Raw genomic sequence first — 57671 nt, 5'->3', positions numbered from 1 at the left:
TTACGGCGACTCATCTTGGTACGAATGAAACGCTCGTAATGGCCTAAATCTAGGTCAGTTTCTGCGCCATCTTCGGTGACGAACACTTCGCCATGCTGAAACGGACTCATGGTCCCTGGATCAACATTGATGTAGGGATCTAGCTTCATCATGGTGACCTTAAGGCCACGTGCTTCCAGGATGGCAGCCAATGATGCAGCAGCGATACCCTTACCGAGGGAGGACACAACCCCGCCTGTCACAAATATATAGTTCGTCGTCATTCTGAACCTGAGAAATTGAAAGTTGAAGGGACACTCAAGACGGGGCAATAGTATAACAAAGCCACGGCTCCCACTCAACGAAACGCGATTCTAACGGTGAAATAAATTGTCAGCATTGCGCCACATCAATGTGATCGCTGTCACGGGTTGAGTTCGGTTTTGGCTTCGCACCATGCGTTTTCAAGCTGTTCTAGTGAGTAATCACTTAGCTCTTTACCCTCGACACCTAAGATTTTCTCTACATAACGGAAACGATTTTCAAATTTATTATTAGCCTGACGCAGCAGCTGTTCCGGATCTTTTTTCAGATGACGTGCTAAATTTACCGCGGTAAATAGCAGATCCCCTAACTCGTCAGCGATATGCTCCATATCATCACTGGCCAGCGCTTCAACCAGTTCCAACTGTTCCTCCGCCAGCTTATCGACTACACCGCTGATATCAGGCCAATCGAACCCTTGATGTGCCGCCCGCTTCTGCAACTTAGCTGCTCGACTTAAAGCCGGTAACGCAGCAGGAACATCATCCAACGCACTTGGCGCAACATCTTGGCTTTTCTCAGCCCTTTCTGCGGCTTTAAAATTCTCCCAATTTTTCTTTATTTCAGCTTCATCTGCGACATCGAGTTGCGCAAAGACATGGGGATGGCGGCGAACTAATTTCTCACTGACGCCATCAACAATGGCATCAAAATCAAACAGCCCCTGCTCTTTGCCTAATTGGGCATAAAACACCACCTGAAACAGCAAGTCCCCGAGTTCATTCTGCACCTCAGGCCAATCCTCGGCTTCAATGGCATGGGCCACTTCATACGCTTCTTCCAGCGTATAAGGCACGATTGAGGTGAAGCTTTGCTTAAGATCCCAAGGACAACCACCCAGGGGATCTCTTAACTGTGCCATGATGTCGACGAGCTTATCGATAGACGGCTTATTACTCACCAGCAGATCCTTTCATCGGTTCATTTAGACAAAAAATCGCTCAAAGGCGCTTCGCTTCCATCACATCGGGAAGCTGACCCAAACGCGTTAATACCCTCGACAAAGAATCCTTGTTATAGATCTCCAGTTCCATATCGATGATCGCCGTCTGCTGGTTCACGTCTGAGCGACTTTTCACCCCCAACACATTGATCTTGTCATTAGCCAAAATGGTGGTGATATCTCGCAATAAGCCGCTTCGGTCGGTAGCTAACAAGCGAATAGTCAACGAATATCCGGCGGCGTAATTTTCACCCCACGCAGTTTCCATACCGCGTTCAGGTTGCGCTTCCAATAGATCGGCCAGCTGATCGCAGTCTTGACGGTGGATAGAGATCCCCCGCCCTTGCGTGATATACCCCATGATAGGATCACCAGGCACCGGCTGGCAGCAACGCGCCATGTGGGTCATCAGATTGCCGACCCCTTCAACAAGCAACACATCTTTCGGTGGCTTACGTGTCACATTAGCGGTTTTCTTTAATACCAGTTCATCCGCTTCTTCGTCTGACGGTTTCTGCAACTTACTTTGCAGGTGATTGACTACTTGGTTGAGTTTGACGTCTCCCCCACCAACGGCCGCCAGTAGATCATCAACATTGGTGACATTAAAACGATCCACCGCTTCTGACAGATCCGCTAACTTGAGACCGACACGGCTCAATTCGGTATCAAGCATCTCTCTGCCAGCAGCAATATTCTTGTCTCTGTCTTGTTGCTTAAACCAGTGTTGTACTTTGGCGCGAGCGCGGGATGATTTCAGGTAGCCCAGATTGGGATTGAGCCAGTCACGACTGGGGTTGGGCTCTTTGGCAGTAATAACTTCCACCTGATCCCCCGTTTGCAGCATGTAGGTGAATGGCACTATCTTGCCGCCAATCTTAGCGCCGATGCAGCGATGTCCCACCAAACTATGGATATAGTAAGCAAAGTCGAGCGGTGTTGAGCCCGTCGGCAGATCGACAACGTCACCCTTGGGGGTAAATACATACACCCGATCTTCGAATACCTGGTTACGCAGCTCTTCAACCAAGTTACCGCTCTCGGCAACATCATCTTGCCAGGCAAGGATCTTACGCAGCCAGGCGATGCGCTCCTCGTAACCGCTCTTTGCAGAGCCACCGCCCTCTTTATATTTCCAATGGGCGGCAACGCCCAACTCGGAATCCTGATGCATCTGTTCCGTGCGGATCTGTATCTCGACCGTCTTACCTTGCGGCCCAAGTACCACAGTATGGATCGATTGATAGCCGTTAGATTTTGGATTCGCGACATAGTCATCAAATTCACTGGGCAAATGATGGAACAGTGTGTGCACGACACCTAAAGCGGCATAACAGTCTTGCAGACGATCCACAACGACCCGCACTGCGCGTACATCGAACAGCTCGTCAAACGCCAACTCTTTGCGCTGCATCTTCTTCCAAATACTGTAAATATGCTTTGGGCGCCCTTGCACCTCAGCGTTGATCCCTTCCTGCTTGAGGGCTTTCTCCAGGCTTTGCAGAAACTTGGCGATATACTCTTCACGATCCAGACGCCGCTCATCGAGCATTTTAGCGATCTGTTTATAGGTCTGTGGGTGCTGATAACGAAAGGCGAAATCTTCCAGCTCCCATTTCAATTGTCCTATGCCTAAACGATTCGCTAACGGGGCATAGATATCGGAAGTTTCACGGGCGGCCATCACCCGCGTCTCTTCATCGGCATTTTTTACCGAATGCAGATAGCAGATCCGCTCGGCTAACTTAATTACCACCGCACGTACATCCTCGACCATGGCGAGTAGCATGTGACGGAGATTGTCCACCTGCTGCAAAGTCGGCTGACTCGAAGAGACTATCTGCAGAGAGCGTATCGCTTCCATACGCTCTACATTATCCAAAAGTTGACTGACCTTTTTGCCATAAAACTCATCGGCCTGCTCACGACTTACAATACCTTCCTGCACCAGCGGATATAACATCGCCACGCGGTAAGCGGTCAGATCCATTCCCATGGTCGCTAGGATCGCAATCATCTCCCGGCTACTGAGCAGTAACGATTCGCCCTGTTCGTGCTCAGCAACCAATCGCTGGCATAAGGCGTAAGCCTGCTTCACGCCCTCACGGGTATCTTTGGTTAGACCCAAGCCAATCAACCAATCATCAATACTCTGATTGAGTTTGCCTGTTTGCGTGTCGCGAACTGAAACCATAATGACTATTTCCTTACCTTAGCCTTTCCATCTTTGCGAAACAGGAGCATAGATTCAAGATGTGTTGTGTGTGGAAACATATCTATGATGCCCGCTTTCTCAATTCGATACCCCTGAGAGCAGAGTATTTCAGTATCTCTTGCCAGGGTAGCGGGATCACAAGAAACATAAACTAGCCGATGGGGAGCGAGCAAATGTATCTGCTCAGCAACCGCTTGTGCGCCTGCGCGAGCAGGATCTAACAGTACACCATCAAAAGGGCCATGGTTCTGTGCAAACTCGGTTAAGTCGCCATTCAAGTCAATCGTTTCAAATTGACAGCGGTCGGCCAACTCCAAGCGCTCGGCATTAGCCGCCGCCCGTTGATTCATCGCTTCAATCCCCTCCACGCCAATCACCTTGGCACCAACAGAGGCGATGGCGAAACTAAAATTACCCACACCGGAGAACAGATCGGCAATGGTTTCACCCGCTCTTGGCGCCAACCAGTCAACCGCCTGTGTCACCATGGCACGGTTGACCTGCTCATTGACCTGAATAAAGTGATTAGGCGCAAAACCGACATCCAGAGCTTGCTCCGCAACCGTTAGCTGATAATGGTAGATAGGCGCGGCCTCTCCCGTTAGCGTCTGCAGTGCACCACTATTACTCTCAGTTAACAGCTGCAGTGAATGTTGCTCAGCAAACTGCTGTACCAGGGTCAAGTCATCATTCCGCAGTTGATCAAGTTGGCGCAGGATCCATACCGTCCCCTCTTGCGACTGACAAACCTCCAGATGCGAGAATACTTTCGGACGCTTTAAACGCACTAACAGTTGGCGCAATAACTTAAAGCTAGATTGCAAAGATTCAGCCAATACCGGGCAGCTGTCGATCTCCACCAATGCCTTACTACTTCGCTGACGAAAACCCACTTTGAATTCGTTCTTGCCTTTACCAAACCAAATACTAATTCGGGCGCGACGACGGTAGCCCTGCGTCTCGCCAGAGATAGGTGCGTGCCAGTCTTCAGGTTCAGCGACATGGTGATCAGCCAACACTCTGGCGAGCCGTTTTTGCTTCACAACGCGCTGTCCTTCGGCAGACAGGTGCTGCAATGCACAGCCACCGCAATCACCAAAGTGGCTGCAAAATGGAGTGACCCGTTGCGCCGAGGCCTCGACTACTTTAATCAGCTTGGCGGTTTGAAAGCGCTTACGGCTGTCCGTCACCCGAGCCTCAACACGCTCGTTTGCCAGGGCACCATCGACGAACACGACGCGACCGTTATCTCTGGCAACGCCTTCCCCCTGATGATTAAGATCATCCACTTGCAACAGTAGTGACTGTTTACTGCTAGCGGCTTTCAACCGCTTGCTCGGCTTAAATATCTGCACCATGAAACGTTTACCTCGTCACGCCTTCGTTGTTCAGGCGGTACTCATTTTCTATCGAATATGACATTATTACCCGCATTGTAACGGCAGGGGTGAAGGAAACACCATGGCGACACTGGGCTTACGCTCTTGGGTGCTCATATTAACGCTGGCACCGACGGTATTGATCGGAGTCTTACTCGGCAGTTATTTCACCTTTCATAGCTTTCAACAGCTTGACGAAGAGTTAATTGAGCGAGGCAGTAATATTGTCGAACCACTGGCTATCGCCAGTGAGTATGGCATGCTGCACAACAGCCGCGAGATGCTTAAACGCTTGGTCGGTGTGTCTCACCGACGTCACTCTGAAACCGTGCGCGCCATCGCCATCTTCGATACTCGCCATAAGGTCTTTGTTACCAGCAACTACATACGCAACTTCAATACATTACGTTTGCCGCCAGGCTCCACCGTTCCACCGAATACCATGCTGGAGTACACCAGCAACGGCGATCTGATCCTGCGCACACCGATCCATCAAGAGTCTAACTTGTATGGCCTGAAGCCAGATGAACCCACGCCGATCATCGGCTATGTCGTTGCACAGTTGAATTCCGATGGCGCCGTGCTGGCGCAACATAGATCCGCACTGGCCGCAGGTATCATTGTAATGGTCGGCGTGATCCTCAACTTACTGTTCACCTTCCGTTTAGTAAAACAGGTCACCGAACCTATTTCGGAGATGGTAGATGCGGTAGATATGATCCGCCGTGGTCGACTCGACACCCGTGTCGCCGGTCCATTGATCGGCGAACTCGATGAACTGCGTCAGGGCATCAATGCCATGGCCAAATCTCTCGATGAATCCCACCTCGAGATGCAGCAGAACATCGATCAAGCCACCTCTGATCTGCGGGAAACGCTAGAACAGATCGAGATCCAGAATATTGAACTGGACATGGCGAAAAAACGGGCACAGGAAGCAAACCGGGTGAAATCCGAATTCCTTGCCAATATGAGTCACGAGTTGCGTACGCCGCTCAACGGGGTGATCGGCTTTACCCGTCAGCTGCTGAAAACGCCAATGACACCACAGCAAAAAGATTATCTGGTGACCATTGAAAAGTCCGCCAACAACCTGCTAACCATTATCAACGATATTCTCGACTTCTCTAAGCTCGAAGCGGGCAAGCTGCAGCTTGAGCAGATGCCGTTTATGTTGCGCGATACGATTTATGAAGTGGCCACGTTATTGGCTCCCAACAGCCATGAAAAAGGCTTAGAGATGGTTGTGCGGGTGATGGATAAAGTACCGGACAACCTGATTGGTGATGCCTTCCGTATTAAGCAGGTACTCACCAACTTAGTAGGTAATGCGGTGAAGTTCACTGATCAAGGCTCGGTTGAGATCAGTAGTAAGCTGCTGAAAGAGCATGAGGATAAAGTCACCCTCAAGATCATGGTGACAGACACAGGGATAGGGGTAAGTGAAGAGCAACAGAAATCTCTGTTCCAGGCCTTTGGCCAGGGGGATACCAGCATCACTCGTCGCTTCGGCGGCACCGGTTTAGGCTTAGTGATCTCACAACGCTTGGTTCACCAAATGGGCGGAGAGATGGGCTTTGACAGCACGCCCGGAGAATCCACTACCTTCTGGTTTACCTTATGTTGTACCCGCAGTCCGCTGCCACTAGGAGAGCCGCTACCACTAGATGCCGTATTCGAACAGTCCGTGTTAATTTACGAGCCCCAAGCTGCCAGCCGTCGTGCCCTGTCTGAACCACTGCTGAATTGGAATATCAATGTCGTTAGTGTCAGCGAGCCGTTCGAATGGCAGTATCAGCTCAATTCCGGTCAGCGTTTCCTGGCCACATTGATCAGCTGCGCCTCATGCGAAAAAGATATGTCACAGATGGGGCAACTTATCCGACAGGCTAAAGTATGCAGCAACCAAGTCATCGTGATCACCAATCACAGCGATCCGAATATCCACGACCGATTACGTGAACAGGGAGCCGATTATAGCTTGGCCAAACCGGTATCCCCTTCTAAAGTTTGCCGCTTAGTAGGCAACTTTAAGCCAGCAGAAAAAGTACAGCCAGTGAAGGTCGAGAGTAAAATCACCCGCCATGATGCGCGAGTGATGGCCGTCGATGACAACCCGGCGAATCTGAAACTGATTGCCGCTCTGCTGGATGATATCGTCAACGAAGTTGAGATCTGTGAAGATGGTGAATTCGCTGTCGAGAAAGCGCAAAAGCAGAGTTATGACCTGATCTTGATGGATATTCAGATGCCACGTATGGATGGCGTGACAGCGACCCAGGAGATCCGCAAAACAGAGTTAAATCGTTCAACCCCGATCATCGCAGTTACCGCCCATGCCATGAGTGGCGAACAGGAACGACTGCTATCTAAAGGAATGGATGACTATCTCACCAAACCAATCGACGAAGAGGCACTGCAACGCCTGCTATTACGGTGGATCCCGAAGCTCAACAGTCAAGGTACCAGCTTGGCGACAATAGATGGGATCGACTGGAGCCTCGCCCTCAAACGTGCTGGCGGCAGAGAAGCTCTCGCCCAAGAGATGCTACAGATGCTGCTGGATAGCCTGCCTGATGTCAAAACATCCTTAGATAACGCCTATCAGGAACAAGACCGAGAGCAGCTACTGCACCATGTTCATAAGCTCAATGGCGCTTGCTGTTACACTGGCGTACCGCAGCTCAACAAACTAGCAAATCAACTGGAAACACTACTTAAGCAGGGAATTGAACTACCGGACCTAGAGCCTGAGCTGCTGGAGATGCATGATGAAATTTCACTACTATTGGAAGCGGCAAAAGCCACACAGGCTTAATGGCGACTAGGATATAGAAGGAAAGGCCTGAGCCACTCAGGCCTCAATCAACACGGTTGCAACCGCAAAGTGGCGCTCATCACTGATACTCAACAGCCAATGAGTCCCCCCCAGGCGCTCAGCTTGTGCCAAAGCCGCGCCCGTCAGAGTCAGTTCAGGTTTACCCGCTGCATTATTGCCGATATGTATATTCTGAAAACTGACACCAGCAGCAATACCTGTACCTAACGCCTTTGCCGCCGCTTCTTTTGCAGCAAACCGTTTCGCTAAAAAGCGCGCCTGCTGCGATGTTTGCAGAAAGCGCTCCATTTCAACGGCGGTCAAAATACGTTCGGCAAAACGCTGGCCGCTACGAGCAAGCGCACTCTCAATACGCTCGACTTCAACGATATCCGTTCCCAGCCCAACAACTGGCATCTCTAAATTCCTAGTCTTGCTTCTTTCATCAACCGGCGCATATCAGCAACGGCTGTTGCCAGTCCATCAAAAGCAGCACGGGCGATGATCGAGTGGCCAATGTTAAGCTCTTCCAGCTCAGGGATCGCCGCGATTGGTTTGACATTGTGGTAATGCAAGCCATGGCCTGCATTAACTGTCAGGCCGAGACCATCGGCATAGGTCGCCGCTTCAGCAATACGCACAAGCTCTGCTTGCTGGACTTGCTCATCGGTTGCATCAGCATAATGGCCAGTATGCAATTCAATATAGGGCGCACCAGAGGCCTTAGCTGCATCAATTTGGGCTTTGTCTGCATCGATAAACAGCGACACCTTAATACCCGCCGCGGCTAGTTCACTCACCACCTGTGTCATCCGTGGCAACTGCCCTGCCACATCCAAGCCGCCTTCAGTGGTCAGCTCTTCGCGCTTCTCAGGCACTAAGCAGACAAACGTTGGCTGAGTTTCAATGGCGATCTTCACCATCTCATCGGTCGCAGCCATTTCCAGATTCATGCGGGTTTTCAGCGTATGCTTCAACAACGCCACATCACGATCCTGAATGTGTCGGCGATCTTCCCGCAGATGTACAGTAATGCCATCGGCACCGGCATTTTCAGACACTGCAGCCGCGTGAACAGGATCGGGGTAATTTGTGCCTCGGGCCTGACGGAGCGTGGCAATATGGTCAATGTTGACGCCCAGCAAAATCTCTTTCAAGGTCGTTTTCCTTTTAAAAAATGTGCAAATAGTTCACGGCTTTTTAATGGGCGCGAGCCTAGCTGTGATGATAGTGCCTGACGACAAATTAGCTTGGCGCTGCGCTGAACAGCTTCATTATCAAACGCTCCTCGCGCAATTGCCAGCAGATGTGCTCCAGGGTAGACACCCGTTACGGCAACGTCACTATGGCTTACTTGTGCTAGCCATCCCTGCTCAGGGATCCAGCGGTAACTCAACTGCTCAGACAGACAATGCCCTTCAGTATCACTCTGAAAGTCAATACCAAAGCCCAGGGTGTCTAATAGTAGGAGTTCAAATGGTCGTAGGATCTGATCTGGCACCATCTCTGCTGCCATTTGCGCTAACGCCGCCAACGCATCGCTATAAGAGGAGAATAGTTCAGAAACCGGCTCACTCTGTGGTAACAAGCGCACCAATAATTCATTCAGATAAAGAGCGGTATAAAGCGCACTGCCGGTAAATTGATAGGCGGCGGGTCCATCGGCTTCAGCATGCCTCAAGGAGAGCAGTTCACCGCGTCCAGAAAGCTCGACGAGTAGCGGTGTAAAGGGCTGCATTAACGCAGCGGTTCCTTTCGACTTCGAACGCGCGCCGCGGCATACCGCTCTGACATAGCCCAGATCCAGATGGAACAGGTCAACCAGCAAGCTGGTCTCCCGATATGGACGACGGTGCAGTAAAAAAGCGGATGCCGACTCGGCCGTCACTTAGTCCTCGCCATACCCCAAGCTACGTAATGCCCGCTCATCATCTGCCCAGCCACTCTTCACCTTTACCCATAGGTTCAAATTGACGCGACAATCAAATAGCGGCTCCATATCCAGACGTGCTTCACGGCCAATGGTTTTAAGCTTCTCTCCGCCCTTACCTATCACCATGCGCTTCTGGCCATCCCGCTCAACCAAGATCAAGCCGTTGATCTGAGCAACCCCGTTGGGCTGCATCTTAAACTGTTCGATCTCTACCGTGACTGAATAAGGCAGCTCCTGCCCAGTAAAACGCATCAGTTTTTCCCGAATGATCTCCGCCGCCATAAAACGCTGCGAGCGGTCGGTAATATAGTCTTCCGGATAGAAATGCTCACATTCAGGGAGAGAATCAATAACGAACTGACGCAACTCATCAACATGTTCGCCTTTACTGGCAGAGATCGGCATCACTCGTTCAAACGAAAAATCGGCAGCCAGTTTTTGAATGTGGGGCAATAACTCAGCTTTGTCCTTCACCTGATCCACTTTATTGATGGCCAAAACCACCGGCACTTTTTGCGCTTGGCGGATCTTAGTTAGCACCATCTCGTCATCTTCTGTCCAATGGGTGCCCTCAACCACGAAGATAACCATTTCAACATCAGCCAACGCACTAGACGCCGCACGGTTCATAAAGCGGTTGATCGCCCGCTGCTCTTCAATATGCAGCCCTGGGGTGTCAACAAACACAGCCTGCACCGGGCCTTCAGTCAAAATACCAAGAATACGATGACGTGTGGTTTGCGGTTTCTTTGAAGTAATTGAAACCTTCTGCTCCAGCAGCGCATTAAGCAATGTTGATTTACCAACATTAGGGCGGCCAACAATGGCAACGAGGCCAGCGCGAGTATTATCGCTCATGGGAAAGCTTCTCCAGGACCTGGGCAGCGGCATCTTGCTCTGCTTTACGTCGGCTCGGACCAGAAGCGGTGACCGCCTCATTCAACGGGCTGACCTGACAGGACACAGTAAATGTTTGATTATGTGCTTCACCTTCAATGTTGAGCACAGCATAGTCCGGTAGAGGTAATTTGCGACTCTGCAGGAGTTCCTGCAGTTGCGTTTTGGCATCTTTCTGGTGTTCACCAGGCTTGATCGCCTGCAACCGACTATCGTACCAGCTCAGTACTAAGGGCTCACACACCTGCATACCGCCATCAAGGTAAACGGCACCAATAATAGCTTCAACCGCGTCCGCTAAAATGGAAGCGCGACGAAAACCACCGCTTTTCAGCTCACCAGAGCCCAAACGTAAATAGTCTCCGAGCTTAAAATCTAACGCCAGTTCAGCCAGCGTGGTGCCTTTAACCAGCGTTGCCCTTAATCGGCTCAGATCACCTTCGCTCGCTTTCGGAAACTGCGCATAGAGTTTCTCTGAGATCACAAGACTAAGAATAGAGTCGCCAAGGAACTCTAACCGTTCATTATGACGACTACCGGCACTGCGGTGAGATAGTGCCTGTTCAAGCAACGCAATGTCCTTGAATTCATATCCCAATGCACGGCTTAAACGAGCAAGATTATCCATAGTTAACCACGCTACTATACAGTTGCACTACTCAATACCGCCAATACGACTAAAGCGAACACCAGTAGGTACCCAGCTGAAAAAGCTGTTGGGATCACGGTCAAATTCAAAGCTCATCCAGATAGCGACAGCCTGACCAACCAAATGAGTTTCAGGAACAAACCCCCAGAAGCGGCTATCAAGGCTATTGTCGCGGTTATCACCCATGACAAAGTAATGCTCTTTAGGTACTAACCACTCACCGGGACGTGAGCCTCGTTGACGGAAATAATTGACCCAAGGTTCACCACGGTCACGGTAGATAAGGATCTGATGGCTGACCTCACCTAACTTTTCTTCAAGACGATCGACAACACCACCGGCTGGATCTTTAAACTCATTGCGACCAACCACATCGGAAGCAACCAGCTTCAGCTCTGGGCAAGGCACCTGATCAACACAAGCGGGCTGGATATAAAGCTTCTTGTCTTTGTAGATGACGCGATCGCCCGGTAAACCAACGACACGCTTGATGTAATCGATCTGCGGCTGAGGCGGGTGCTTAAACACCACAATATCGCCCCTTTTAGGCTCACCTGTTTCCAGAAACTTAGTCCGGTTCAGCGGTTCACGCAGACCATAACTAAACTTCTCGACCAAGATAAAGTCGCCCACCAACAGGGTAGGCATCATTGAGCCTGACGGGATCTGGAACGGTTCATAGATAAATGAGCGCAGTACCAGCACGATCGCTATGACAGGAAAAAGTGATTCTGCGAACTCAAACACTCCTGGCCGAGGTGCCACGCGTTCTCTTGCTTCTTCATCAAGCTCTGTGCCTGCCGCAGTTTCGGCGGCGGCAACAGCCAACTTACGTTTTGGCGCGAACATCAACGCGTCGATCAACCACAAAACACCGGTGATCAGCGTGGCAAATACCAAAATAGATGAAAATATTCCCGCCATCTTACTTCCTTAAGACTTCTTTCCTACCTGAAGAACGGCGAGGAAGGCTTCTTGTGGTACTTCCACATTACCCACCTGCTTCATCCGTTTCTTACCCTCTTTCTGCTTCTGCAGCAGCTTCTTCTTACGACTAACATCACCGCCGTAACATTTGGCGATTACGTTCTTCCGCAACTGCTTCACCGTACTACGAGCAATAACATGATTACCGATAGCTGCTTGAATAGCGATATCGAACATCTGCCGCGGGATCAGCTCTTTCATCTTATCGACCAGATCGCGACCACGACCCAGCGAATTATCTTTATGGGTGATCATAGCAAGCGCATCAACGCGATCACCGTTAATCAACACATCAACCCGTACCATATCCGCCGGTTCAAAGCGGACAAAATTGTAATCCAACGATGCGTAACCGCGACTGGTAGACTTCAAGCGGTCAAAGAAATCCATCACCACTTCGGCCATTGGGATCTCATAGGTCAGCGCCACCTGCTTACCGTGATAATTCATCTCTTTTTGCACGCCACGCTTTTCGATACAAAGCGTGATGACATTACCCAAGTACTCTTGTGGCACTAAGATATGTGCTTCAACGATCGGCTCACGGATCTCGTGAATATTATTCACTGGCGGCAGATCAGACGGATTGTCGACGCTAAGTAGCTCGCCATCGGTAGTTTCTACCTGATAGCCCACCGTCGGTGCGGTGGTGATCAATTCAAGGTCGTACTCACGCTCTAAGCGTTCCTGAATGATCTCCATGTGCAACATGCCCAAGAATCCAATCCGGAAACCAAAGCCAAGAGCGTTAGAGTTTTCAGGTTCATAGAACAGTGATGCGTCATTCAGGCTCAATTTAGCCAAGGCATCACGAAACGCTTCATAGTCATCCGAGCTTATTGGGAACAAGCCAGCATAAACCTGAGGCTTTACCTTTTTGAATCCTGGCAACGGTAACTCTGCACCGTTGCGTGCCAAGGTCAGGGTATCGCCCACTGGCGCGCCGTGGATCTCTTTGATGCCACAAACCACCCAACCCACTTCACCGCAATTCAAACCGTCAGTATCTTCTCGCTTCGGCGTAAAAATACCGATGCGATCGATGCCCCAGATCTGGCCGGTACTCATCACCTTGATCTTGTCGTGTTTCTTCAACGAGCCATGCTTAATCCGCACCAAAGATACGACGCCAAGGTAAGAGTCAAACCAAGAATCAATAATCAAAGCCTGAGTTGGCGCTTCTGGATCACCTTCAGGGGCTGGAATGTCGCGAACAATGGTTTCAAGCACTTTGTCTACGCCCAAGCCGGTTTTCGCTGAACAGGTCACAGCATCAGTGGCTTCAATACCAACAATGTCTTCAATCTCTTCCGCCACCCGCTCAGGATCTGCCTGTGGCAAGTCGATTTTGTTCAGGACAGGAACAACTTCCAGATCCATCTCAATGGCGGTGTAACAGTTCGCAACGGTTTGCGCTTCTACCCCCTGACCTGCATCCACCACCAACAAGGCACCTTCACAGGCTGCCAGGGAACGCGAAACCTCATAGGAGAAGTCGACGTGTCCCGGTGTATCAATGAAATTCAGCTGGTAGGTTTCACCATCCTGCGCTTTGTAGTTAAGCGTAACGCTTTGCGCTTTAATTGTGATACCACGTTCCCGTTCCAGATCCATAGAATCCAGAACCTGAGCTTCCATTTCGCGGTCACTTAGGCCACCACAGGTATGAATAAGGCGATCAGATAAGGTCGACTTACCATGGTCAATGTGGGCGATAATTGAAAAATTACGGATATGCTTCATGTAGGCAGAAACCAGTTAAACCGAAGGAGTGCGTTAACAAGCGGGCAATTCTACCCTGTTTAATCAAACGTCGCTATCTTGCTGTGTCGAAGAAAGCGTCAATGGCAGTTCATCACCCTGTAAAATCTTAATCTGACAGGCAGGATCCCGTTCATATTGGCGTGCCCGGTGACGAGCAAATAGCCAGCCAGCAACACCGCCTAACACAGCAGCAACAATCTGCATTGGTTCGTTATGGCTACCGCTAAGCTGCTGAAGCATAGAGATAATGATGGCACCAAACAATGCGCCAGCAATCGGCGATAGATAGACTAAAACAGCGCCGGTAATTAAGGTTTTTTCAGGTAGTGCAACGCGAACAGTTTGTCCCTGTTGCAAGTGGCCGGGATCTGGCAGCAGCATTCGGTGCAAACGGTGGCCAAACGCTTTTGCTACCACGCCATTGCCACAACCTTTATCACTACAGGCATCACAGGCGCTTTTTTGCAGGCTTTCCAGCTCAACCCAGCCGTCATGACATCGCACTACCCGTGCTTCTTCAACAAACATTAAGGCCGTTCCTTAGGCTTAGGTTTGTTCACCACAGGATAAATGGTTTCAGCGATACGTTGGGCTGTTTCCGGCGGCAACCTGCCAACAACGGTGATCTCAATACCGGAATTAATCAAACTAAATAGAGAAAGAGCGCCTCGAGTGACCAAACTGCCACGTTCTTCTGTGTCATCAACCTTGTTGATATAGACAGAGAACTTTATTAGCCCATCGCTGAACATCATATAATCGACGACGTCATTTATCAGCGCCAGACGATGTTGGTCTTTACCAACAAGTTCAAACCCTGATGGTGTCCAGCCCACCCGCCACTCAACCAACTCTCGTTCTGTTGACTTGGCTGGCGTAGCAACCGTTTGTGGGAACTCTGAGGTCGCAATAGCTTTGAGATGAGCCGACGGTTCATCTAACAGTTGCAGGGATACCACTTGCAGTTGCTCGACCAGATCCCCTTCACTGCTAATCACATCTGCACGCAGCATGAAACCAGTTTCAATATCTGCCCACACTAAAAGACCAAACCGATCCGCTTCATTAGGTGTAATGCGGATCAACTGGGCAATACGACCAGCAGTGCGACTACGTCCGCCCAAAACAAACTGATAGTTCTCAGCAATAGACTTAAAACCACGTAAGAAAGCCCGAGGTATGGGACCATCCATCTGCCCAGCTTTCAATGAATAAGCAGTGCGTTCGGACTCCAAGTAAGAAACCGTTTCCCCTTTACGCACAATATCCCGCATTGGCCCGTTGAGATAGCTCAAATGACTAATCTCGACGCCATCAACAAAGCCATGTTCGAATCTCAACGGCTCAATTCGGCCACCGAAATTCTGTACCATAGAGATTACATAGGTTTGCTGGCGGAAAGCATCCACCATACGACTTAAAAGAAGTTCGGGCGCTTCAGCGCCCGATGCAGAAAAAACAGTGCAGGAGAGTAACAGGCCGGTGAACAACGACCTGATTAGAGGTAACTTCATCTAGCGTTCTTCAGATCCTTTATCAGTATCTGTGGCTAACTCATCAGCAGGATCAAGCTGTTCCATCGGCTGTAAACGGCGCTGCTGTTCATGATCTTGCAAGTAAGCGTTGATACGGCGGCGCTGCTCAATAATTCGCATCTGTTGTGCTTTCGCTTCGTCACTCGGCTCCGCTTCTACTGGTGCAGCAGATAAACTGACCGGTGCAGCTAAACCAGTTAATGGCGTGGTATTAAGTACAGGTGTTGGAATTTCACTATTACCAGGCTGGTTATACTGTTGCACACCAAGCACGGCTACCGCAGCGACAGTCGCGGCAATCGCATATTGCCCCAGCTGCTTGAATAGCGGCACCACCTTGCCCGGTTGCACAGCCGCCGACGGCTCACTTTTAGGCGCAAGGATAGTCGGTTCATCTTCCAAGGCTGCCGCAACTCGGCTAGTCAAATCAATATCGATTGCTGGCGGCATCTCACCGCGGATAGCATCGCCAATCAATTGATAGCGCGAATAGGTATCCTGCAACTCTTGATCTTCGAGCAACGCATCGATCATGTCATCACTGATAGCGTCATCAACCTGATTATCTATCCAAGATGAAAGACGTTGCTGTTTATCTGCAGCCATTTTTATCTACCTCTGACGTTAACGTTCTATTAACGGCTTAACTTGTTTGTCTATCGCTTCGCGAGCCCGGAATATACGTGATCTCACCGTACCAACCGGACACTCCATCACTTCAGCGATCTCTTCGTAACTCAATCCTTCCAGCTCACGCAGGGTGATCGCAGTTTTCAAATCCTCGGGCAAAGTATCAACAGTATCGAAGACCATTTGTCTGATCTCATCTGTTAACACCAAGCTCTCTGGCGTTGATACATCGCGTAGTGCGCTAGCCCCTTCATAATACTCAGCCTCTTCAGGCTCAATATCATTCGCGGGTGGTCGTCGCCCCTGTGATACCAAGTAGTTCTTGGCGCTATTCACAGCAATACGATACAACCACGTATAAAACGCACTTTCGCCTCTAAAACCAGGTAATGCCCGATATGCTTTTATAAAAGCTTCCTGCGCTACATCAGGCACATCGCCTTGATTTTTAACGTAACGAGAAATCAGGTTAATTACCTTGTGCTGGTATTTTTGTACCAACACATTAAAGGCTCTCTTGTCCCCTTGCTGGACACGTTCGACCAGCTTCTGGTCGATTTGCTGCTCGCTCATTCGAGCTTCCACTCCACTTGAATTACCGCTTCCGAACTGGAGGCTCTAAGCATGCACACATTCATAGACTGCCGTTAAATTAATTAGTTCGAAAGAATGTTAAATAATTTTACTTGATGACAGAAAGTGTATCTCAGGTCACAGTTCAGCTAACATAGGCATCTGAATTAATTGACCATGATAACGTATGACGGAGCAAATTGAACACAGCTATGATGTGTTGATTATCGGTAGTGGTGCCGCGGGGCTCTCCCTAGCGCTACAATTGGGTCAACACGCAACCGTTGCAGTCCTTAGTAAAGGGCCTGTGCGTGAAGGTGCAACCTTCTACGCTCAGGGCGGCATAGCCGCAGTCTTCGATGCCAGCGATAGCGTTGATTTTCATGTTCAAGACACACTGACGGCGGGTGCCGACCTTTGCGATGAAGCGGCGGTGCGATATACCGCCAGCAGCGCCAGAGAAAGCATCCAGTGGCTAATCGATCTAGGCGTGCCCTTTGACCAGGTCGATTCACCCGGCGATGAACCCACTTACCATCTCACTCGTGAAGGCGGCCACAGCCATCGCCGCATTCTTCATGCCGCCGATGCCACCGGCAAAGCAGTACAAACCACTTTGGTTGATCGGGTAAAAGCTTGCGATAACGTGACCCTGCTCGAGCGCTACAATGCTGTGGACCTGATCACCGGCCAGAAACTGGGCACCGACAACGATCTCTGCCACGGCGCCTATGTTTGGAACCGGAACAAAGAGGTCGTCGAAGTGATCCGCGCTCGTTTCGTCGTCCTTGCGACGGGTGGTGCCAGTAAGGTGTACCAATACACAAGTAATCCGGATGTCTCCAGTGGCGATGGTATCGCCATGGCTTGGCGTGCTGGCTGTCGGGTGGCAAACATGGAGTTCAATCAATTTCATCCAACCTGTCTGTTTCATCCCGAAGCCCGTAACTTCCTACTCACCGAAGCCTTACGAGGCGAAGGCGCGAAGCTGAAACGTCCTGACGGCACCCGTTTCATGCCTGACTACGATCCGCGGGAGGAGTTAGCACCCCGGGATATTGTGGCCAGAGCGATAGATCATGAGATGAAGAGATTAGGCGCTGATTGCGTCTATCTCGATATCTCCCACAAGCCCGATGAATTTGTCAAAGACCACTTCCCAACCATTTATGCTAAATGCCTAGAGCTAGGCATCGATATTACCAGTGAGCCAATCCCGGTAGTGCCGGCCGCACATTACACCTGTGGTGGTGTAATGGTCGATCTGCATGGGCGTAGCGATCTCAACAACCTCTACGCGATCGGTGAGGTCACCTACACCGGCCTCCATGGCGCCAATCGTATGGCCAGCAACTCGTTGTTAGAGTGTGTTGTTTTTGCCCATGCCGCCGCCAAAGATATTTTGCAAAGATTAGATTCGCAGCCAAGTGCCCCCACATTGCCCGCCTGGGATGAAAGTCAGGTCACCTGTTCAGACGAGGAGGTAGTGTTACAGCACAACTGGCACGAACTTCGGCTATTTATGTGGGACTATGTTGGTATCGTGCGAACAACTAAGCGTTTAGAGCGTGCGCTACGCCGCATACAATTGCTCAAGCAGGAGATCTTTGAGTACTACAGCTACTTCAGGGTAAGTAACAACCTATTGGAACTAAGAAACTTAGTCGAGGTAGCGGAACTGATCGTCCGCTCGGCTATGGAGCGTAAAGAGAGTCGTGGCCTGCACTACACCTTGGATTATCCAAAGACATTGCCTGCCAGTAAACCGACGATTTTGGATCCTAGGAAAGCACCTTAGGTCTGAGACGACTTTCCGTGAGTGGTGTTGGTATGCCGCTGATACAATAATACACGGCACAGTCGGCGGTAGTCTGTATCTGACAGGCTATCGCGCCAGATCCAAGGTTGTCGCCAATTTTTTGGTAAATCACGTTTATCTTCAGCACTGCAAAGCGCCACACGGCAGCACCAATCATTCACCAAGCAGCGATCTGTTAAGCTGGCGGACAACGGCACATCCCCCGGCAGAAGCAATGTAACGCGGTTATCGTAGCCGACAACGATACGTCCACTAGCGCTTAGGATCTGGCGGTGGAAACCTATCCCCCACACAACTAACAGTGCGCTAATAACAGCGACGATTAGAGCGCTCAGCAAATTCGATGCAGATGCGCAAAGAACTACAACGACAAAACAGAGCAAAAACCAAAACAACCTCAATGCTATGGTGCTAGGTTGAATAACGAGTTCAAATCGCTCCACTGTGGTCACGAACCCGTTTAATCATGGCCGCCAACGCCTCATCGTCACAATGTTCATGCCCCATAAACCAAGCAAAAAGCTCAGGGTCATCTCTAGTCAACAAGCGTTCGAAAGTCTGCTGGTCCTGTGCAGAAAGGTTAGGATATTCAGGAACGAAGGGCTCTAGAATAACATCCAGCTCTAACATGCCTCTACGGCAAGCCCATTTAAGTCGCGCCAGCTTTTCTCTAAGTTCCATATGGAGTCATCACATCGTTATTTGATCAACTGGGCTCATGCTAACATAGGCCCAATCGCAGACGTATCCCTTGAAAGCGAAACTGTGAGCCCCCAATTAGTAGCTTCAAATCGTTAAGGATCAAAGTCATGAGTCTAGCCGCCACCTCTTTAGAACAGTCTAACAACAAGCTGTTAGCTGATATTGTTGTCGCTCCACTCAATTCGTTGGCGATCACTGAGATTTCCGGTGAGGATAGGCGCAGCTACCTGCAGGGACAAGTGACTTGTGATGTCAACCAGCTGCTATCTGGGCACTATCAATGGGGCGCGCAGTGCGATTTTAAGGGCAAAGTGTGGACAACATTCTTGCTTTCGGAAAATGCCGAGACACTGCTCATGCTGCATGGGCAAGCAAGCCAATCCCCCGCATTAGCTGAATTGAAGAAGTTTGCTGCGTTTGCCAAAGCAGAAATCAACGACCAGACAGAGCAGTGGCAGCGTTTCGGCATTATGGGGGACAAAGCCACCACACTGCTTAAAACCTGTTATAGCAAGCTACCAGACAGTAACGAAACCGTCGTAGCCTGCTCTGACGGCCTAATTTTCTATATTCCATCCCCCAAACCTAGATATTTACTGTTATTACCAACGGGGGCGGTTCTTCCTGCGCCACTCAATGCTGCACCACAAGAGAGTGAACAATTGTGGCAATTGCTGGACATTGAAGCGGGCTACCCCAACTTAGAGCCCCCCTTAATACAAAAATACGTCCCGCAAATGCTAAACCTGCAGGCGCTCGGCGGTATTAGCTTCAAAAAAGGCTGCTATATCGGCCAGGAAACCGTCGCCAGAATGAAATACCTGGGAAAAAACAAGCGAACGATGTTTATTCTTCAAGGCAACTTTGGCGCGGAAGTACAGGCCGGAAGTGAGTTAGAACAGGCAACAAACGATAGCTGGCGACCAGCCGGGCTTGTGCTATCGGCGGTCAGTATCAATGGCTCAGGTAAACTGCTGGCAGTGATGCCATCTGATAGCTCAGCAGACAGTGAGTATCGGATAAAAACGGAAGCAGACAGTCGTGTAACCATAGCCCCTCTGCCCTACCCATTAGCAGAGCAAGAGAGCTAGTTAAGCAAGCGTAAGCAAGTTGGTCAATGGCGAACGGGATCCCGCTTGCCATCACTATGCCGTCGCTTCACTTCGGAACTCGATATTAGCGGTATATTTTGCCGCTTCATCAAATATTCCAACCCCAGCATACAGGAAGAGAACAGCAGCGCAGACGCGCTTAGAAACGCGAAGCTGGTTTCCTGACTTGCTTGATACACCCAGAATCCAACCACGGGTGATAACAGCAAACAACAGATAGAAAGTAGTAAAGGTGAGCGCATGTTCAATCCTCCATGACACAGCGCAAGCCACACAATTGAGCGTAGACCTAAAACTAAACTTGCTCCAGAAATTGCTTAAAAACAAAATAATATGGCTAGCACGATCGCAGTACTGCTGCGTAGCTGAGTAGTCAATTTTCGCAAACAAATATGGCCATTTAACACGCTCCTTCCACGCCCTTTCAGCGCTCTCCGCCACAGGAAAATATACACAGGGCGTTAACTCACGTACCGCAGCCAACAAGCTGGCTCACAAGCATAAAAAAACCACCCGCAGGTGGTTTTTATTAACGTCGATGAGCGATAGGTATTAGGGTCTTAATGCTCGCTCACCACGAGAGATGCCTGAAACACCACTGCGGACGACTTCAACTATCTCTGTCGTTTCTTTCACGGCATCAATGAAAGCGTCCAACTTATCTGACGGCCCGGCAAGTTGCACGGTGTAGAGAGTCGGTGTTACATCAACGATCTGACCGCGGAAGATATCACTGGTACGCTTGATCTCTTCGCGAGTATCACCGCTAGCACGCATCTTCACCAACATCAGTTCACGCTCAATATGAGCCGCTTCAGACAGGTCGGTGATCTTTAACACGTCGATTAACTTATTCACCTGCTTGGTGATCTGTTCAATCACATGGTCATCACCAAAGGTAGTCACAGTGATCCGTGACAAGCTACGATCATCGGTCGGTGCTACCGTCAATGACTCAATATTGTAACCACGCTGGGAGAACAAGCCGATAATGCGGCTTAACGCGCCAGGTTCATTCTCCAACAATATAGAAAGAATACGCCGCATTAGGTTCGCTCCGTCTTCGATAAAAACATTTCATCCATCGCCCCGAACTTGATCTGCATCGGGTAGACATGCTCCGCTTGATCCACATGAATATCTAGGAACACCAGCTTGTCTTTCATTGCGAACGCTTTTTCCATCGCCGGCTGCAGCTCTTCAGGCTTAGTCACCTTGATACCAACATGGCCGTAAGCTTCTACCAACTTCACCCAATCTGGCATCGACTCCATGTAGGAATGGCTGTGGCGATTGCTATAGAACATATCCTGCCACTGCTTCACCATGCCAAGCTGCGCATTGTTCAATGACACAATCTTCACTGGGATGTCGTACTGCAAGCAGGTGGATAGCTCCTGAATATTCATCTGAATACTGCCATCGCCCGTAACACAAGCGACCTGAGCATCAGGAAACGCACGTTTTACACCCATAGCGGCTGGGAAGCCGAAGCCCATGGTGCCTAGCCCACCAGAGTTGATCCAGCGGCGTGGTTTATCAAACGGGTAGTAAAGCGCTGCAAACATCTGATGCTGTCCGACATCAGAGGTGACATACGCATCACCATCAGTTGCCTTGTACAGGGCTTCAATCACCTGCTGCGGCTTTATTTTCTCATCGCTTTTGACGTAATCCAAACAGCGGGCTTTGCGCCAACCGTCGATAGTTTGCCACCAGCTTTCCAGACTCGCTTCATCCAACGAAGCACCAGAACCGTCTAACTGCGTTAGCATCTGCTTCAGCACGGTATCGGCAGCACCCACAATAGGCACATGAGCCATGATAGTTTTGGAAATCGATGCAGGATCGATATCAATATGCAATACCGTCGCATCAGGACAGAATTTGGCAACGTTGTTCGTCACTCGGTCATCAAAGCGTGCGCCGACTGCTAGAATGCAGTCGCTGTGATGCATCGCCTTATTCGCCTGCAAGGTACCATGCATCCCTAACATACCAAGAAACTGATCATGAGTACCTGGAAACGCCCCCAATCCCATCAAGGTATTAGTGACCGGTAAATTGAGCCGTTCAGCCAGCGCAGTTAATGCTTCTGAAGCTTCGCCGATAACCGCTCCACCACCTGCGTATAGCACAGGTCGCTTAGCCTGCAGCAGAATATCCAACGCTTTCTTAATCTGCCTTCCATGCCCTTTGGTAGTCGGGTTGTAGGAGCGCATCTTAATATCGGTTGGCAGATTGTATTCAAATTTATGCAGCGGATTCTGGCAATCCTTAGGCAGATCCACCACCACTGGGCCAGGGCGCCCAGTCGACGCGATATAAAAGGCTTTTGCAATCGCGTCTGGGATCTCTTCTGCTTTCTTCACCAAAAAACTGTGCTTAACGATAGGACGAGAACAACCGAACATGTCGGTTTCCTGAAAAGCGTCCATTCCGATCAGAGACGTAGGCACCTGTCCCGACAAAACAACCAGCGGAATGGAATCCATATACGCGGTCGCAATACCCGTCAGCGTATTTGTCGCGCCAGGGCCAGAGGTTACGAGCGCCACACCCACCTTACCGGTGGCTCGAGAAAAACCGTCCGCGGCATGCACTGCAGCCTGTTCATGACGCACCAGAATATGTTCCATATCTGGCTGCTGAAACAACGCATCATAAATATCCAGAACTGAGCCACCAGGGTAGCCAAATATAGACTTTACGCCGAGGTCCTTCAGGCTTTGGACCACCATTTCGGCGCCAGAGAGCATCTTCACCGTCTCTTCCTCTTATTCTTTGAAATTATCAATACAGCCATTGTCAATATTATTTATCAAATTTACCAATTTAAGCTCAGTAAACCTGGCTGTACGCAGAGTGACAGACTCGGCTATATGAGGTTGAAAGTCAACCGGATCTCGCCGTAAAACACCCTATCAAAAACCAGTTTAAACAGGCATAGGCATTGATAAATCGATGGAAAACAAATGGGAGGCCTAAGGCCTCCCATTTAACGTCAATCATTTAGCACTTATAGCGCGCAGTTTGAAACAAACTCGCGCTGAAAAAGTGGCGTCAAATTAGTTCTGTGGACGCAATGCTGGGAACAACACCACATCACGAATAGTATGACTGTCAGTAAACAACATCACCAAACGATCGATACCAATGCCCTGCCCAGCGGTTGGCGGTAAGCCGTGCTCTAACGCCGTAATATAGTCTTCATCGAAGAACATCGCTTCATCATCACCGGCGTCTTTCTGCTCCACTTGATGACGGAACCGATCCGCCTGATCTTGTGCATCGTTGAGCTCCGAGAAACCATTAGCGATCTCACGACCACCAACAAAGAACTCAAAACGGTCAGTGATAAACGAGTCGTTGTCATTACGACGAGCCAGCGGCGACACTTCAGCCGGATACTCGGTAATAAAGGTAGGTTGAATTAAGCGATGCTCAACCGTCTCCTCGAAGATCTCACAGATAACCTTGCCTAAGCCCCACGACTTCTGCACTTCGATCTTCAGATCTTTAGCCACTTCCGTTGCCGTTTCCAAAGAGCCTAATTGATCCATGGTCACTTCAGGGTTGTATTGCAAAATCGATTCTTTCATCGGCAAACGAATAAACGGCGCACCAAAATCAAACTCTTCTTCACCGTACTTAACCACACTGTCACCCAAGACTTGCTGAGTCACGCTACGCAGCATCTCTTCAGTCAGATCCATCAGATCATTGTAATCCGCATACGCCATATAGAATTCCATCATGGTGAATTCAGGATTATGACGTGGCGATAGGCCTTCGTTGCGGAAGTTACGGTTGATTTCGAACACCCGCTCAAACCCACCAACGACCAAACGCTTCAGATAAAGCTCAGGCGCAATACGCAGGTACATGTCGATATCGAGCGCATTGTGGTGAGTGATGAATGGACGGGCAGATGCACCACCAGGGATCACCTGCATCATCGGCGTTTCTACTTCCATAAAATCGCGCTGATTCATGAACTGGCGGATCGCTTCAATGATTTTTGAACGCACCATAAAGGTTTGGCGAGACTGCTCGTTCATAATCAAATCAACATAACGCTGGCGATAGCGCTGTTCCTGATCGGTCAAACCATGAAATTTTTCTGGTAGCGGGCGCAGTGCCTTAGTGAGCAACTTGTACTCTTCCATATTGACGTAAAGATCACCCTTGCCGGATTTATGCAGTGCGCCTTTTACGCCAATAATGTCGCCGATATCCAGACCGCCGATCTCTTTCAACTCTTTCTGTACGTCTTTAGCGGCATAAGCTTGAATACGGCCACTCATATCCTGTACGGCAAGAAAAGGACCACGCTTTGCCATCACCCGACCGGCAATCGCTACCTGCAAACCTAAAGCTTCCAACTCTTCTTTGCTCTTATCGCCGTGCTCAGCTTGCAGGTTGTTGGCCAAACAATCTCGACGCCAATCATTAGGGTGACCATTGGCTTTACAATCCTGACGGATCTGATCGAGTTTGCCACGCCGTTCGGCGATCAGTTTGTTTTCGTCCTGTACCTGCTCAGTCATTTCTCAACCTTTAGGATAAATTTTGATGCCAGCCATTACAGGCCAGATTTTAAACTTGCTTCAATAAATCGGTCTAAATTGCCATCCAGTACCGCTTGGGTATTTCGGTTCTCCACCCCGGTACGTAGATCTTTAATCCGGGAGTCATCCAACACATAAGAACGGATTTGACTACCCCAGCCGATATCGCTTTTCGTCTCTTCTTGCGCCTGCTTTTCGGCATTCTGCTTCTGCATCTCTAACTCAAACAGTTTTGCTTTCAACTGCTTCATCGCCTGCGCTTTATTTTTGTGCTGCGAGCGATCGTTCTGACATTGCACAACAGTATTAGTTGGTAAGTGCGTTAGGCGTACCGCGGAATCGGTCCGGTTAACGTGCTGACCACCCGCTCCAGAAGCACGATAGGTATCTACTCGAAGGTCGGACGGATTAATCTCAATCTCAATCGAGTCATCAATCTCAGGATAGATAAACGCCGAGGCAAACGAGGTATGTCGACGGCCGCCGGAATCAAAAGGGCTTTTGCGCACTAACCGGTGTACGCCAGTTTCCGTGCGGAGCCAACCATAAGCATACTCACCTTGAACTCGCACGGTGGCACTTTTCAGCCCAGCGACTTCACCTTCTGACAGTTCAATTATCTCAGTTTTAAAACCTTTATCTTCCGCCCAGCGCAGATACATTCGCAACAGCATGTTGCACCAATCTTGCGCCTCTGTGCCGCCAGAGCCCGCCTGCAGATCGATATACGCGTCCATACCGTCCTGCTCTCCGGAGAACATACGGCGAAACTCCAGCTTGTTCAGCTTGGCTTCCAGATCATCGAGCTCAGCCACCGCCTCATTGAAGGTATCTTCATCTTCCGCTTCAACGGCAAGCTCTAATAAGCCTTCAACATCTTCCAATCCTTGCCGCATCTGGACAATGGTATCAACAACGGCTTCAAGATCTGCACGTTCCTTACCCAATGCCTGCGCCCGATCCGGCTCATTCCAGACATCCGGTTGTTCAAGCTCTCTGGACACTTCTTCCAGACGCTCTTTCTTCACGTCGTAATCCAGATAACCCACCAGCGACTCATTGCGCTCGCGGAAATCATTGATTTTGTTCTGTACCGGATTAATCTCGAACATATAACTGGTATACCATGGAAATTTAACCGCCGGATTCTACCGGAACCGCAACCGAAGATACAGATATTTACCAGCGACATGCGGTTATTTGACAAGCAAAAACCACCGCTACAGCACTTCACAACTTGTTACATATGCTGACAACAAAGATAAATAGAGATCATGGTATCCATAGCCACAAGCTTTTAGGCTAACTCAGTGTTCAGATAACAGACCGATGAAGTCCATATGCGCAACTCAAACCGTCTCTGGGAAAAGCAAGCGATCGCCCTGATTGAAGCGGATTTCAATCGCAGCGCCGATACCCATTTAATAAAACTCAATATTCCTAGCTGCCCAGAGATAGACCTCTACTTGAAGGATGAATCGACCCATCCAACTGGTAGTCTGAAACATCGGCTAGCCAGGTCACTGTTCCTCTATGGCATTTGCAACGGCTGGATCAAAGCCGAACGCCCGGTAATTGAAGCGTCCAGTGGCAGCACCGCCGTCTCAGAAGCCTATTTTGCCCGCATGCTTAATTTACCTTTCATCGCTGTCATGCCAGCATGCACCTCACAAGAAAAGATCGACAAAATCAGCTTCTATGGGGGTCGCTGTCACTTAGTAGAGAACGCCGGGGATATATCAGCGGAAGCGAGACGTTTGGCGCAGGAAACCGATGGCCATTTCATCGACCAATTTACCTATGCCGAACGTGCAACCGACTGGCGGGGGAATAACAATATCGCCGAAAGCATCTTTGCCCAGATGGCCGACGAACCTCATCCAATACCGCGCTGGTTAGTGATGAGTGCCGGAACCGGCGGTACCTCAGCCACATTGGGACGTCATGCGCGATACCATAAAACCGACACGCAACTTTGTGTTGTTGATCCAGACTTTTCAGCCTTCTATCCCTATTTTAACAGTGGTGATTGCGGCATTAATACAGGTAAAGGCTCACGTATAGAGGGGATTGGTCGCCCAACCGTAGAGCCCTCTTTTATGCCTGATGTCATCGACCGTATGATCCAGGTACCAGATGCCGCCAGCATCGCTGCGATAAGACTGTTAGAGCAGGAGCTGGGCCGAAAATGCGGCGGTTCTACCGGAACCAATCTATACGGCAGCTTACGACTCGCATCAGAGATGAAAGCACGGAATGAAACCGGCTCTATTGTGACGTTGATTTGTGACAGTGGTGAACGCTACCTCAATACCTATTACGACGATATTTGGTGTCAGCAACAGCAACTAGATATCTCCGGCTACAAAAATGAATTAACGCAGCTATGGTTTGGTAAGTAATGGGTTGTTGCGACGTTACACAGAACAAGGGCAGAGGTTTAATAGTGGGTGAGATAGCTCATATCTCCTAAACATCCCAGCTTCTATACGTTAGTACACCCCGCGCAGCATTTTGGGTGGACGATCGCCATGGATGGAGGAAATATCTAAAACGCAGGACGCTGTTTTAGACCGTACATCCTGTACATAAAAGGCACCGAAAGGCACCTTTTATGCTTGAAATAATCAGCTTATTTAAAAGTGATATTTCACGATAGCCGAGACAGCATCTTCCTGGTCGACATCAAATGGTACATCATCGCTGATGCCGTATTTGTTGCTCCAGTAATCGTATTCAATACCGACATAAAGCTGACCTTTGCTTTCCGCACCCCAAAGACTCATGCCTAGGTCATACTTGATCTGCGGGTTGATATGCAGGTTTTCTTCGTAGTTGCTGTTATCTGATTTGAATACCCAATCGATATAGCCATCAACAACTAACTCTGATTGACCTACTTCGAATGTCGCCTTCCATACTGGCGTTAACTGCCAGCCTTCGCTGTCATTGTTGTTAGGGTCACGCTTGTAGAGGTTCAGTTGGAAAAAATCGAAACCTGGCAGCGCCAGATCAACCGCAGGACCATAAAGCACACTTTCTACATTGCCCTTACCAAATTCGTAAGTAAATGTAGCGAGCACATCTTGAACAATGCCAAACGAAAGATCTTTATCAAAAATCTTGCCGGCACTGAAACGTGGGGAGATTTCACCATACTGGCCGTCATTTAGCGGGCTGTCGTGATAGGTGATGTAGTCAAAGAACATGAAAAAATCACCATACTTGTGGCCATTCACATGCTCAAATGTCACGGTTGTCTGATCTTCAGAATCAACTTCGAAGTTCGTTCCGTGAAGCAGTGTCAAACTGGTATCAGACCAGAAGAAAAAATCTTCAGCGCTGGCTGGTGCGGCAAACACCAAAGCTGCACCACACAAAGCGGCTTTGTAGTTCATAGGGGGCCCTTAAAAAAAGATATTGGTTTATAGCTAAGCTATGCGGGCGCGGATTCTACAGAGCCGCGCCATTGCTAGCCAGCCAAAAACGTCAATAGAATGATCTAAATTAAACAGAAAGGATAATTTTTAACCACCATTAATAACAACTACGTCACGATTTATTACATATCCAATATGAAAAGTAGCCGTTATGCTTACAATGCGCGCGAGTAAATTCATAAGGTTAGCCATTGAATATCTTTCGCTTGAGCTACTGCGGCCTGCTGCTGGTACCATTTATCGCTCTCATCCCTGATCGCAATGGCACCAGCCTGACGCTCCTTTTGATTTTGATGAGCGGTGCAGCTTGGCTGCAACAAGGCGCGCCATTGCCCCCTCTTCGACAGCAAAAAGTAGTTGCAGGAATTTTGGTGGCTTATGCCACCGCTCTCGGCTTAAACATTTTTCTTGTGAGTGAGCCGACCCTTATTGATCCACTTCATCAGTCTCTGCGAGCAGGGACTTACTTGGCACCTATCGCGGGTTTGTTAACTCTGCTCGCGTTGGCCAATATCACACTGCCCTGGCGCAGGGCATATTTAGCATTTCCATTCGCAGCAATCGCATCCGGCCTCATTGCTCTATTCCAACGTTTAGTTCTTTCGGTCCACCGAGCCGAGGGCTTTACGAATGCCATTTTATTTTCAGATATCTGTGTCGTCTTAGTCGCTGTCGCGTTAGCGACACGTTCTCTCTGGGCAATATCCGAACGCGCTGCCCGTATTCTATTTTGGTCATCAACTCTGTTAGGCATTTGCGCTATCATCATGTCTGGTTCTCGAGGCAGTTGGCTGGCAATCCCAGTGCTTGGCGGGCTCTTGATTCATGGGCAACTATCAGCCCGCCCCAAACTCTACTGGCGCAGCATGGCAGGCCTAATCGTTTGTATACCGCTGACGTATTTATTCCCGATGGTCAAACTCCGTGTTGACCTAGCCATTGTTGAGGTATCTCGTTATTTTCATGAAGCGCATATTCATTCGTCTGTCGGCGCTCGACTTGAAATATGGCGGATCTCGGTCTTCGAATTATTTCCTCAGAATCCCTGGTTTGGTGTCGGCATCCACCAGTTTAAAACCGCGTTGAACACCTTGGCAGAAAACAGGGCTATCGATCCGTCCTTCACTTGGATCAGTCATCCCCATAATGAATGGCTGTATGTCTTAGTAGAACAAGGATTAGTCGGCGTCTTTGCCTTACTCACTCTTTATGGCGGCAGTTACTTCATCATGAGCCATAGCCTAAAAAATCATGACCAGAGGCAGCCTCTGCTATTGGCTGCCCGCTGCTTGTATGCAGGCATGCTTATCTTCGGAATGACAGATGTCATGATGGGAAACCTGATCACTGCCACTTTCTTCTGCGGGATGATGTGCTGGCTATCTCTATGCTCTAACAACCTGAAATGCCCTACTTTAGCCTCAACTAAGTAAGCGTTTAACGGCTTCTCCCCGCTGTATATTCCATCGTATGATGGTTTGAGATATGAATATCGCCTTCAGAAATAGGAATTCGCATGGTAATAAGACGCCCTCAACTCGCCTTTGTTAGCCTTTTTCTTCTTCCTTTCGCCATTGTCATTCCCAACCGAGATGGCACTTTTCTGTTTTTCTTAGCAACACTATTGGCCGTCATGAGTTGCGCTTCCATCTTGGACAAAAAACACGAATCACCTATGGACCTCCGCTGGCTTCTTATCCTATTGCCGTGGCCAGTATGGGTGATTGTTAACGCGCTGTTTAGCGGCACCTTCCAACACGTTTTAGACATTGGAAAAAACCTCCGAAGCTTGAGTTATCTGGCACCGCTATTAGCCTTGCTATTACTTTTTAGTGTCCCCAAACACGCTTCCAGAGCCACCATTGCTCTACCTATCGCAACCTGCCTAGCAGGTATTATTGCTCTCGTACAAAAAGTCTATTTCGGACAGGAAAGAGCCTTTGGTGGCACACATCCAATCCTTTTCGCAGACATCACGTTAATATTGATTTGCTTGAGTTGGGTAACACGAAGCTACTGGAACGTGACGGCTCAGACACGCCACAGTCTGATAACATTGACCACATTATTTGGAGGGATTGCAATAATCACATCAGGCAGCAGAGGCTGCTGGCTCGCTCTCCCAGTCATAGGGTTTCTGTTATTACACTATCGACTGCGCGATAACCGCAAACAGATGGCTGTCGCAATGGGCACCATGCTGATCTTAATCCCTATGTTGTACTTCATACCGCAAGTCCAGCAGCGAGTGAATACAGGCATAGAACAAGCCAGCAACTACTTCAATGGCAGTGATTACAATAGTTCTGTTGCGGCGCGCTTTACCGTATGGGAGTTATCAATTTACGAAATGATCCCTAGTTCACCAATCACGGGAACAGGCTATCAAGGATTTAAATCTAAGCTTCACACTCTTGCCGTATCGGGCAAGGCACATAGAAAATTCACTTGGATCAGTCACGCGCATAATGAAATACTTCACGTATTAACGGAACAAGGCATTATCGGCCTATCAGCCTTCCTCATTATGTATATCGGCAGTTATCGAATGCTGATCGGCAACGCTCAGAAAAGCAAAGATACGCAAAGACTTAAATTGGCGGTACGATTACTCTTTGCTGGCTTCATTGTCTATGGTCTAACCGATACCATGACAGGCAACCTGATCACCCACACATTCTTTTGTAGCATGATCGCATGGTTAAGCTTAATTATTGATCAAACAAAAAGATTCCAAAGGTTGAACCCATGACTTCTGCTTTACGCGTATTAGCTGGAAAAACAGCACGCGAGCATATTCAACAGAAAGGCCTTTCTCCGGACGATATAAAAGTCTTAGTGGGCGCCAGCGGTGGGCCAAAATGGTTTGTTCTCGCCCCATTAGATCGCTATCTGGGGGGCGACTACTTCAAGTCAAGAAAAACACCACTGCAGCTGTTGGGTTCAAGTGCTGGGGCATTTAGATTCAGTTGCTTAGCGCAGGACAATGCGCCTGCTGTCACCCAGCGCTTTCTCGACGGCTATACACAACTGCGCTATCCCGAAGGAGCTTCTGCTCAGCAAATTACGGAAATCAGCCAACAGCTATTAGACCACGTATTCAGTAAAGACAGCGTAAGCCAAATCTTGTCTCACCCCACCATGCGTCTTAATGTCATCGCTGCTCGAGCCAAACATATTAATAGCAGCGAACGAAAGGCATTGCAGATGCTAGGTCTGGGCCTGACAGCCAGTGCGAATGCAGTTCACCGTCGCTTACTAGGTGGCTTTTTTGAACGCACCATATTTCATCACCCCAAGGATAAGGCAGACTTTCTCTCTGTCAGGGATCTGCCGACACAAACCGTCGCACTCAATCAAAGCAACTTGATTGATGCTGTGATGGCCAGCGGCTCAATACCCATGATAATGGAAGGAATAAAAAACATTGCCGGTGCACGGCCTGGCAACTATCGCGACGGTGGTATCACCGATTACCACTTTGACCTGCCGTTTTGTCACGACGGTATCGTCCTGTATCCACACTTTTCTAGTAAAACCATTCCAGGTTGGTTCGACAAAGGGTTACGTTGGCGAAAGCCTAATCCAGCGCACTATGACAATGTCATTATGTTGGTACCCAGTGAACAATTTATTGCCAAGTTACCCAACAGAAAAATTCCAGATAGAAAAGACTTCTCGACTATGGATGATCATACGCGGCTGAAAGCTTGGCGAATGGCGATTGCAGAAAGTGAACGGCTCAGCGACGAGTTTGGCAACCTCATCGCCAATCCTGCAGCCTTATTGGCGGCATTAGAGCCGCTGAACTAAATTGATTTAGGGAACGTTTTTAATTAGTTACTATCGAAATACCGTATTACAGGCTCAAGGAACACTTTAGATGACTGAAATTACCGTCCACGGTTTTGTCTCCTTTACCCTTGCCATCATTTTACTATTCATCGGTAAAGTGGCATTGATGAAATCACCCACCTTACGAAAGTTTAGTATTCCAGAGCCCGTCATTGGTGGTTTCCTCTGTGCTATGGGGGTGGGGTTACTCTACTTTATCTTCGACTGGCAAATTAGCTTTAAGCTTGATGTACGTGACTGGCTGTTACTCTATTTCTTTGCCGGTATCGGCTTAAAATCAGATATCAAGACATTGATATCCGGTGGCAAACCTTTGGTCATTCTCACCGTATTGGCGACCACTTTTATCTTTTTGCAAAACATTGTGGGTGTCAGTATCGCTGATCTTTTCGGCATGGATCCTAAATCGGGTCTGATGGCCGGCTCTATCTCATTAATCGGAGGGGTCGGTACCGCCATCGCTTGGACTCCCACCTTTGTTGAAGAACTGGGTATCACCAACGCATCTGAAATTGGTATCGCTGCGAATACTATCGGCCTAATTAGCGCCTGCTGTATTGGTGGTCCAATCGCTGGCTATTTAATTAAAAGAAACCAACTAAAAACCGGTGATCACGGCACGCTGGATATTGGTGTGACCCACGATGCTAGCCATACCAGTGTCGATTACTACGGCATTTTATGGGCCTGGCTATGGCTCAACATCGCCCTGATTATTGGCCATTTCCTCGATATGGGATTAACCGAGATAGGCATCAGCCTGCCTAAGTTCGTCAGTTGCCTAGTGGCTGGTATCGTCATCAGAAACGTCTTTTCCCCTATGTTCCCTAAATTGCGCTGGCCAGGGCAGGAGCAAGGTTTGTCTCTGATATCTGATATTTGTCTGGGCATGTTCCTGACGATGGCTCTGATGTCACTGCAACTATGGGAACTGAAAGGCGCACTGCTGTTCCTTTCTACCGTCATGGCTGCACAGATCCTGATGTCAGTGCTCTTCACCATTTGGGTAGTGTTCAGGCTAATGGGCAAAGATTACGAAGCCAGTGTGATCTGTTCAGGCTTCGGCGGCATCACGCTAGGTTCAACCGCCACGGCAATCGTCAACATGACCGCCGTCAGTCAACAACATGGTGCTGCTCACCGCGCGTTTATTGTGGTTCCGCTGGTGTGTGGTTTCTTTATCGACATTATTAACGCCATCATTATTAACTTTTTTGTCGGGTTCTAACCTCGACACCACCAATAGAGAAGCCCGATGGCAACATCGGGCTTCTCTTTGTTCCTTTCAAAGCAACCTTGCAGCTTAAGGCCAAAGCCAAGCAGCTCCGCGCACGCCACTGGAATCACCATGCCGGTTTTTAACTATCGGCGTTGAACACTCGCCACCAAAAACATAATCCCCTAGGCTGTCAGGTATCAGGTCATATAAACGATCAATATTCGACACTCCGCCGCCCAAAACTATCACCTGTGGGTCAAGCAGGTTGATAACATGAGCCAGCCCTTTACAGAAATCCAAAACGTAACGCTTAAATACTGACTCCGCAGCTGGGTCACTGTTCAAAGCCATCGCCAGTTCTTTAGCAGAAAGCTGACGGCCTGTTTCACGAAAACAGCGAGCAGCCAACGCTGGGCCACTTAAGAACTGTTCGATACAACCCTGCTGACCACAATAACAACGACCCACTGCAGTCCGTTGGGCATCATCTATCCAAGGCATAGGATTGTGCCCCCATTCACCTGCCACACCGTTAGGCGATGGCAGTAGACGCCCGTGCACAGACACACCAGCACCGACCCCAGTCCCCAAAATCACGCCAAACACACTGTCATAACCGGCACCCGCACCGTCGCCAGCTTCAGAGCTAACAAAGCAATCTGCGTCGTTGGCCACACGGATCTCACGGCTAAGTTGCTGTGCTAGGTCTTCCCTGAGGGGCTGACCTATCAAACAAGTTGAATTGGCATTTTTTACCCTGCCAGTGACCTCTGAAATCGTACCAGGGATACCAACACCAACGGTTCCCTGCTGGCCCAATACAGATTCAGCCTCCAGCACCAGCTGCTTGATCACTGACAGCGTGGCGTCATAGTCGCCTTTAACGGTCATCATCCGCTGGCGATACAACTCAATGCCATTGCTATCCAAAGCGATAATTTCAATTTTAGTACCACCTAGATCGATACCTAAACGCAATGCTGCCCCACTCATTGATGCCTTAATGACCACAGAGAACTGATTGAAAGAGCTTAATTTAGCGCAAGAACATCCATCAAGCTCAATTTGCACATTTTTTACCCATCCATTTGTTGACAAGGTCAGGGATTGCTTTAGTATCAACTTTGCGCTCGGATGCGCGGTTACATTATTTGTTACGTTACGATGCTATGTCTGTAGACTCTGTCCTGACCCAGTCGTCTTGTGTTCAAATTAGTGAACTTCGCAAACAAGCGGTAAGCCAAATTTGGCACTGTTAATTAATGTTCTAGGAAAGATTTATGTCTACTGTTACTGGCACTGTAAAATGGTTCAACTCTGACAAGGGTTTCGGTTTCATCCAGCAGGAAAATGGCCCTGACGTGTTTGTTCACTTCCGTGCTATCACTGGCGCTGGCTTCAAGACTCTTGAAGAAGGCCAGAAAGTTGAGTTCACTGTAACTCAAGGTCAGAAGGGTCCACAGGCCGAAAACGTAACTGTTGTCTAATTTCAGCCTAACCGCTGAGTATTAGAGAAATTAAGCCGGTGAGCAATTTGCTACCGGCTTTTTATTTGCCTGTCATTTACCCTACTCAATGAATCACCCCAGCTAATTTTCCCATCAGCCACTTCAGCACCTCGTCACGCTGCAGATCAAAACGCCAAATAAGATCCGTCGCTTGCTCCCACACAGGGGCCTCCATTGTGGTATGCAATATTTTTAGCTTTCCCTGAGCCAAGGCTGCCCGCGCAGCATATTCCGGTACGCTCGTCCATCCCACGCCCATTTTGGCCAGTTCCACCGCACTCCAAATGTTACCCGCATGCCAGCAGGAGGGTGATAGCTGCCAATGACTTGCTTGCTGCCGCCTGACACTCACCAGCACCTGCCGATAGCGACTTAACGTGGATACTTCAATTGCTGATAGCCCGACTAACGGATGCTCAGGATCTGCGACACAGACCATCTGCGTCATACCGTGGCGGGCAAAAGCGAGATCATCATAAACCTGGGACATCTGCACTGTCAGTCCAACCTGCGCCTCACCGTTTCTCACTATGGCCGCCACCTCTTCCAGCACCGGATGAACCAAATCCACCGAAAGCGTAGGAAAACGCTGCGACAAATGCAGCATGGTTTTGTCAAAACTTCCGTCCAACGCCATCTCGTCAGCAGCGATCACCAATCGTGTCCGTTGTTTCGCTTGCAACGATGCCGCGATCCCGGAAAGGTGATCCGCTCGTAACAATAGAAAACGCGCTTCATCCAGGATCGCCCGTCCCGCAGCTGTTAACTGCGGATAACGGCCGCTGCGCTCAAACAACACCACATTGAGATCCAGTTCCAGATTTTGTATCTGATGACTGATCGCGGACTGCGCTCGACCTAGCTTTCTCGCAGCCGCAGAGAAGGAACCGCTGTCTACCGCTGCGATCAACACCCGCAGCTGCTCCAGAGTGTAATGACCTGCCAGTTTACTCATCATCCCTACTCGATGTATCTAATTTATAGATACATTGTAACTTTGATACAGCTGGCTATCGAATACTATCTACCCATTATCGACATCCAGAGATTAAAATGAGAGCACGCAACGATAGGATCCGTCATAGCATCGGTTATCAATTGGGATCACTAGGTGTATTGATGCCACTAATCAGTTGGCTAACGGGCCACCCGATGCTCAAACTAGGAGTTTTGGCACTCTGCTTTGCATCTTTGTGTGCCTGTTGGAACTATCTTTTTAGCGGCTGGTTTGATCGTGTTATCTACCGACGTTATGGCCGCACAGATAAACGTTTCATCGAACGTTGCCTTCACGCCTGTGGTATCGAGATGGGTATTCTTTGGCTGACAACGCCACTCATCGCCTGGTGGCTAAAGCTATCTCTGCTGGATGCGCTGATGATGGATATCGGACTCGTAGTACTCTATCTGGTGTACACGCTTGCTTATAATTGGCTATACGATCTGCTGTTTCCAGTACACGGCCATCTCGCTATCCCTTATGAAGTGAAATAGGATCAGGGAAAATACGCGGTAGAAAGTAGCGTTGCGCGAGGGATCAGCCAGCGATCCCTTGCAAATACTGCACAACAAACTGCAGTGTCACATTGCCACGAAACTCATTAGCATCCAACTGATAGGCAACATGTACTTTGCGGATCGAGGGATCGGGCCAAGTTTCAGTATCAACATTAAAAGCGATAGCATCGATGGCAGTAACACCATTGTCAGGCGACAACACCATTTTCAGGTGGCGCTGACCAACAATGCGCTGCTGCAACAACCAAAACTCCCCATCAAATACCGGTGCAGGAAATGCTTGTCCCCAAGGACCCGCATCCCGCAGTTGATACGCGGTATCCAAGGTCAGCTCTGATAGCGAAAGTTCACCATCACTGAGTACCACGTTACTTAAGTCACTCGGTGTGAGCGTTGCTGCAACTGTTTGCTCAAAAACCTGCTGAAAGCGGGCATAGTTATCAGCGTGGATACTCAAGCCTGCCGCCATGGCGTGACCACCGAACTTAATAATCAACGCTGGATGCTGACTGTCGATTTGCTCCAACAGATCGCGCATATGCAAACCAGAGATAGAGCGCGCAGACCCCTTTAACTCTCCATTTCCAGCATCGGCAAATGCCAGTACCGGACGATAGAAACGCTCCTTAATACGGGAAGCGAGGATCCCTATCACGCCTTGGTGCCAGTCTGGTTGAAACAGACATAAGCCTAACGGCAGATCCGCTTCATCGACATCCAATGCCGACAGAGCCGCCAGCGCTTCCTGCTCCATTCCCTGCTCGATCTCGCGACGAGAACGGTTAAGCGTATCCAACTCCTCGGCCATCTGTTTAGCCTGCTGGAAATCATCACAAAGCAAACAGTTAATACCAAGAGAGATATCATCCAGCCGTCCGGCTGCATTGAGGCGCGGCCCTAAAGCAAAACCCAGATCAGATGCCGTCATCTCCCGCTGTTTACGCTGAGAGAGATCAATCAACGCCTGGATCCCTGGACGACATCGACCGCTGCGGATCCGCTGCAAGCCTTGATGCACCAAAATACGGTTGTTCTGATCCAGCGGCACCACATCAGCGACGGTACCTAAAGCAACAATATCCAACCAATCAGCCAGATTGGGCTCAGCTAACTGCTGCAGGGCAAACCATCCTCGCTGGCGCAACTCTGTGCGTAAGGCTGACAGCAGATAAAACGCCACACCGACGCCCGCTAACGATTTACTCGGAAACTCACAACCAGGCTGATTGGGATTCACAATGGCATCCGCAGCAGGCAGTTGTTCACCAGGCAAATGGTGGTCGGTGACCAGCACCTGCATACCTAACTGCTTAGCTTTCGCCACCCCTTGAATGCTCGAGATACCATTATCAACAGTGATCAGTAACTCTGCCCCTTGTTGATGGGCAACATCAGCGATCTCAGGACTCAACCCATAACCATAATCAAAACGATTGGGCACCAGGAAGTCGACAAACTTTGCGCCCATAGCACGCAGCGCCAAGACACAAAGGGCGCTCGACGTCGCACCGTCGGCATCAAAATCTCCAACAATTAACAGCCGCTTCTGCGCATTCAGTGCATCGGCAAGCAACACCACTGCCGGTTGCATGCCTTTCAGCTCGGTTGGTCGAGCCAGGTGGGAGGTTTGTCGTTCGAGCTGCGGCGCGGCAGTAATACCACGGCTAGCGTAGATACGTTGCAGAAGAGGCGGTAATCCAGCAATAACAGCATCAGCCGCTGGCAGCGGCCGACGCTCTATGGTCATAGACATCTAAATATTATTGCTGTTCAAGCGTAGCAAGCAGCTGACGTGGTGGCAGATAACCGCCCAACATCTCACCGTTCGGACGAATAATCGCTGGCGTTCCGCGCACGCCAAACACGCCACCCAGTTTATAATGTTGCGCAACTGGGTTATCACATTTAGCTTTCTTCAGAGCCTTACCCGATTTGGCATTGGTCATCGCCTGCGCTGGATTGTCAGCACACCATACAGAGGCAATCGTATCACCACTTGGGGAGTTTGGACCCGAACGAGGGTAAGCCAAGTAACGTACGGTAATACCCAGATCATTGTACTCTTCCATCTGGCTATGCAGCTTGCGACAATAACCACAATCAATATCAGTAAAGATAGTCACCACATATTTTTCATTCTTTGCCGGGTAACTGATCATACTATCTTCTACAGCAGCTAAGCGCTTCAACCGTTCTCCGGCCATTGCCGACTCAGTCAAATCTTTTGGCTGCCCGTCAATGTTGTACACTTTCCCTTGGATCAGCAAAGCGCCATCAGAACTGATATAGAACACGCCAGCATCGGTCAGCGCCTGATAAAAGCCTTGGATCGGCGATGGCGTTAACGTAATCACTTCCGTATTCAGTAACGCATTCAACTTATCCGCAAGCACCTGCTGCTCAGGATCAAACTTTGCTGTCGATTCCGACGCAGTTGATACCACGAAATACGCCGACGTCAATAACGCTGCGCTCACCAACAGCAACCACTTAAATATCTTCTTACCAGTCATCAAAAAAACCTGCTTCAATGGGATACCTATTAGACCCCGTTCACCGAGAAAAATTACATATCGAAGTGGGTATTTACAAACCACTTGGGTAATTGCCAAAAGCCACTTCTCAGAAAATAGCTAGCCCGCAGTTTACCTCCGCTGCTAGCCACTGACCAGCAGCGATTTTACGCTCTGGGGTGGTGCTCACTATGCAACGACTTTAAGCGCTCTCGTGCAACCTGGGTATAGATCTGTGTTGTTGATAAATCACTGTGACCCAACAACATCTGCACTACACGCAGATCGGCACCGTGATTTAACAGGTGCGTAGCAAAAGCGTGACGCAGCGTATGAGGTGATAAGTCGGTGTTTATCCCAGCCATCTGCGCATATTTCTTAATCCGGTGCCAAAAGGTTTGCCGGGTCATCGGTTGGCCATAGCGTCCGGGGAAAATCACATCGCTCTCTTGATGTGGCCCCAACAGCTCTCGCCGCCCATTTGCGAGGTACTTTTGGAGCCAATCCAACGCAACTTCACCTAGCGGCACCAAGCGCTCTTTATTGCCTTTACCACTGACCCGCACCAACCCCTGCCGCAGTGAAACTTCCGATAGGCGCAAGTTAACCAGCTCAGACACGCGTAAACCAGAAGCATAGAGCACCTCTAACATCGCTCTATCACGCCAACCAATCGCCTCGGATAACAACGGCGCTTGCAACAAGTTATCGACATCGGTTTCACTGAGCGTTTTCGGCAAACCGGCAGGCAAACGCGGCCCCTCTAATAGCGCGGTCGGATCCAGATCGGTCCATTCATGGCGACGAGCAAATTTATAGAAGTGACGCAACGTACTGAGCAGCCGGGCATTACTGCGAGCGCTCAGCCCTTTTTCCAATCGACTACCCAGGTACTGCTGCAGATGCAGATGATCTAACACAAATGGCGTGAGCTCCTGCCCTTGCAGCCAACTGAAAAAGTGATTCAGGTCGGTTTGATAGGCCGCGATGGTGTGCTTACTCAATCCCTTTTCTAACAACAAATATTCCCGGAACCGCCGAATATATTTATCGCACTCTAGGTTATCATTCACTGCTAACCGCTCCCTCATGGCACAACAGCCAACGTTTAATCTCCAGCATAGGTCCTTGTCTTGCGCCAGAAAAGCCGCCCAAGCTGCCACTGGCAACGACGCGATGACAAGGCACAACCCACGGTAACGGATTACGCCGACACGCGCCCCCCACTGCGCGCGCGGCACTGCCCAGTGCCGCCGCCATTTCACCATAGGTTTGCACTTCTCCAACCGGAATGGCTAACAGCTGCTGCCATACCTTGGATTGAAACTCGGTGCCTTGCGGCAGTAACGGCAAATCAAAGCGAAAAGCAGGCTCCTTGAGGTATGCCGCCAACTGACGCTTAACCTCACGGGTCAATGCACTTGGAGCACCTAGCGCTGAGCTTTCAGGCAGGTAGATCAGTTTCTCTAACTCACCACCGTTATCAAAGATGGCGACGCGACCAAAGGGGGCATCAAAATAACCGGAAGGCAAAGGCTCTAACATGGATACCGCTATGTGCAGGGGAAAGGGATTTGATACCATTGAGTGATAGTCTGGGTAAAGCGTTAGTTTAAAGAAGTGATGTGATGAAAATAGGTTTGTTTTTTGGCTCCAGCACTTGCTACACCGAAATGGCGGCAGAAAAGATCCGCGATCAACTGGGTCATGATCTCGTCGATCTCCACAATATCAAAGAGGTGTCTTTAGCTAAGACTGCCGACTATGAGATGTTAATCTTCGGCATCAGCACCTGGGACTATGGTGAACTGCAAGAGGATTGGGAGTCGCACTGGTCAGACATTGATGACCTCTCTTTGAACGGAAAGATAGTGGCTATCTTTGGCATGGGAGATCAGGAGGGCTATGGTGAATGGTTCTTAGATGCGATGGGCATGTTGCACGACGCCATTGCACCGCAAGCTCCAGAGATACTAGGTTACTGGCCGAATGATGATAGTTATCAGTTTGCTGGCTCAAAAGCGTTAACCCAAGATGGCAAATATTTTGTCGGCTTAGCACTCGACGATGAAACCCAATATGAGCTCAGTGACAGCCGTATAGCGACCTGGTGCGATCAGTTGCTCAACGAACTGAATACTCTCAGCGCAGAGTGAGAGCTCATTGGCTCATTTAGGCCGTCAATAAAAAAGCCGCTTCCAATGGCAAGCGGCTTTTTAAATGCAAAACGACTTCATCTCATCAAGAATTAGTCACCGCAGCTTTAGGCATCATAAACGAGCCAACCAACACCACGGTCACCGGCAACAACCAAGCAAGGCCATAACTAAACAGAGGCAGGGCTTGAGCAAATGCCAGCCCTTCATCTTCAACCAATCCAGTCACCTTTATCGCATCCAGCAGAGCCATCAATAGCGCAATAGACAGCACGGCATAGAATGCCAACTTCGGATTGGGCAACTTATCGACCAGTAGATTGAGGATAACCAAGGCAATCGCCACAGGATAAAGCGCAAACAGCACAGGTACAGAAACGGCAATCAACTGAGTCAGACCCACATTTGCCACGATGGCACACAACACGGCGATGATAATAACCCAGCCTTGATAACTGACTTTTTGCCAAAGACGATTGAAGTAATCAGCGCAGGCACTGATCAGTCCAACGGCAGTGGTTAAGCAAGCCAGCGTCACAACAGCGGCCAAAATCAGCTTACCTGGCCCCCCGAACATCGCCTGCACATAACGTGCAAACACCTCGCCACCATTAGCTGCATTGGGCGCGACATCATTGCTGGTTACACCTAAATAGAACAAAGACATATAAACAAAAGCTAAACCGCTAGCAGCAATAATACTGGCAAATATCAGGTAGCGAGTTTGCAACTTCACATCGCTGATCTCTTTCTTGCGCAGTACGTCAACGATCAGCATGCCAAACATCAAGGCACCAAAGGTGTCCATGGTGTTATAACCTTCAAGAAAGCCTTTGGTGAACGGTTGGCTGACGTAGTCCCCTACGGGTGCGACGGCATCTCCCAATGGGTTCATCAATACAGTGACCGACAACACCAATAGCAACAGGATCAAAACAGGCGTGAGGATCTTACCGATATAGTCGATCAGATTCCCCCTATGCAGAGCCAAAGAAGCAGCCACAATGAAAAAACCAATAGAATAGGTCAGCAACACCCAAGCTTGTGGCTCTGCTGAAGATAAGAATGGTTTAAAACCCATTTCAAAAGCCACAAGGCTGGTGCGGGGCGTAGCGAAGGCGGGGCCAATAACAATGAAAATAGCCAAGGTGATGGCAATCCCCACACCCTTAGGTAACAGGCGGGTCATTCGGGGCAACCCGCCACCGGCTTTTGCACAGGCCAACAAAGTCAGTAACGGTAACCCCACTGCGGTAAACAGAAAGCCCGCCATCGCTGGCACAAACTCCGTGCCCGCTTGCTGCCCTGCTAACGGTGGAAAAATAATATTCCCCGCCCCCAAGAAGAAAGCAAAGGTCATAAAACCTAAAGCAAATATATCAGTGGTAGATAGCTGTTTAGTCTCTGACATTTTATTTTAACTTTTTGATAAATTAATAAAATTATAGGTTACGAATCGCCATTATCCTGCACGGCCGAAGTTTCTGTAGCGGCTTCTTCTCGCGGCCCAATCACAGTTAACACCACCACCAACAACACCGGAACAACCCAACCTAAACCTAAATCGAACAGCGGCACACTATCCAACAACTCAATCCCTGGGATCTTATCGAGTATGCCAAGAAATCTTGCCGCGTCACACAAACCAAAGAGCAAAGCAAATACCGCAGCCCAACAAAACGTACGTGTCGGAGCCGGTAGCCATTTGGCTGACAAATTGAGTAATACCAAGACAATTGCCAATGGATAGACAGCAAACAGCACTGGGATAAAAGCACCAATAAGTGCCGATAACCCGATATTGGCGACCAAGGTACAGATGGCGACTAAAACAAACAGCGTCGGACGGTAGGAAAGCTTTGGCCAGCGCTCAACAAAATACTCAGCACAGGCACTGGTGCCGCCAACCGCCGTTGTCAGACAGGCAAGCCCCACAACAAACGCCAGTACCAGTTGCCCACCCAAGCCCATCGATGCTGACATATAAAGGGTAAACACTTCACCGCCATTAGCAGCGCCTGGCGCCACACTATGGCTCGTTGCCCCCATGTAGAACAAGATGATGTAAACACAGGCTAAACCAATAGCGGCAATAGAGCCGCCTAAAATCAAACTGCTGTATTGATGACGTTGTGCTTCAACACCTTTGTCTTTCAAAGTATTAATAATCAATACGCCAAACAGCATGGCTGCCAGCAGATCCATGGTCATATAACCTTCAAGAAACCCTTTGGTAAACGGCGTCGCAACAAACTCACCCTGCCCCTCACCAATCGGTGCCAGTGGTGCGGTAAACACCACATAGCCAAGTACCGCAATCAATACCAACATCAACGGCGCAATAAATTTACCAATGCGATTGAGTAACTTGCTCGGATTTAACGCCAACCAGAAGGTCAAAGAGAAATAGCCAAGAGAGAAACCGGCCAATAAAAAATCTTGGTTCACTTCAGTGAAAAAAGGCTTAAACCCCATCTCAAAAGCAACCAAGGCCGTGCGGGGAATACCAAATCCTGGCACCATCACGATGTAAATCGCTAACGCCAACAGTAAACTGGCGCCCGCAGGCAAGTAACGGCCCAACTGGGCTAAACCACCTCTAGCAGCAGCCAGCGAGATCACTCCCAGTAGCGGTAAGCCAACGGCCGTGATCAAAAAGCCCAAGGTAGCAGGCAACACTTCGTGCCCCGCTTGCTGTCCCGCCATCGGCGGAAAGATCCAGTTTCCTGCCCCTAAGAAAAAGGCCAATAACATAAAACCTAAACCGAGCGTATCAGCGGTATTCAGTGGACGGGACAAGCGATTACCTCATTTGGATAATTCAAAACATGGTCGCCGTATTGCCTACACGGGCAAGCAAAACCACCAAGCTTTAGTAACTAATTAACGAAAAACATTAACACGCTGACAAGTTTGCGCAAACCAAGGCTGCCATAAGTTAGGCCATTTTTTCCAAATCATGCTGTTTTTATTTACTTCACAGCCAGATAGCTGCTGCCGGTTGCCGCAGCCTGAGTTAGAATAGAGCTATTGTGCCGTAAAATATGACCAGCCATGACGCCAGATTTTGAATCCTTAGATATCGCTCCCGAACTGATCCGTGCCTTAGCGGAGTTAGGCCACTCTCGCCCAACCACAGTGCAGCAGGAGATGATCCCGTTCGCCTTAGATGATCGTGACGTGATGGCGTCCGCCCCAACAGGCACAGGGAAAACAGCGGCGTTCTTGTTACCGGCACTGCAGCATTTGATCGATTTTCCCCGCAGAAAACCCGGGCCGCCCCGAATTCTTGTCTTAGTACCAACCCGAGAATTAGCCCAGCAAGTGCTGGATTACGCCATTACCCTGACCCAGTTTACTGAGCTGAAATGCGCTTCAATCACCGGCGGGGTCGAATATGAAAAACATGTCGGTACCTTGCACGGCAGTTGTGATCTGGTGGTCGCGACACCTGGGCGATTAATGGAGTATATCAACAGCGAAGTGTTTGATTGTCGTGCGGTTGAATGCCTGATCCTGGACGAGGCCGACCGCATGCTAGATATGGGCTTCATCGCTGAAATGGATCGCATCGCCGACGAGACCCGTTGGCGCAAGCAAACGTTGCTACTGTCAGCCACCTTGGAAGGCAAAGGTTTAGAGAAATTTGCCCGCGATGTGCTCAAAGAGCCAGCCTTGGTTCATTCCGAGCCTCCACGCCGCGAAGCCAATAAAATTGTGCAGTGGGTGCACCTAGCAGACAACCTTAAACATAAACAAGCGTTACTCGCATCCATCCTAACAAATGAAGAAACGCAACGTGCCATTGTCTTCGTTAAGACTCGTGACCGCCTGATGGAGCTGTCTGCAGCCCTCGATAATGCCAATATTGTGCATAGTTGGATCCGTGGTGAAATGGCACAAGATCGACGGAACGAGGCACTGCAGAAATTCCGCGACGGCGATACTCATATATTGCTAGCCACCGATGTGGCCGCTCGCGGGCTGGATATTCCAGAGATCTCTCATGTCATCAACTATGACTTGCCACGCACCGCCGATATCTATGTCCACAGGATTGGTCGTACCGCACGGGCCGGACGCAAAGGGATCGCTGTCAGTCTGATTGAAGCCCACGATATGGCCAACTTGTCACGTATCGAGCGTTATACCGAGCAGCAGTTAAAACGTCGAACCATAAAAGGCTTGGCGCCACAAAACCGGGAAGCCCGACTGCCCGGTAAAGGCAAAGGCAAAGCCGGTAAGAAGAAGCTCACCGCCGTACAAGCTAAGCGCAAAGCCAAGAAGCAACTAAAACGCGCAGTAAAAAAATCGGCAGCGAAGAACAGTGCAGCTAAAACTACAGACTCTTAAAGCGTCTGCATTCACAGTGAGTTATGAACCAGAAAAACGTGGTACCAAGCTGCCCCAAGCATAGATATCAGCCAGACCATACTCAGGGAGAAAAACGTACCTGGTATGTACTTTGGCTGACGGCTGTCACTATGGTCATCGAGATCATCGCAGGCACCGTATATGGCTCGATGGCACTATTGGCCGATGGCTGGCACATGGCGACCCACGTTGCCGCCTTTGCTATCACGCTATTTGCCTATCGCTATGCCACCCGCCATGCGCAAAACGCCACCTTCACCTTTGGCACCGGCAAGGTCAGCTCACTCGGTGGCTTTGCCAGTGCGGTCGCCCTCGCGGTGGTCGCACTATTTATGGCGATGGAATCGGTAGAAAGGCTCATATCTCCTTCCGAGATCCGTTTCAATGAAGCCATTGTTGTGGCCATTATCGGTCTGTCGGTCAACCTGTTAAGCGCCTGGCTATTGATGGGGGCAGGCGGCCACCACCATGGCCATGATCACCACGGGCATAACCATCATCATACTGAACATCATGCTCACAACGAGCATGCTCCCCATGGCCACGCCTCCCATAAAGAGCATCATCATGACCACAACTTACGTGCCGCTTACATGCATGTGCTGGCAGATGCGCTGACCTCAATAACAGCGATATTAGCGCTGCTGGCAGGCAAATGGATGGGTTGGTACTGGATGGACCCCTTAATGGGGATTGTTGGTGCAGTTGTCATCAGCCGTTGGGCATTAGGGCTACTGAAACAAACCAGCGAAGTGTTGCTCGACCATGCCCCCAAAAAGGCTCGATGTGAGGCGATCGTAGAAGCACTGCACGCAGTAGAACAAACCCGCGTTACCGATCTGCATCTGTGGCAAACAGCGCCCAATCAATATGCCGCCGTCATCAGTCTAAGAAGCCATGCGGCAAACTCAATTGACGATTTCCGCGCTCGGCTCAAACCTTTTACTGAGATCAAACACCTCACCATAGAACTCGATGCTATCGTGGCCCCAGGTGACCATGGTGGTGAAAATAACCACTCACATTGTGCTTCACATAACCACTAACGATAACCAGCACATAGGGGAGTACTGGCAATGCAAGAACATGGGCAAGCACAATGTCACGCATTTGGTCAGGTTCTCTGGATCACCGTCGAAGGTAGTGTCAATCAGCTATTCTCAGAGAGTTATCGAGACAGAGTGATCGCGGCAGCATTGCCACTTGCTGGCAAGCCTTGGGTTCGCGTCACGGATATCCGGCACTGGCAACTTGGTGGCCCAGAGATTATGCCGGCGTTAAACGAGCTGATGCAGTGGTGTGAAACCCATGAGATGGCACACAGCATCAACATCGTGTCGCTAAAAAACCTGCAGGTACACCTGCTCGATAAGATGATGGCGGGTGTCAGTCGACATTCACAAAGACATGTGCTGCAATCACCAAAGCAAGCCATAGCGCAGTTAGCGACGCTCGGTTACCCACTAGAACCGAGCCAGGTGATGACAGCCCTCTACCCGGGGTTGCCTAATTTAGACTAACCTATGCCCCTGCATCGCCTTTATCAACGGAGTCTTGCCATGTCGTGTGTGGTCACCCATCTGTATATCTATCCGGTGAAATCACTGGCTGGCATCTCTTTACCTGAAGCGCAGTTAAGCGTCGAAGGTTTGCAATATGATCGGCAGTGGATGCTGGTCGATAGCAAAGGGCGTTTCGTCACCCAGCGTCAATGTCCCGCCCTGGCAGCGATCAAAACAGCCATAGAACCAGAACAACTGATCCTAAGTGCCGAAGGCCATGAACCATTCAGCATCCCCCTTAAGCGCACGACACACGTGCCGTTGCCGCTGATGGATGTCACTGTATGGAAAGATCAAGTGGAAGCAACGGATGAAGGTGACTCAGTTTCGCAATGGTTAGCCAAGGTACTCGGTACACAATGGCCCCGCCCGTTACGCTTGGTTCGTTTCGCTGAGCAAGCCCAGCGACCGGTGAGTCAGAGCCACCTTCGCCAAGGGGAAAGTGCCAATACCCATTTCGCCGATGGTTATCCATACCTACTAGCTAATCAAGCGTCACTGGAGGAGTTCAACAATGTGCTGGCAGCACAAGGGTTACCAACGATACCGATGAGTCGTTTTCGTCCCAATATCATTGTCACCGGTTGGTCAGCCTTTCAGGAAAATCATGTCTCAGAGGTGAGCCATGATGACTACAGCTTGGCACTGCGCAAACCGTGCGAGCGCTGCCCAATGATCACGGTTGATCAACAGTCAGGTAAGCGCCAAGAACCAACGGGACAGCCGCTACGCGCGTTGACCGAGATGGCCACCCTAGGCGACGTAAAAGCAGGCGCGTTTTTCGGCCAAAATGCGATATTGGTTGATGGTTTATCAAAAACAATCAAGGTCGGAGACCAATGGCAATACCAGGCAAAGTGACGCCTGACAATGGGGTTCATAATGAGTTAGGTCGGAGGTTCAGAGCTATTGCCTAAGCGTGCCGATAGCTTGCACCACGGCGCCAACACCATGATGATTAATGCCTTCCACCACTTCGCGCTCCAGCTCTTCAAGGTGACTGAATGTCATATTAGGTAACTCTTTAACTAACGTTTCCTTTGCTATCATCATCTCTGCAACAGGTGGGCCGCCTGTTTTATATGCCAATTGCGCTGGCCGATAGCCTTCAAGTAAAAAAACACCGTTAGGCTTAAGTGCGCGTTCAATACGTTTGTACAGATCTTGCCTCAGCGCTGGTGGCAAATGGCAATAGATAGACACTATGCCGTCCCATTGACTTTCTCCGAGCTCAAATGTGGCCAAATCTTCACAAACAAGTTCGATATCCACAGCGCTGTGTTCAGCCAACTTTTTAGCTTTCTCCAGGCCGACCGAAGAGATATCGACGGCCGTTGCCGCATACCCTTGCTTCGCCAGAAAAACGGCATTTCGCCCTTCCCCTTCCGCCAATAACAGCACCCTGCCCTTTGGAATGGCTTTGTAGCGCTCCTTTAAAAAATCATTGGGCAATTTGCCATACACATACTGCTCAGTGGCATACACTTGATCCCACATCATCACTCTCTTCTTCGATTTTCTAGCGGCAAGCTGATGTCATCCCCTCGTTTAGCCCAGACATCGACAAGATGGGAGAATAACCTTCTATTTGAACAACATACATTGACACTTTCTGCGGTTGCGCTCCTAGACTACCTCTATTCACTCAACCTGACTCACGGTAAATTGGCCATTAGGATCTCGCTTAACACGATATTTTCCAGCATTACATTTTACAACCCAGTCATTATCACCGGCACTTTTTACGTTAATAACTTGGTGACAGGAAAAACCCGCGCTGCGGATCGCCGCACGCAAGTCTCCACTCGCCACTTCTGAAGCGTTAGCAAAAAAAGCCACAATAAAGAGAATGATAAAAACAACAGATGAGGTTACCGATTTTTGCATATTGTGAAGCTGAATATGTGGCATAAAGAGAGTCTCCTGCGACTAAATGTCGAGATGAATGAAGTCAGTGAACGGATAACTCTAATGGTAGAAGCAAATTCTGCTCTGAGTGCGGCAAATACCCATGTCGCGGTCACATAGTTATGATGGCAAAACACAATATCCTAGACCTGTGGTTTGCCATCAAGATGAACGGCTTGCCTAAGTGTGATCGCGTTTAAATACCCACTGATACTCTGTCGAATCAGGGCCGGAAAAGTAGTACCCGCCCTCACCAAACAACTTCAGCTGTTCCGGATCCTGAATGCGATTTTGCATGATATAACGCGCCATCATGCCGCGGGCTTTTTTCGCATAAAAGCTAATCACCTTGTATTGACCATTTTTCAGATCTTTAAACACCGGCGTCACCACAAAGGCTTTCAGCGGTTTCAGCTTCACCGATTTAAAGTACTCGTTAGAGGCGAGATTAATCAGCACTCTATCGTTTTGAGCCGACAAAGCCTTGCTGAGCTGCTCAGTGATAATGTTGCCCCAGAACTGATACAGGTTATTGCCTCTGGCGGTATCTAACTTGGTCCCCATCTCTAGGCGATAGGGCTGCATCAGATCAAGCGGTTTTAGTAAGCCATATAAACCCGATAAGATACGCAGGTGATCTTGTGCCCAAGCAATATCATCATCACTGAAACTGGTGGCATCCATCCCATCATAAACATCCCCTTTAAACGCTAACAGGGCTTGCTTTGCATTCTGTGGGGTGAAGTCAGGCTGCCACTCCTGAAAGCGAGCTGCATTCAATCCTGCCAATTTATCGCTAATTTTCATCAACGAGCCGATTTGATCTGGTGTCAGATCTCGGCAGCGCTGGATAAGCTCTTGCGAGTGTTCCAGTAGTTCAGGTTGTGAATAGTAATCAGTGATTGGCGGGGTTTCATAATCCAGCGTTTTAGCTGGCGAGATAACAGCAAGCATCAGGCGTTCCAGCGCAAGAAATCAGGCTTTGACTATATCATAGCGGTCAGACGCGCCAACCCTTTTATAGACGCAAGGAGCGACTATTTAACACCACGATGACTGCTTTCTGTCTACTCTCTATTCAGCCCTTAACCCAAATGTCAGCCATTAAAAAAGGAGGCTCATTGCCCCCTTTTAATCTCATCGCTCTTTTATCTCGTCACGTTTATTCCATCCCGACTCAGTGCCATCGAAGCGATAAATAAACTAACTTTTGTTTTCCCACACCCCTGGAGCGATCTGTTTATCCAGCTCAGGGAACTGTTTACGGTCAAACGTTGGCACCTTGCCTTCGCGCTGTTGTTGATGGTAATCCCGCGCCAAGGTGACCACGACCTTCGATAACAGCAAGATCGCGACCAAGTTAATAATCGCCATCAAGCCCATACTGGTATCCGCCAGACTCCACACCAGGTCGCTTTGTGCCAAGGCGCCAAACACCACCATGCCTAGCACGAACAACCGGAACAAGTTCAAACCGGCAAGGTGTTTATGCTCAAGAAACACCAAATTACTTTCAGCATAGGCATAGTTTGCCACGATCGAGGTAAAGGCAAAAAACAGCAAAGCGACGGCAACAAAACCCGCCCCCCAGTTACCAACCAACGAAGAGAGTGCCAGCTGGGTCAACTGCACACCACTCACACCATCGGCACCTGAGGTATCGGCAATCAAAATCACCGCTGCGGTCGCCGTGCATATCACCAGCGTATCGATAAACACCCCTAACATCTGCACATAACCCTGAGATGCCGGATGCGGAGGATAAGGCTCTGCACTGGCCGCCGCATTAGGTGCGCTACCCATACCGGCCTCATTGGAGAACAAGCCGCGCTTGATACCGTTCATCATCGCTGCCATCACGGTATACCCCAATGCCCCGGCACCCGCTTCATGCCAGCCAAATGCACTACCTATGATGTTGCTAAGCACCCGTGGCATTTGATCAATATTAAACAGCACAACACCAAAGGCGATAATGATATAAGCCAACGCCATCACCGGAACGACCAACTCGGCAAACCGAGCGATAGTGCGCATGCCGCCAAAGACAATGAAACCCGCCAAAACAACCATCACCCCCGCACTGACGATTCGAGGCACCTCAAATGCTTGCTCCATCGCCTTGCTAATCTCGTGGGCTTGCACGGCGTTAAATACCAAACCAAAGCAGAGGATCAACGCGATGGCGAATAGTATTCCCATCCACCGCTTACCCAAGCCGGCTTCCATATAGTAGGCAGGACCACCACGATAAAGCCCCTGATCATCTTCCACCTTATAGACCTGAGCTAACGTCGATTCCGCAAAACTGGTGGCCATCCCAATCAATGCAATCAACCACATCCAAAAAACAGCCCCCGGGCCACCAGCAATGATCGCCGTCGCGACGCCGGCTAAGTTACCCGTACCGACACGGGCTGCCAAACTCGTACATAACGCCTGAAATGATGAGATACCGTGGCTGCTGCTCTTGCGTGAATGACGTAAAACGGTAAAGGTATGACCAAAGTGGCGAAACTGAATAAACCCTAAACGCACGGTAAAGAAAATACCTGTTCCGAGTAACAGATAGATCAACAGGTTTCCCCACAACACGCCATTAATAAGGTTAATAAAATCCAGCATTTTTCCTCCATCAGCCACGGACTGATAATAAATGATCTAACTTATTCTGCGCCGCAGTCTGCCAGAACCCGGCTCATCACTTGCTGATCGTTGTCAGCAAAGGCAACCAGAAACACTTTTTCTGGCAAGCCTGCGCCTTGTCGGCGGCACTGCTCAATGGTTTGGATCGCCACCAGAGTTGCTTGCGCCAACGGATATCCATAGATGCCACAACTGATGGCAGGGAAAGCAACGCTCTGCAGTCGGTGTTCGGCCGCCAATGCCATCGCTTGCCGATAGGTGCTGGCTAACAGTTCAGCTTCACCTCGCGTGCCGCCATGCCAAACCGGGCCAACGCAATGAATGATATAGCTAGCAGGCAAGTTAAAACCAGGGGTGATCTTAGCGTCACCAGCAGCGCAACCACCCAACCGACGACATACGGCCAGCAATTCAGGCCCTGCGGCACGATGAATAGCGCCATCAACGCCACCGCCCCCCAACAAACTGGGATTAGCGGCATTGACTATGGCATCAACGGTAAGCTTGGTGATATCTCCAGAGACTATCTGTATTGGAAGCATGGTGGCTTTGTTTACGGAAGGGAATATAGCAAAGCGTAGCAGGTTAGCGCGGAGAACTAAGGACGCTCTCTAACTCCTTCTTGATAGCGTCATAGCGCTTGGCGTTATGCTCAGTCAAAGGCGATTGTTCAATCACAGATTTACAGCGCTTCCCTAGCGCCAAAACTTGTAGCCGAGAGAGCTTTGACGACCAGGCTTTGCTTAAGGCTTGTGCTAAGTTCAGCGCCAAACTGGCGCTGTGAGGCATCATATCAAATGCCTCGATGAAGCAATCCAATGCTTCGCCATACGCACCAATCTGATAGAGCTCCATGCCATCACTATTGAGCTGACGGATCTTGTCATTGAATACCCGCTGCCGCTGTGACTCTCGCTCAACAATCACCCCGAGCGTAGCCGCAGACAGTTCATCATCGGACTTCATCTGCGCTATCTGCGACATCACCTCTTCCGCTTGCTCTGGCTCCCCAGCCCCAAACAAGGCTTTGGCCTTATCCAACTGATCTTCAATATTGTGTAAAGGCTCTGCAATAAGCTGCGGATCCAGCAACACACGAGCGGTTTCGATATCGCCTTTCAACACACTGATACGGGAATTCAAAATCTGATTTTGCGAATCAAGCAACTCACTGTTGAAGCGGCGGCAGGTATCACGTAGCACCTCCTGTGCGCGATTCACACAACGCACAGCCACTAAATCATTACTCTCGATCGCCAGATCGACCAGGCAACGGGCGTAATTAAGGTGATGAAGTGGTGTTTCGTGCACCGAATGCCGGATCCCTTCAACAATTTTCTTATGCGCTTTAACCGCCATCTCTAGCTGATCATTCGCCATCGCTAAATGGGCAATGGCACGTTGACGTTCAATGTTTCTCGGCGAGAGTTTACTGGCTTCGACAAAAAACTCCTGTGCTGCTTCCAGCTGCTTCGCCCTGATAGCTACCCGTCCAAGCCAATCAAACGATTCCACCCGCACTTCGGCTCGCTCTAATAAAGCCTCAAACATCAATTTAGCTTCGCGGATCTGGCCTAAATGAAAGCGCGTGATCGCTAAGCCCAGCATCGCCCAAGGGTGGTCTCGTTCACTCAGCACTTCCGCATACAGGTCAAACGCCCGCTGATAGTGGCCTAATTTAACCAACAGCTCACCGCGCATGCGCATGGCAAAGAGCTTATGCTCTGGCACATTTTTCACAGCAAGGTAGCACTGCTCTGCTGCATCTTCGAGGTTCTCATCACGCAGCGCTTGGTAAACTGAAGCTAATGAATGCTTTTTGATAAATGCACGGGCAAGGCGGCGCCCTAAACTGACGTAGCTAAACGGTTTAATCAGGTAATCATCAGGTTGTAGTTCGATCACCCCATGTACCACCTGGCGGCGATTTTCAGCACTGATCAGAATAAACAGACTTTCCGGCTGGATCAGCGCCCGTTGCTTCAGCTCTTCAAACAACTGATAACCGTCTTTGCCATCACCGAGATTGTAATCGCACAAGACAATATCAAACGGACGGGTTTCACACAGTGCCAGGGCACGCTCACCATTAGCGGCGGTTTGAATATCTTCACAGCCCAAGGTTTGTAGCATCCCTTTGATGGCTGTACGGATTGGTGCGCAGTCATCTACCACCAACAAACGCTGGCGTTTATAAAACTGGTTTGCTACTGCACTCATGCATCCCCATCAATGGCACAACTCAAGCCATTTAAAGCGTAAACGCCCAGGTAATTTAGCATCACCTGATTCTAATCATCCGCCGACAAGTCTATCCAGTTAATCAGATTAACGACACCGATATCATCACACCTTTGTCAAAGGATAAGCATCGGCTATAGTAAGCCTCCGGATGCAGGAGCAACCGGCAGAATAACAATATGAGAAGCTAACGAACAACATTCAGGGAATACCATGGCGAATACACTGCAACAACTCAAAACCATGACCACAGTGGTCGCGGATACCGGTGATATAGACGCGATCGCCCGCAGCCAGCCGCAAGACGCCACCACGAATCCATCATTACTGCTGAAAGCCGTACAGAGCCCTGATTACCAGCCCTATATCGATGATGCTATTGCCTGGGCCAAAGCCCAAAGCACAGATACCACTCAGCAACTGATTGATGCCAGTGACAAGCTCTCCGTCAATGTTGGCCTGGAGATCCTAAAACTGGTACCCGGCCGTATTTCAACGGAAGTGGATGCCCGCCTCTCTTTTGATACTGAGGCAACGCTGGAGAAAGCGCGCAAGTTGATCAAGCTGTACAACGCAGCCGGAATTAGCAATGACCGTATTCTGATTAAGATCGCCGCTACCTGGGAGGGGATCTGTGCCGCCAAGCAGTTGGAGCTGGAAGGGATTAATTGTAACCTGACACTACTATTTAGCTTTGCTCAAGCCCGAGCATGTGCTGAAGCGGGTGCCTTTCTTATCTCGCCTTTTGTTGGCCGTATCCTCGACTGGTATAAAGCGAATACGGACAAGAAAGAGTACAGCGCTGCTGAAGATCCTGGCGTGCAGTCTGTCACCGCCATTTATGACTATTACAAACAACATGGTTATCAAACCGTGGTGATGGGAGCCAGCTTTCGCAACAGTGGCGAGATCATTGAACTGGCCGGATGCGATCGACTGACGATCAGTCCAGGACTACTAGAAGAGTTAAGCCAAGCCAACACAAGCATCGTGCGGAAGCTAAATTCCCCAACCCAACTTAAGCCAAAACCTGCGCCGCTGACTGAAGCGGAGTTTCGCTGGCAGCTCAACCAAGATGCCATGGCTACTGAGAAGCTGGCCGAAGGGATCCGTAACTTTGCCGCAGACCAACTGAAGCTAGAAGCCATTTTGGACAAACAGCTATAGCAGCCTTAGCTCGCTTTCCTCTACTGCAAACACAAAAAAGGCCGCAAATGCGGCCTTTTTTCTAGCAATCATCGCGCTAACTATTTCGCCATCGCTTTATAAGCGTTGATCAAACCGTTAGTAGAGCTGTCATGGCTGCTTACTGCATCATCGTTAGTCAGTTCAGGCAGGATCTGGTTAGCTAGCTGCTTACCAAGCTCTACGCCCCACTGGTCAAAGCTGAAGATATTCCAGATAACGCCTTGGGCAAAAATCTTGTGCTCGTAGAACGCAAGTAATTGACCCAGGGTACGTGCGTCTAACTGTTTAAACAGCATGCTGTTAGTTGGACGGTTACCCAAGAACACTTTATGCGGTGCCAATTCAGCGATCTCAGCGTCGGATTTGCCTGCCGCTTTCAACTCAGCTTCCACGGTGGCACGATCTTTACCAAACGCCAACGCTTCAGTTTGCGCAAAGAAGTTAGCCAACAGCTTCGGATGATGATCACCAATCGGATTGTGGCTCACGGCTGGTGCCAGAAAATCACAAGGGATAAGTTTGGTGCCCTGGTGGATCAGCTGGTAAAACGCATGCTGACCATTGGTACCCGGCTCACCCCAAATAATTGGGCCAGTTTGATAATCTACCGCTTCACCATCACGGGTAACATACTTGCCGTTACTTTCCATGTTGCCCTGCTGGAAGTACGCAGAAAAGCGATGCATGTACTGGTCATAAGGCAAAATAGCTTCACTATCGGCACCAAAGAAGTTGCCATACCAAAGACCAACTAGCGCCATCAGTACAGGCACATTTTTGTCCATCTCTGCGGTAGCAAAATGTTGGTCAACATCGTGAGCGCCTTGAAGCAACTGTTCGAAGTTGTCGTAACCAACGGTCAACGCAATGGATAGGCCAATCGCTGACCACAAGGAGTAACGACCACCAACCCAGTCCCAAAACTCAAACATATTGGCGCTATCGATACCGAACGCTTCTACTGACTTCTGGTTGGTAGACAAAGCAGCGAAGTGCTTAGCGACATGCGCTTCATCACCGGCTGCCTTCAAGAACCAATCGCGCGCACTGTGGGCGTTGGTCATGGTTTCTTGAGTAGTAAATGTCTTCGATGCAATCAAGAAAAGGGTCGTTTCTGGATCCACTTTCTTTAATGTTTCAACAATATGAGTGCCGTCGACGTTGGAAACAAAGTGTGGCGTGATCCCTTTCCAATATGGCTTAAGCGCTTCAGTCACCATCACCGGGCCAAGATCTGAACCGCCGATGCCGATATTAACCACATCAGTGATCGCCTTACCGGTATACCCTTTCCACTCACCTGAATGCACTTTCTCGCAGAAAGCTTTCATCTTCGCCAGCTCTTTATTCACGGCTGGCATGACATCTTCGCCATCAACTAATACTGGTGTATTGCTGCGGTTACGCAGGGCGACGTGCAGTACTGCACGCCCTTCCGTGGCATTGATCTCATCGCCGGCAAACATCTTGTCGATCGCATCTTTCAGCTCTGTTTGCTCAGCTAACGCCAACAACTTGGTCAGCGTCTCTTCGGTAAGCAAATTCTTCGAATAGTCGAAAAGGATGTCGTGAAATTGTAGTGAAAATTTGTCAAAACGAGCCGCATCATTTGCAAACAAGGCTGCAATGTCAGTTTTCTTCATCTGCTCAGCGTGGTCGCTAAGCGCCTTCCATGCTGCGGTTTGAGTCGGGTTTATTGCCTGAAGCATAGGTGCTCCTTTCCAGTGAAAGTCTTGAGATCAGTTCCGGTCACGCACGCCATAGGCGAGCGCATTCAATTCATTCGGGCTAACAAGTGTTGCGCGAGGGCAAGTCGCTATCAATATAGCTTGTCACTGAGTTTGTGCTAGCGAACCCAATGGTGCCCTTAGCTCCCCAAAAACCTTGTTCTAAGGAGACGGTGAAAGATAACACAACTGACGAAGAACGGAATTGATCGTTGTTAAACAACAAAGTGGCGCACAAAGCACAGAGGCGTTAGGCATTCAGAGATAAACAACGGGATCTGACAAGTGAAAATAACCAAAGAAAGTGTGACGCAATAACAAAAGCGCAACATCATCGTTTTATTTTTAACCTGGTTATGATATCACCGTAATTGCCAACAATATAAAACCGGAGGTAAGCATGGAGCGTTTAGCATTAGAAGTTGCCGGACAAGAGCGCGGGCCTAAGGGGAGCAGACAAAAAAAACGTAAATGGCGTGAAATCGAATCTATTCAAGAGCGTTTCAGGTTAAAGAAAGAGTTGCAAGATATTGATTGGGCACATGATTTAGAGTTAGATGACTTAGAAATATAAAAAAAGCCCCGGATTCTGTCCGGGGCTTTTTATTTCATCCAAATTGCTTAATATCAGGCGATAAGCCTAAACGCTAACACACTCATTTCGGGTCTGTAGACGCTTGGCTAGATCTTTGTATTGCTCTGCTACTTGTTGTCCAAACAAAGGATCAAGGCGCTGGGCCGTCGCTTTCGCCTCTTCAAAAGTAGTTCCTGGGCATACCGGGAATTTGTCTGCTACCGCCTGCCAATCATCTTTAGTCATCACCGCTGCTAGTTCTGGCAGAATATGTTGCTCTTCATAATCCATATGCGCTTGTTGCATCGCGATAAACTCGCCGAGCTTATCGGCGAATTGATCCAGAGGAATGACGCAATCATTGAGGATCATATCAAGCATGGTGCGCAGTTCATCAGTATTCAATTCCAGC

Annotated in this window: 56 protein-coding genes (2 of these 56 cut by a window edge); 17 read left to right on the top strand and 39 right to left on the bottom strand. The window is 49.5% G+C overall.

The annotated features are described in order from the left end of the window. The 4 genes from EXY25_RS08990 to rlmD form a co-directional block, all read right to left on the bottom strand. Positions 1-263, bottom strand: the beginning of a protein-coding gene (locus EXY25_RS08990) for a CTP synthase (RefSeq protein ID WP_114337297.1). Its footprint begins 1375 nt before the window's first position; the window shows 263 of its 1638 coding nt (coding positions 1-263); its start codon is at positions 261-263; its stop codon lies beyond the left edge, outside the window. Between the two features lie 140 nt (positions 264-403). Further along, positions 404-1204 carry a nucleoside triphosphate pyrophosphohydrolase gene (gene mazG, locus EXY25_RS08985; RefSeq protein WP_130566490.1) on the bottom strand — a complete coding sequence of 267 codons (801 nt, stop codon included), beginning with the start codon at positions 1202-1204 and terminating at the stop codon, positions 404-406. A 40-nt stretch (positions 1205-1244) separates the two neighbouring features. Next, on the bottom strand, positions 1245-3440 hold the full coding sequence (relA, locus tag EXY25_RS08980) for a GTP diphosphokinase (protein ID WP_130566489.1): 2196 nt from the start codon (positions 3438-3440) through the stop codon (positions 1245-1247). 5 nt (positions 3441-3445) lie between these two features. Further along, positions 3446-4819, bottom strand: a complete 1374-nt coding sequence (rlmD, locus tag EXY25_RS08975; protein ID WP_130566488.1) for a 23S rRNA (uracil(1939)-C(5))-methyltransferase RlmD — start codon at positions 4817-4819, stop codon at positions 3446-3448. A gap of 103 nt (positions 4820-4922) precedes the next feature. Here rlmD and barA point away from each other — a divergent pair, with 103 nt between their 5' ends. Further along, positions 4923-7658, top strand: a complete 2736-nt coding sequence (gene barA / locus EXY25_RS08970; protein WP_130566487.1) for a two-component sensor histidine kinase BarA — start codon at positions 4923-4925, stop codon at positions 7656-7658. A 36-nt stretch (positions 7659-7694) separates the two neighbouring features. On the opposite strand, the gene acpS is transcribed toward barA, so the two are convergent. The 11 genes from acpS to rpoE form a co-directional block, all read right to left on the bottom strand. Further along, positions 7695-8075, bottom strand: coding sequence for a holo-ACP synthase (acpS, locus tag EXY25_RS08965; protein ID WP_130566486.1), 381 nt, complete (start codon positions 8073-8075; stop codon positions 7695-7697). A gap of 2 nt (positions 8076-8077) precedes the next feature. Next, the gene (gene pdxJ, locus EXY25_RS08960) at positions 8078-8815 is read right to left on the bottom strand and encodes a pyridoxine 5'-phosphate synthase (RefSeq protein WP_114337291.1); all 738 of its coding nucleotides are present in this window, start codon (positions 8813-8815) and stop codon (positions 8078-8080) included. Continuing rightward, positions 8812-9546, bottom strand: a complete 735-nt coding sequence (gene recO / locus EXY25_RS08955) for a DNA repair protein RecO (protein WP_130566485.1) — start codon at positions 9544-9546, stop codon at positions 8812-8814. The genes pdxJ and recO overlap by 4 nt, the downstream gene beginning before the upstream one ends. Beyond that, complete coding sequence (era, locus tag EXY25_RS08950) at positions 9547-10449, bottom strand: GTPase Era (RefSeq protein WP_130566484.1); 903 nt, start codon at positions 10447-10449, stop codon at positions 9547-9549. Continuing rightward, the gene (rnc, locus tag EXY25_RS08945) at positions 10439-11116 is read right to left on the bottom strand and encodes a ribonuclease III (protein ID WP_114337288.1); all 678 of its coding nucleotides are present in this window, start codon (positions 11114-11116) and stop codon (positions 10439-10441) included. Before rnc ends, era begins: the two co-directional genes overlap by 11 nt. 27 nt (positions 11117-11143) lie before the next feature. After that, positions 11144-12061, bottom strand: a complete 918-nt coding sequence (gene lepB / locus EXY25_RS08940; protein WP_114337287.1) for a signal peptidase I — start codon at positions 12059-12061, stop codon at positions 11144-11146. Between the two features lie 9 nt (positions 12062-12070). Beyond that, positions 12071-13867 (bottom strand): translation elongation factor 4, encoded by a 1797-nt coding sequence (lepA, locus tag EXY25_RS08935; RefSeq protein WP_130566483.1) that lies wholly within the window; start codon positions 13865-13867, stop codon positions 12071-12073. A gap of 63 nt (positions 13868-13930) precedes the next feature. Next, positions 13931-14416, bottom strand: a complete 486-nt coding sequence (locus tag EXY25_RS08930) for a SoxR reducing system RseC family protein (RefSeq protein WP_130566482.1) — start codon at positions 14414-14416, stop codon at positions 13931-13933. Beyond that, on the bottom strand, positions 14416-15402 hold the full coding sequence (locus tag EXY25_RS08925) for a MucB/RseB C-terminal domain-containing protein (RefSeq protein WP_130566481.1): 987 nt from the start codon (positions 15400-15402) through the stop codon (positions 14416-14418). The genes EXY25_RS08930 and EXY25_RS08925 overlap by 1 nt, the downstream gene beginning before the upstream one ends. After that, positions 15403-16029 carry a sigma-E factor negative regulatory protein gene (locus EXY25_RS08920; protein ID WP_114337283.1) on the bottom strand — a complete coding sequence of 209 codons (627 nt, stop codon included), beginning with the start codon at positions 16027-16029 and terminating at the stop codon, positions 15403-15405. Positions 16030-16047: 18 nt separating this feature from the next. Beyond that, positions 16048-16626, bottom strand: a complete 579-nt coding sequence (gene rpoE / locus EXY25_RS08915; protein ID WP_114337282.1) for an RNA polymerase sigma factor RpoE — start codon at positions 16624-16626, stop codon at positions 16048-16050. Positions 16627-16813: 187 nt separating this feature from the next. On the opposite strand from rpoE, the gene nadB reads away from it, so the two are divergent. Further along, positions 16814-18424 (top strand): L-aspartate oxidase, encoded by a 1611-nt coding sequence (gene nadB / locus EXY25_RS08910; RefSeq protein ID WP_114337281.1) that lies wholly within the window; start codon positions 16814-16816, stop codon positions 18422-18424. Here nadB and EXY25_RS08905 read toward each other — a convergent pair. Both EXY25_RS08905 and EXY25_RS08900 read right to left on the bottom strand, forming a co-directional pair. Further along, the gene (locus EXY25_RS08905; RefSeq protein ID WP_342771984.1) at positions 18421-18888 is read right to left on the bottom strand and encodes a protein YgfX; all 468 of its coding nucleotides are present in this window, start codon (positions 18886-18888) and stop codon (positions 18421-18423) included. The genes nadB and EXY25_RS08905 overlap by 4 nt on opposite strands. After that, positions 18875-19126 (bottom strand): FAD assembly factor SdhE, encoded by a 252-nt coding sequence (locus EXY25_RS08900; protein ID WP_114337279.1) that lies wholly within the window; start codon positions 19124-19126, stop codon positions 18875-18877. The genes EXY25_RS08905 and EXY25_RS08900 overlap by 14 nt, the downstream gene beginning before the upstream one ends. A 128-nt stretch (positions 19127-19254) precedes the next feature. Between EXY25_RS08900 and ygfZ the strand changes: the two genes are divergently transcribed. After that, positions 19255-20238 (top strand): tRNA-modifying protein YgfZ, encoded by a 984-nt coding sequence (gene ygfZ / locus EXY25_RS08895; protein WP_130566479.1) that lies wholly within the window; start codon positions 19255-19257, stop codon positions 20236-20238. 23 nt (positions 20239-20261) lie between these two features. Here the strand turns inward: ygfZ and EXY25_RS08890 are convergent, their stop codons facing one another. From EXY25_RS08890 to prfB, 5 genes are all read right to left on the bottom strand, one after another. Next, a complete protein-coding gene (locus tag EXY25_RS08890) occupies positions 20262-20501 on the bottom strand; it encodes a hypothetical protein (RefSeq protein ID WP_130566478.1) in 240 nt (79 codons plus the stop codon). Between the two features lie 310 nt (positions 20502-20811). Further along, on the bottom strand, positions 20812-21306 hold the full coding sequence (gene ilvN, locus EXY25_RS08885) for an acetolactate synthase small subunit (protein WP_114337276.1): 495 nt from the start codon (positions 21304-21306) through the stop codon (positions 20812-20814). Beyond that, complete coding sequence (locus EXY25_RS08880) at positions 21306-23024, bottom strand: acetolactate synthase 3 large subunit (RefSeq protein ID WP_114337275.1); 1719 nt, start codon at positions 23022-23024, stop codon at positions 21306-21308. Before EXY25_RS08880 ends, ilvN begins: the two co-directional genes overlap by 1 nt. Before the next feature lie 303 nt (positions 23025-23327). Continuing rightward, on the bottom strand, positions 23328-24809 hold the full coding sequence (lysS, locus tag EXY25_RS08875) for a lysine--tRNA ligase (protein WP_130566477.1): 1482 nt from the start codon (positions 24807-24809) through the stop codon (positions 23328-23330). Positions 24810-24844: 35 nt separating this feature from the next. Continuing rightward, on the bottom strand, positions 24845-25942 hold the full coding sequence (gene prfB, locus EXY25_RS08870) for a peptide chain release factor 2 (RefSeq protein ID WP_114337273.1): 1098 nt from the start codon (positions 25940-25942) through the stop codon (positions 24845-24847). A 228-nt stretch (positions 25943-26170) separates the two neighbouring features. Here prfB and EXY25_RS08865 point away from each other — a divergent pair, with 228 nt between their 5' ends. Further along, positions 26171-27232 (top strand): PLP-dependent cysteine synthase family protein, encoded by a 1062-nt coding sequence (locus EXY25_RS08865; RefSeq protein ID WP_130566476.1) that lies wholly within the window; start codon positions 26171-26173, stop codon positions 27230-27232. Positions 27233-27466: 234 nt separating this feature from the next. Here EXY25_RS08865 and EXY25_RS08860 read toward each other — a convergent pair whose 3' ends face one another. Further along, entirely contained in the window at positions 27467-28228 is a 762-nt protein-coding gene (locus EXY25_RS08860) for an outer membrane protein OmpK (RefSeq protein WP_114337271.1), read from the bottom strand. 233 nt (positions 28229-28461) lie between these two features. Here EXY25_RS08860 and EXY25_RS08855 point away from each other — a divergent pair, with 233 nt between their 5' ends. From EXY25_RS08855 to gltS, 4 genes are all read left to right on the top strand, one after another. Next, entirely contained in the window at positions 28462-29703 is a 1242-nt protein-coding gene (locus EXY25_RS08855) for an O-antigen ligase family protein (protein ID WP_130566475.1), read from the top strand. Between the two features lie 83 nt (positions 29704-29786). Continuing rightward, the gene (locus tag EXY25_RS08850; protein WP_130566474.1) at positions 29787-31022 is read left to right on the top strand and encodes an O-antigen ligase family protein; all 1236 of its coding nucleotides are present in this window, start codon (positions 29787-29789) and stop codon (positions 31020-31022) included. Continuing rightward, on the top strand, positions 31019-32083 hold the full coding sequence (locus tag EXY25_RS08845; RefSeq protein ID WP_130566473.1) for a patatin-like phospholipase family protein: 1065 nt from the start codon (positions 31019-31021) through the stop codon (positions 32081-32083). Before EXY25_RS08850 ends, EXY25_RS08845 begins: the two co-directional genes overlap by 4 nt. A 70-nt stretch (positions 32084-32153) precedes the next feature. Beyond that, a complete protein-coding gene (gene gltS / locus EXY25_RS08840) occupies positions 32154-33353 on the top strand; it encodes a sodium/glutamate symporter (RefSeq protein ID WP_130566472.1) in 1200 nt (399 codons plus the stop codon). 75 nt (positions 33354-33428) lie between these two features. On the opposite strand, the gene EXY25_RS08835 is transcribed toward gltS, so the two are convergent. Next, complete coding sequence (locus tag EXY25_RS08835; RefSeq protein ID WP_207232132.1) at positions 33429-34337, bottom strand: ROK family protein; 909 nt, start codon at positions 34335-34337, stop codon at positions 33429-33431. 287 nt (positions 34338-34624) lie between these two features. On the opposite strand from EXY25_RS08835, the gene cspE reads away from it, so the two are divergent. Further along, positions 34625-34831 (top strand): transcription antiterminator/RNA stability regulator CspE, encoded by a 207-nt coding sequence (gene cspE, locus EXY25_RS08830; protein WP_114337266.1) that lies wholly within the window; start codon positions 34625-34627, stop codon positions 34829-34831. A gap of 85 nt (positions 34832-34916) precedes the next feature. Here cspE and EXY25_RS08825 read toward each other — a convergent pair whose 3' ends face one another. Next, positions 34917-35810, bottom strand: a complete 894-nt coding sequence (locus EXY25_RS08825) for a LysR family transcriptional regulator (protein WP_130566471.1) — start codon at positions 35808-35810, stop codon at positions 34917-34919. 95 nt (positions 35811-35905) lie between these two features. Here EXY25_RS08825 and EXY25_RS08820 point away from each other — a divergent pair, with 95 nt between their 5' ends. Continuing rightward, positions 35906-36346: a PACE efflux transporter gene (locus EXY25_RS08820; RefSeq protein ID WP_130566470.1), complete on the top strand. Its 441-nt coding sequence runs from the start codon at positions 35906-35908 to the stop codon at positions 36344-36346. 43 nt (positions 36347-36389) lie between these two features. Here EXY25_RS08820 and recJ read toward each other — a convergent pair whose 3' ends face one another. From recJ to EXY25_RS08800, 4 genes are all read right to left on the bottom strand, one after another. Continuing rightward, the gene (gene recJ, locus EXY25_RS08815; protein WP_130566469.1) at positions 36390-38123 is read right to left on the bottom strand and encodes a single-stranded-DNA-specific exonuclease RecJ; all 1734 of its coding nucleotides are present in this window, start codon (positions 38121-38123) and stop codon (positions 36390-36392) included. A gap of 7 nt (positions 38124-38130) precedes the next feature. Then, the gene (gene dsbC / locus EXY25_RS08810) at positions 38131-38883 is read right to left on the bottom strand and encodes a bifunctional protein-disulfide isomerase/oxidoreductase DsbC (protein ID WP_130566468.1); all 753 of its coding nucleotides are present in this window, start codon (positions 38881-38883) and stop codon (positions 38131-38133) included. A 167-nt stretch (positions 38884-39050) separates the two neighbouring features. Then, positions 39051-39956 carry a site-specific tyrosine recombinase XerD gene (xerD, locus tag EXY25_RS08805; protein ID WP_425455758.1) on the bottom strand — a complete coding sequence of 302 codons (906 nt, stop codon included), beginning with the start codon at positions 39954-39956 and terminating at the stop codon, positions 39051-39053. Further along, a complete protein-coding gene (locus EXY25_RS08800; protein WP_130566467.1) occupies positions 39949-40428 on the bottom strand; it encodes a methylated-DNA--[protein]-cysteine S-methyltransferase in 480 nt (159 codons plus the stop codon). Before EXY25_RS08800 ends, xerD begins: the two co-directional genes overlap by 8 nt. Positions 40429-40511: 83 nt before the next feature. Here EXY25_RS08800 and fldB point away from each other — a divergent pair, with 83 nt between their 5' ends. Next, positions 40512-41039, top strand: a complete 528-nt coding sequence (gene fldB, locus EXY25_RS08795) for a flavodoxin FldB (RefSeq protein WP_130566466.1) — start codon at positions 40512-40514, stop codon at positions 41037-41039. 85 nt (positions 41040-41124) lie between these two features. Here the strand turns inward: fldB and brnQ (EXY25_RS08790) are convergent, their stop codons facing one another. Next, the gene (gene brnQ, locus EXY25_RS08790) at positions 41125-42450 is read right to left on the bottom strand and encodes a branched-chain amino acid transport system II carrier protein (protein WP_130566465.1); all 1326 of its coding nucleotides are present in this window, start codon (positions 42448-42450) and stop codon (positions 41125-41127) included. Between the two features lie 38 nt (positions 42451-42488). Then, positions 42489-43838 carry a branched-chain amino acid transport system II carrier protein gene (gene brnQ / locus EXY25_RS08785; protein ID WP_130566464.1) on the bottom strand — a complete coding sequence of 450 codons (1350 nt, stop codon included), beginning with the start codon at positions 43836-43838 and terminating at the stop codon, positions 42489-42491. A gap of 255 nt (positions 43839-44093) precedes the next feature. On the opposite strand from brnQ (EXY25_RS08785), the gene srmB reads away from it, so the two are divergent. The 4 genes from srmB to EXY25_RS08765 are packed head-to-tail and all read left to right on the top strand — an operon-like array spanning position 44094 to position 47836. After that, positions 44094-45392, top strand: coding sequence for an ATP-dependent RNA helicase SrmB (gene srmB / locus EXY25_RS08780; protein WP_130566463.1), 1299 nt, complete (start codon positions 44094-44096; stop codon positions 45390-45392). A 23-nt stretch (positions 45393-45415) separates the two neighbouring features. After that, positions 45416-46459, top strand: a complete 1044-nt coding sequence (gene dmeF / locus EXY25_RS08775) for a CDF family Co(II)/Ni(II) efflux transporter DmeF (RefSeq protein ID WP_130566462.1) — start codon at positions 45416-45418, stop codon at positions 46457-46459. 30 nt (positions 46460-46489) lie between these two features. Further along, a complete protein-coding gene (locus tag EXY25_RS08770) occupies positions 46490-46933 on the top strand; it encodes a hypothetical protein (protein ID WP_130566461.1) in 444 nt (147 codons plus the stop codon). A 39-nt stretch (positions 46934-46972) separates the two neighbouring features. After that, complete coding sequence (locus EXY25_RS08765; protein ID WP_130566460.1) at positions 46973-47836, top strand: MOSC domain-containing protein; 864 nt, start codon at positions 46973-46975, stop codon at positions 47834-47836. A 45-nt stretch (positions 47837-47881) separates the two neighbouring features. On the opposite strand, the gene EXY25_RS08760 is transcribed toward EXY25_RS08765, so the two are convergent. The 6 genes from EXY25_RS08760 to EXY25_RS08735 form a co-directional block, all read right to left on the bottom strand. Further along, positions 47882-48475, bottom strand: coding sequence for a class I SAM-dependent methyltransferase (locus EXY25_RS08760; RefSeq protein ID WP_246019530.1), 594 nt, complete (start codon positions 48473-48475; stop codon positions 47882-47884). Positions 48476-48616: 141 nt separating this feature from the next. Then, positions 48617-48886, bottom strand: coding sequence for a hypothetical protein (locus tag EXY25_RS08755; protein ID WP_130566459.1), 270 nt, complete (start codon positions 48884-48886; stop codon positions 48617-48619). Positions 48887-49063: 177 nt separating this feature from the next. Beyond that, positions 49064-49837: a peroxide stress protein YaaA gene (gene yaaA, locus EXY25_RS08750; RefSeq protein ID WP_130566458.1), complete on the bottom strand. Its 774-nt coding sequence runs from the start codon at positions 49835-49837 to the stop codon at positions 49064-49066. A 249-nt stretch (positions 49838-50086) separates the two neighbouring features. Then, positions 50087-51508, bottom strand: a complete 1422-nt coding sequence (locus tag EXY25_RS08745; protein WP_130566457.1) for an alanine/glycine:cation symporter family protein — start codon at positions 51506-51508, stop codon at positions 50087-50089. Positions 51509-51549: 41 nt separating this feature from the next. Beyond that, positions 51550-52071 carry an O-acetyl-ADP-ribose deacetylase gene (locus EXY25_RS08740; protein ID WP_130566456.1) on the bottom strand — a complete coding sequence of 174 codons (522 nt, stop codon included), beginning with the start codon at positions 52069-52071 and terminating at the stop codon, positions 51550-51552. Positions 52072-52114: 43 nt separating this feature from the next. Then, positions 52115-53749: a response regulator gene (locus tag EXY25_RS08735; RefSeq protein WP_114337246.1), complete on the bottom strand. Its 1635-nt coding sequence runs from the start codon at positions 53747-53749 to the stop codon at positions 52115-52117. 234 nt (positions 53750-53983) lie between these two features. Between EXY25_RS08735 and tal the strand changes: the two genes are divergently transcribed. Beyond that, positions 53984-54937 carry a transaldolase gene (gene tal, locus EXY25_RS08730; protein ID WP_130566455.1) on the top strand — a complete coding sequence of 318 codons (954 nt, stop codon included), beginning with the start codon at positions 53984-53986 and terminating at the stop codon, positions 54935-54937. An 80-nt stretch (positions 54938-55017) separates the two neighbouring features. On the opposite strand, the gene pgi is transcribed toward tal, so the two are convergent. Continuing rightward, complete coding sequence (gene pgi, locus EXY25_RS08725) at positions 55018-56667, bottom strand: glucose-6-phosphate isomerase (protein ID WP_114337244.1); 1650 nt, start codon at positions 56665-56667, stop codon at positions 55018-55020. Positions 56668-57085: 418 nt separating this feature from the next. Here pgi and EXY25_RS08720 point away from each other — a divergent pair, with 418 nt between their 5' ends. Beyond that, positions 57086-57259, top strand: a complete 174-nt coding sequence (locus EXY25_RS08720) for a DUF3545 family protein (RefSeq protein WP_114337243.1) — start codon at positions 57086-57088, stop codon at positions 57257-57259. A gap of 66 nt (positions 57260-57325) precedes the next feature. On the opposite strand, the gene EXY25_RS08715 is transcribed toward EXY25_RS08720, so the two are convergent. Continuing rightward, positions 57326-57671, bottom strand: partial view of a hemerythrin domain-containing protein gene (locus tag EXY25_RS08715; RefSeq protein WP_130566454.1) — the 3' portion only. Its footprint extends 248 nt past the window's final position; the window shows 346 of its 594 coding nt (coding positions 249-594); its start codon lies off the right edge, out of view; its stop codon occupies positions 57326-57328.

The sequence above is a fragment of the Corallincola spongiicola genome (assembly GCF_004284785.1).
Lineage (GTDB): Bacteria > Pseudomonadota > Gammaproteobacteria > Enterobacterales > Neiellaceae > Corallincola > Corallincola holothuriorum.
Note: the sequence above shows the minus strand (reverse complement) of the source record. Positions and strands in the feature narration are given on the sequence as shown.

Bases quoted from the DNA above. Each gene is read 5' to 3' on its own strand.
- EXY25_RS08760 (WP_246019530.1), bottom strand. From the start codon at position 48,475: ATGATGTGGGATCAAGTGTATGCCACTGAGCAGTATGTGTATGGCAAA.
- EXY25_RS08740 (WP_130566456.1), bottom strand. From the start codon at position 52,071: ATGCTTCCAATACAGATAGTCTCTGGAGATATCACCAAGCTTACCGTT.
- EXY25_RS08845 (WP_130566473.1), top strand. From the start codon at position 31,019: ATGACTTCTGCTTTACGCGTATTAGCTGGAAAAACAGCACGCGAGCAT.
- EXY25_RS08735 (WP_114337246.1), bottom strand. From the start codon at position 53,749: ATGAGTGCAGTAGCAAACCAGTTTTATAAACGCCAGCGTTTGTTGGTG.
- dmeF (WP_130566462.1), top strand. From the start codon at position 45,416: ATGAACCAGAAAAACGTGGTACCAAGCTGCCCCAAGCATAGATATCAG.
- rnc (WP_114337288.1), bottom strand. From the start codon at position 11,116: ATGGATAATCTTGCTCGTTTAAGCCGTGCATTGGGATATGAATTCAAG.
- dsbC (WP_130566468.1), bottom strand. From the start codon at position 38,883: ATGACTGGTAAGAAGATATTTAAGTGGTTGCTGTTGGTGAGCGCAGCG.
- EXY25_RS08720 (WP_114337243.1), top strand. From the start codon at position 57,086: ATGGAGCGTTTAGCATTAGAAGTTGCCGGACAAGAGCGCGGGCCTAAG.
- barA (WP_130566487.1), top strand. From the start codon at position 4,923: ATGGCGACACTGGGCTTACGCTCTTGGGTGCTCATATTAACGCTGGCA.
- EXY25_RS08800 (WP_130566467.1), bottom strand. From the start codon at position 40,428: ATGTTAGAGCCTTTGCCTTCCGGTTATTTTGATGCCCCCTTTGGTCGC.
- EXY25_RS08865 (WP_130566476.1), top strand. From the start codon at position 26,171: ATGCGCAACTCAAACCGTCTCTGGGAAAAGCAAGCGATCGCCCTGATT.
- EXY25_RS08925 (WP_130566481.1), bottom strand. From the start codon at position 15,402: ATGAAGTTACCTCTAATCAGGTCGTTGTTCACCGGCCTGTTACTCTCC.
- EXY25_RS08825 (WP_130566471.1), bottom strand. From the start codon at position 35,810: ATGATGAGTAAACTGGCAGGTCATTACACTCTGGAGCAGCTGCGGGTG.
- EXY25_RS08850 (WP_130566474.1), top strand. From the start codon at position 29,787: ATGGTAATAAGACGCCCTCAACTCGCCTTTGTTAGCCTTTTTCTTCTT.
- EXY25_RS08770 (WP_130566461.1), top strand. From the start codon at position 46,490: ATGCAAGAACATGGGCAAGCACAATGTCACGCATTTGGTCAGGTTCTC.
- rpoE (WP_114337282.1), bottom strand. From the start codon at position 16,626: ATGAGCGAGCAGCAAATCGACCAGAAGCTGGTCGAACGTGTCCAGCAA.
- lepA (WP_130566483.1), bottom strand. From the start codon at position 13,867: ATGAAGCATATCCGTAATTTTTCAATTATCGCCCACATTGACCATGGT.
- acpS (WP_130566486.1), bottom strand. From the start codon at position 8,075: ATGCCAGTTGTTGGGCTGGGAACGGATATCGTTGAAGTCGAGCGTATT.
- recJ (WP_130566469.1), bottom strand. From the start codon at position 38,123: ATGTCTATGACCATAGAGCGTCGGCCGCTGCCAGCGGCTGATGCTGTT.
- prfB (WP_114337273.1), bottom strand. From the start codon at position 25,942: ATGTTCGAGATTAATCCGGTACAGAACAAAATCAATGATTTCCGCGAG.
- EXY25_RS08900 (WP_114337279.1), bottom strand. From the start codon at position 19,126: ATGGAACTTAGAGAAAAGCTGGCGCGACTTAAATGGGCTTGCCGTAGA.
- lysS (WP_130566477.1), bottom strand. From the start codon at position 24,809: ATGACTGAGCAGGTACAGGACGAAAACAAACTGATCGCCGAACGGCGT.
- brnQ (WP_130566465.1), bottom strand. From the start codon at position 42,450: ATGTCAGAGACTAAACAGCTATCTACCACTGATATATTTGCTTTAGGT.
- rlmD (WP_130566488.1), bottom strand. From the start codon at position 4,819: ATGGTGCAGATATTTAAGCCGAGCAAGCGGTTGAAAGCCGCTAGCAGT.
- EXY25_RS08765 (WP_130566460.1), top strand. From the start codon at position 46,973: ATGTCGTGTGTGGTCACCCATCTGTATATCTATCCGGTGAAATCACTG.
- tal (WP_130566455.1), top strand. From the start codon at position 53,984: ATGGCGAATACACTGCAACAACTCAAAACCATGACCACAGTGGTCGCG.
- EXY25_RS08920 (WP_114337283.1), bottom strand. From the start codon at position 16,029: ATGGCTGCAGATAAACAGCAACGTCTTTCATCTTGGATAGATAATCAG.
- gltS (WP_130566472.1), top strand. From the start codon at position 32,154: ATGACTGAAATTACCGTCCACGGTTTTGTCTCCTTTACCCTTGCCATC.
- cspE (WP_114337266.1), top strand. From the start codon at position 34,625: ATGTCTACTGTTACTGGCACTGTAAAATGGTTCAACTCTGACAAGGGT.
- yaaA (WP_130566458.1), bottom strand. From the start codon at position 49,837: ATGCTTGCTGTTATCTCGCCAGCTAAAACGCTGGATTATGAAACCCCG.
- nadB (WP_114337281.1), top strand. From the start codon at position 16,814: ATGACGGAGCAAATTGAACACAGCTATGATGTGTTGATTATCGGTAGT.
- EXY25_RS08835 (WP_207232132.1), bottom strand. From the start codon at position 34,337: ATGAGTGGGGCAGCATTGCGTTTAGGTATCGATCTAGGTGGTACTAAA.
- EXY25_RS08890 (WP_130566478.1), bottom strand. From the start codon at position 20,501: ATGCGCTCACCTTTACTACTTTCTATCTGTTGTTTGCTGTTATCACCC.
- ilvN (WP_114337276.1), bottom strand. From the start codon at position 21,306: ATGCGGCGTATTCTTTCTATATTGTTGGAGAATGAACCTGGCGCGTTA.
- fldB (WP_130566466.1), top strand. From the start codon at position 40,512: ATGAAAATAGGTTTGTTTTTTGGCTCCAGCACTTGCTACACCGAAATG.
- EXY25_RS08755 (WP_130566459.1), bottom strand. From the start codon at position 48,886: ATGCCACATATTCAGCTTCACAATATGCAAAAATCGGTAACCTCATCT.
- EXY25_RS08860 (WP_114337271.1), bottom strand. From the start codon at position 28,228: ATGAACTACAAAGCCGCTTTGTGTGGTGCAGCTTTGGTGTTTGCCGCA.
- EXY25_RS08745 (WP_130566457.1), bottom strand. From the start codon at position 51,508: ATGCTGGATTTTATTAACCTTATTAATGGCGTGTTGTGGGGAAACCTG.
- srmB (WP_130566463.1), top strand. From the start codon at position 44,094: ATGACGCCAGATTTTGAATCCTTAGATATCGCTCCCGAACTGATCCGT.
- pgi (WP_114337244.1), bottom strand. From the start codon at position 56,667: ATGCTTCAGGCAATAAACCCGACTCAAACCGCAGCATGGAAGGCGCTT.
- ygfZ (WP_130566479.1), top strand. From the start codon at position 19,255: ATGAGTCTAGCCGCCACCTCTTTAGAACAGTCTAACAACAAGCTGTTA.
- era (WP_130566484.1), bottom strand. From the start codon at position 10,449: ATGAGCGATAATACTCGCGCTGGCCTCGTTGCCATTGTTGGCCGCCCT.
- EXY25_RS08820 (WP_130566470.1), top strand. From the start codon at position 35,906: ATGAGAGCACGCAACGATAGGATCCGTCATAGCATCGGTTATCAATTG.
- EXY25_RS08930 (WP_130566482.1), bottom strand. From the start codon at position 14,416: ATGTTTGTTGAAGAAGCACGGGTAGTGCGATGTCATGACGGCTGGGTT.
- relA (WP_130566489.1), bottom strand. From the start codon at position 3,440: ATGGTTTCAGTTCGCGACACGCAAACAGGCAAACTCAATCAGAGTATT.
- lepB (WP_114337287.1), bottom strand. From the start codon at position 12,061: ATGGCGGGAATATTTTCATCTATTTTGGTATTTGCCACGCTGATCACC.